This is a genomic window from Streptomyces sp. NPDC059917 (assembly GCF_042730635.1).
Lineage (GTDB): Bacteria > Actinomycetota > Actinomycetes > Streptomycetales > Streptomycetaceae > Streptomyces.
Map to the genome: position 1 here is coordinate 1 of NZ_JBHWLC010000041.1, position 55972 is coordinate 55972.

Below are 55972 nucleotides of genomic sequence, written 5' to 3' on the forward strand. Positions count from 1 at the left end.
GCGGACCTGTGGGCCCGCCCCCCGGCCCGCGGCCATCTACCGGGCGACCCTAGACAAGGTCACGACCGACCGGCATCCCGGTTTCCGACAGGCAGCGCGCCGCGTGCGCCACCGACGCCATCGTCACGTGCCGGTGCCAGCCCTGGAGCGAACGCCCCGCGAAGTCCCGCAGCCCGACCTCCTGCACGCTGTGCGCCGAACTCGCCGACACCCGCCGCGCCTGCTTCGTCATCCGCAGCAGCACGGCCGGGGTCACCGGCACCGGCCGCGCCAGGTCCGTCACCCACAGCTGCGAGGGCATGCTGCGCGCGTCGGTCCACTCGCCGAGCAGGGTCAGGTGGCGCCGCCGGGCCGGGGAGGGGTCCGGCATCATCACGCGCACCGCGGCCACCAGCGAGGTGCGCCGCTGCCCCGGGTACAGCGGGTCGGCCCACTCGACCACCGTGCGCAGCGCCCGCACGTTCTGCAGCACGTCCCGGGCGGCCAGGGTGCCCGCGCCGTGCCCGGGCAGCGCCGGGTCGGTCACGAGCAGCCGGGCGGCCGGGCTGATCCGGGCGAGCACCGGCAGCCGCGCGTCGGCGAACCGGTTCATCGTGGAGCGCGTGCCGATGTTCTGGATGTCGAGCAGCACCGGCCGCGCCGGCACCCCGACCTCGCGCACGGCGTCCAGGACCCCGGTGACCGCGCACTCCTCGTACGTCTCCCCGGAGCGCTCGCCGCCCTCGAACTCGGCGGCCCCGGCGGCCGCGCCCTCCTCGTCCGGCAGGTACAGCCGCCACCCCACGGGAGTGACGACGTCGGCCGAGGTGAACCAGATCCCGAAGGCCTGCTGCCCGCGGAACATCTGCCCGCGGTGCGGGTCGTACTGGCGCCCCACGCCCACCGAGTGCTCCCCGCCCTTGGGGATCGCCATCGGCTGGGCCACCCAGGCCGTCAGCGGCGAGGACTGCTCCAGGTACTGCGACAGGGCGGTGCGGATCGGCTGCCAGTCCCAGGTGGAGCCGGCGATGAAGTGGTGCAGGCTCTGCTCGGCGGCGGGCCCGCCGATCTGCTGCGCGATGTTGCGGATCGACTTGCGGCCGGGCGTCGCGAGCAGGCCCCGCACGTACTGGAGGCCCTTCTCCCGCTGGTCCCGGCGCCGCAGCGATCCGAACACCGCCCCGCACAGGTCCTCGGCGGCCTCGTGCGCGCGGCGCCCGCCGTCGGAGCGTCCCGGCCCGGTGCGGCCGCCGCGCGGACGCGAGGCCAGGTGACTACTCCTGTGAATGGTGCTCGTGGTCATTGTCTTCCCCCGTTAAGTCGACTGACGACCTTCGTGTCCCACCGTCCGGTGAGGGACCCCGGTGCGGGGAGGTGCGCCGGGCACACACCTGGCGCCCGGTGTGGTGGGCCCCCCACCACGGGCCCGGGAGTACCGCAGACTGGGGGCATGTCCATTCACGAGAACCTGCTCGGCGGCCCCGCCCCGACCCACCTGCCCGACGACCCCGAGCCGCGCGAGGCGCTCGCCGCGGGCACCGAACCGGCCGAGGTGGCCGCGAAGTACCCGACCTCCTCGCTCGCCTGGGCGCGCCTGGCGGACGACGCCTTCGAGGCCGGCCGCCCCGTGGAGTCGTACGCCTACGCCCGCACCGGCTACCACCGCGGTCTGGACTCGCTGCGCCGCGCCGGCTGGAAGGGCCACGGCCCGGTGCCGTGGGAGCACGAGCCGAACCGCGGCTTCCTGCGCGCCCTGCACGCCCTGGCGCGCGCCGCGCAGGCCATCGGCGAGGACGCGGAGTACGAGCGCTGCTCGACCTTCCTGCGGGACTCCTCGGCGACCGCGGCCGACACCCTGAACTGAGGCCCCCGGCGCTCCCGGGGCCGCCGGGGGAGGGTGTGAAGGTGGTCACTCTCCACTGGCGGGCCCCAGGGGCCCCCGGCCTATGATGCGAACAGGGGACCGGAGCTCCACTACCCAGCAGGAAGGGGCGGACCGCTACCCGGAAGTTCGTATCGAGGAGACAGCGATGTCGGAAAACCTTGATGCCTCCGGAGTGGGCGGTTCGGAAACCCCGAACCTCGACTTCGCCGGCACGACCCCCTACGAGGACTACGTCCAGGCCGACGTCCTCACCCACCTCCAGCACCCGCGCTCGGACGACCCGGGCGAGATGGTCTTCCTGGTCACCACCCAGGTCATGGAGCTGTGGTTCACGGTCATCGTCCACGAGTGGGAGACCGCGGCCCGGGCGCTGCGCGAGGACGACATCCCCGTCGCGATGGACGCGCTGAAACGATCCCTCCGCGAGCTGGAGGCCCTCAACGCCTCCTGGCGCCCCCTCGCCCAGCTGACCCCGGGCCAGTTCAACTCCTACCGCGCCGCCCTCGGCGAGGGCTCCGGCTTCCAGTCCGCGATGTACCGCCGCATGGAGTTCCTCCTGGGCGAGAAGTCCGCGTCGATGCTGGTCCCGCACCGCGGCGCGCCGCGCGTCCACGCGGAGCTGGAGAAGGCGCTGGCCGAGCCCAGCCTCTACGACGAGGTGCTGCGCCTGCTCTCCCGCCGCGGCCTGCGGATCCCCGCCTCGGTCCTGTCCCGCGACCTGACCCAGCGCTACGAACCCTCCCCGCTCGTCGAGGCCGTCTGGACCGAGCTGTACGCCGACCCGGACGCCCACGGCGACCTGCACCGCCTCGGCGAGGTCCTCACCGACGTCGCGGAGCTGGTCTGGCGCTGGCGCAACGACCACCTGGTCGCGACCCGCCGCGCGATGGGCGCGAAGACGGGCACGGGCGGCTCGGCCGGGGTGACCTGGCTGGAGAAGCGCGCCACGAAGAACGTCTTCCCGGAGCTCTGGACGGCGCGCAGCCATGTCTGATCACCAGGAGGCCCCCGTGGCTGGCCCCATCACAGCCCCTCCGGCGTTTGAGGAGCGGGGTTCGGGGCGGAGCCCCGAGACGCCCGGCGCAGCCGACCCGGACGCCCTCCGGGCCCGCGCGGCCCGGTTGGACGCCGAGGACGACCTGGCCAAGCTCCGCGACCGCTTCACGCTCCCCGACGGCCTCGTCTACCTGGACGGCAACAGCCTCGGCGCCCTCCCGGCGGGCGTCCCCGCCACCACGGCGGACGTCGTGACCCGCCAGTGGGGCCAGGACCTCATCCGCTCCTGGAGCGAGGGCACCTGGTGGACCGCCCCCGAGCGGATCGGCGACCGCATCGCCCCCCTGATCGGCGCGGCCCCCGGCCAGACCGTGGTGGGCGACTCCACCAGCGTCAACCTCTTCAAGGCGCTGGTCGGCGCCGCCCGGCTGGCGGGCGAGGGCCGCACCGACCTGCTGGTCGACGCGGCCACCTTCCCGACCGACGGCTACATAGCGGCCTCCGCGGCCCGGATGACCGGCCTGCGGGTCATACCCGTCGACCCCGACCGGGCGGCGGAATCCTTCGGCCCGTCCACCGCCGTGGTCCTGCTCAACCACGTCGACTACCGCACCGGCCGACTGCACGACCTGCCGGCCCTCACCGCGGCGGCCCGCGCCGCGGGCGCGGTCACCGTCTGGGACCTGTGCCACAGCGCGGGCGCCCTGCCGGTGGAGCTCGACGAGAACGCGGTCGACCTCGCCGTCGGCTGCACCTACAAGTACCTGAACGGCGGGCCGGGTTCACCGGCGTACCTCTACATCGCCGCCCGCCACCAGCGGGACTTCGATTCGCCGCTGCCCGGCTGGAACGGCCACGCGGAGCCCTTCGCGATGACCCCCGGCTACAGCCCGGCCGAGGGCGCGGTCCGCGGCCGGGTGGGCACCCCGGACATCCTGTCGATGCTGGCCCTCGAAGCGGCCCTGGACGCCTGGGAGGGCGTGACGGTCGAGGCCGTCCGCGCCAAGTCCCTGGCCCTGACGGACTTCTTCCTGGAGTGCGTGGCCGCGTACGTGCCCCCGGGCGCCGTCGAGTCGGTCACGCCGGCCGCGCACGCGGAGCGCGGCAGCCAGGTGTCGCTGCGCACCGAGAACGCCTCCGCCGTCATGGCCGAGCTGATCGCGCGCGGTGTCGTGGGCGACTTCAGGGCCCCCGACGTCCTGCGGTTCGGCTTCACCCCGTTGTACGTCGGCTTCGCGGACGCGGAGCTGGCGGCCCGGACGCTGGGTCAGGTGCTGAGCGCGTCCTGAGGACGCGCCTCGGTGCGTACCGAGGCGCGTACCGAGGGACGTACTGAAGCACGTACCGAGGGAAGCGCTGAGGGACGTACCGAGGCACGTGCCGGGCCACACGGGTCGCATATACGGGTGATGTCGGGGCGAAACGTCACGGCAAGGGGGCGGGCGGGGCTACGGCCGCGCCCGCCCCCGCACGTGCGCCCCCGTACGCCCGGGGTGGCACGGAACAGCAGGTTCCGGCCTGATACGGTCCCGCTCTGCCCGGAACACATGTACCCGCCGGCTCTGCTGTCCCCGCTGTCCCACGCGTTACCGGAGGTTGAGCTGATGACGGACCCCGCAGTGGAACGTGACGCTGCCGAGGCCGAGTCGGCCTTCTCCCACCCGCCGGTCGCCCCGGACGCCACCGCCGCCTACGGCGAACACCCCGACCAGGTCATCGACTTCTACGCCCCGCGCGCCCCGGGCCCCGGCCCCGCCCCGCTCGTCGTCGTCCTGCACGGCGGAGCCTGGCGCGCCCCCTACGACCGCCACCACGTCACCCCCTTCGCGGACTTCCTGGCCCGCCGGGGTTTCGCCGTGGCCAACGTCGAGTACCGGCGCGGCAGTTCGCTCCCGCACCAGAACGCCGACGGCCCGGTCGCCGGTCGCTGGCCGGAAACGTTCGACGACGTCGCCGCCGCCCTCGACGCCCTGCCCGCCCTGGTGGCGAACGCCCTCCCCGGCATCGACCCGCGCCGCATGGTGATCACCGGCCACTCGGCGGGCGGCCACCTCGCCCTGTGGGCCGCCGCCCGGCACGTCCTGCCCGCCGACTCCCCCTGGCGGCTGCCCGCCCCGCCACAGCTGCGCGGCGTGGTGGCGCTGGCCCCCATCGCCGACTTCACCGAGGCGGAGGCGCGCGGCGTCTGCGGCGGCGCCTCCTCCCAGCTCCTGGGCGGACCCGAGCACTTCGCGGCCCGCCTCCCCCACGCCGACCCGGCCGCGCTCCTCCCGACGGGCATCGCCACGGCCGTCGTCCAGGGCCGCGACGACATCGTGGTCCCGCACGAGGTGGCGGAGGCGTACGTGGACGCCGCCGCGCACGCGGGCGAGACGGTCGGCCTGACGATCCTGGACGGCGTCGGCCACTTCCCCCTGATCGACCCGGCGGCGGACGCCTGCGCGGTGGTCTCGGAGGAGATCGCCCAACTGGCCTGGTGAGCGCGCCCGGTCAACCGGGCAGGCGGAAGCCGTCGAAGAGGTCGTCCATGCCGCGCAGCGTCAGGCGGGCGGGGGCGGCGCGGACCGCGAGGTCGCGGACGGCCGCCGCGAGCGGGTTGCGCAGGGTGCCCAGACGGCCGACCCGGCGGGCCCGCACGCGCACGGCGTCGGTGCGCGCCAGCCGGGCGGCGGTGTACGCGGCGAGCGCGGCCGGAACGGGGTCGGCGCGGCCGGTGCCGTCGGTGTCGGTGTCGACGTCGGCGTGGTCGTGGTCGTCGTCCAGGCTGAAGGCTTCCCGACTCGCGGGCAGCAGGTGGGCGAGGACCACCGCGTCCTCGATGGCCTGGCAGCCGCCCTGGCCGAGGTTGGGGGCCATGGCGTGGGCGGCGTCGCCCAGCCAGGCGATCCGGCCGTGGTGCAGGCGCGGGAGCGGGGCGGCCAGGTCGTAGAGGTCGTTCTGGAGGACGTCGGCGGGGTCGAGGCGGTCGATGCGGTCCAGCAGGGCCGGAATCGGGTCGTGCCACGCGCCGAAGCGCCGCCGCAGTTCGGCGCGGGGGTCCGCCGACCGGGTGCCGGCCGGGGCGGGCGCGGTGGCGTAGAGGTACAGCCGGCCGTCGGAGAGCGGGGTCAGGCCGAACCGTTCGCCGCGCCCCCAGGTCTCGCTCATGGCCGCCACCCGCAGCTCGGGGGCGTCCACGATGGTCCGCCAGGCGGTCTCGCCGAGGTAGCGCAGGCCGGGGTGGGCGGGGAAGTGCGCGCGGCGCAGCGGGCTGTGGATGCCGTCGGCGGCGACGACCAGATCCGCGCGAAGGTCCGGGCCGCCCGCCGTACGGACGATCGCGCGGCCCCCGTCCCCGTCCCCGTCCGTACCCCCGTCCACGGCCGTCACGGCGGCCCCGTAGCGCAGGGCCCGCGGCGGCAGGGCGGCGGCCAGCGCGGTGGTGAGGGCCGTGCGCGGCACGGCGAGGGGGGCCACGCCGTAGCGGGCCGCCATGTCGGCGGTGGCGGTCCGGGTGAGCCACCGCCCGTCGGAGCGGCGCGCCCCCATCGTCGCGGGCACGTGGTCACCGGCGGCGCGGGCGGCGTCGACGCCGATGGCGTCGAGCGCGCGCAGGGCGTTGGGTGCGAGGCCGATGCCCGCGCCCGTGACGGGGGGTTCGGGGGCGCGTTCGCAGACGGTGACCCGCCAGCCCCGGCGGTGCAGTGCGACGGCGGCGGTGAGGCCGCCTATCCCGGCCCCGACCACCACCGCGTGACGTTGCGACATGGCACACCCATCCCCTCGCCCACACAGCCTCTACAGCTGTAGAGCCGTCACTCTACAACTGTAGAGTGGGGCCATGTCCATCCCCACCCCCGACCGGGCGGCCCCCGACCGCCGCACCCTCATCGCGGACGCCGCGATCGCCACCGTGGCCGCGGCGGGCCTGCGGGGGCTCACCCACCGCGCGATCGACACCGCGGCGGGGCTGCCCGCGGGCAGCACGTCGTACTACTTCCGCACGCGCACGGCACTGATCGGCGCCTGCTACGCGCGCATCGAGGAGCGCGACCTGGCCGAGCTGGACGACCTGCTCGGGCGGACCGGCCTCGACGGCACAAGCGAGCACGCCACCGACCACGCCACCGACCGTGCCGCCGACCACGCCGCCGACCGCGCCTCCGCCCACGGCGCCGAGCGGCCCCGCCCGCCCTCGCGGGACGAGGCCGCGGCCTCGCTCGGCGCGCTGCTGCACCACTGGCTGACCGCGGGCCGGGAGCGCCAACTCGCCCGCTACGAGCTCAGCCTCGAAGCCGCGCGCACGCCCGAGCTGGCCGTCGCCCTGCACCGCACGGGCCTGGCCGCCCGCGCCCGGGCGGCGGCCGTCGTCGGGTCGCTGGGCGCCGCCCGGCCCGAGGAGGCCGGCGAGCTGCTGGTCGCCTGGACCGACGGCGTGCTCTTCGACCGCCTCGCCGGCGCGCCGGCCCGCACCCGGCCCGCACCCGACCCCGCGGAACTCGCCGCCCTCGCCCGCCGCATGCTCGACGGGGTTCTCGCGCCCGGTCGGTGAGCACCCTCCCGACGGCATCGCGGCGCCCGGAAATTGCGCGCGCGATCGGCGCTCCTTGCCTACGCTCGGCAGCGATGAAGAGACGTCTGCAACTCACCGAACAGGTCGCGCGGTTCGTCGACCACTACATGCCGGCCACGGACCGGGAGGTGTTCGAGCGGGTCACGGAAAGGCTCCTGGACGACCCCGAAGGCGAGGGCACCTACCTCGCCTACCTGAACGACCCCGTGACGCGCATGGTGCGGGAGGGGCACGTGATGATCGAGTACGTCGCGACGAGCTGGTTCGTGGTCGTCGTCGAGACGGACGTCTACGACGCGTCGCGCGGCTTCAACGAGCCCCTCTAGGGCGTGTTTCGAAAGTCCCGCCTGGCTCGCGACGCCTGGTACCGCGCCTCGCGGCGTTGTCGGAACGCCCGATTACGTCCAGTAGGCGGGCGATCCTCCGCCTTGCGATGCACGGCACCAGACGCCGCGAGCCGCGCCCTTCGGGCGCCCGGCGCTACTTTCGAAACACGCCCTAGAGCGCCCCCACCACGGACCGTCGGCGCACGGCCGGCGGTCCACCGCCGGAGCCCGCGTCAAGTCGCGCGCCGCCCGTCCCCGGAAGGGGTGAGCGTGCGCCGACACGCCGCGCGGGTCCCCCACTTGGCGGCACCGGGCGGGCAGGGTCCCGGTCGGTGCGCACCCTTCTGCGAAACCTCGGCCTGAGCGCCGCCTCCCTCGCCCTGCTCGGCGCGACCACCCCCGCGGCCGCCCCGCCCCCCACCGAGGTGATCCACGGACTCGGCTTCGACGCCTGCGCCGCGCCCCCCTTGAAGGCCATGCGGGCCTGGTACGGGACCTCCCCCTACCGAGCCGTCGGCATCTACGTCAGCGGCGGCCAACGCCACTGCGCGCAGCCGGAGCTGACCGCCGAATGGGTCCGCCAGGTCCGGGCCATGGGGTGGCGGCTGATCCCCGCGCACGTCGGGATGCAGGCGCCCTGCAACGACTACCCGCACAAGACCGAGCGCTTCGCCCCGGCCCGCGCCGGCGACCAGGGCCGCGCCCAGGCCCAGGAGGCGGTGCGGGCGCTCACCGCGCTGGGCATCGGCAAGGACAGCCCCGTCTACCTGGACATCGAGTCGTACGCCGTGAAGGACGCGCCCGCCGAATGCGGCCGGGCCGTCGTGGACGCGGTGGTCGGGTGGACCCGGGAACTGCACCGCTCCGGCTACCGCGCCGGCTTCTACTCCAGCCTCGGCTCCGGCGTGCGCGACCTGGCCGGAGCCGCCCGCGCGGGCCGCTCCCCGCTCCCGGAGGCCCTCTGGTACGCGCGCTGGGACCAGCAGGAGTCCACCGCCGACCAGGGCCCGCTGACCGCCGACCTGTGGCCGAAGGACGCCCGGATCCACCAGTTCGCGGGCAACGTCAAGGAGACCTGGGGCGGCGAGACCCTCACCATCGACCGCAACCGCCTGGACGGCCCGGCGGCCCGCTAGTGCCGTGACCGGAAAGGTTCACCGTGTCACGGCGCCCGGCACGGCACCTCTCCCCCAGCTACCGCTGGGAGGTGCCCCCTGCGTTGTTGGCCCACGCAAGTACGTCCAGTACGAGCCGCGGTCCTCCGCCTTGCGATGCGTCCCCTCGGCCCTGCGGGCCTGGGGAGACCCCAGGGCACCGGACACCGCGACCCGGCAAACCTTTACGGCCACGGCACTAGATCGGACGTTCCGGTGGTCACCCGGTGGGGTGATCCCCGCGCATTCCCCTCCCCGTGCGGCGCATATCGCCGTATGCTCGCATTATGTCGGGAACCATGCGTATCACCGTCACCCTGCCGACCGAGCAGGTGGAAGCCCTCAAGGGGCTCACGGACAACATCTCCGGGTATGTGGCCGAGGCCGTGGCCCGGCGGATCCGCAACGAACTGCTCGGCCAGTACCTGGACCGGTACGAAGAGGAGCACGGGGCGATCACCGAAGCCGAGCTGGCCGAGGCGGACGCAAGACTCTTCGGCTCCGAAAGGAGCGAAGAACCGGCGGCTGCGGCATGAAGCAGGTGGTCGTGAGCGCTGTGCTCGACTCGGAGGGCTTGTCCGCACTCATCACCGAGAAGCCGAAGGACGTCCCGCTCTTCCGGCGGTTGCAGTCGATGAAGACCGATCTCGTCGTCTGTGCCAACACCATCGTCGAGGTGAGTCACGCGCGGACGAACCAGGCCAAGCTGAACTGGGTGCTGTCGACATTGAAGGTCGAGCCCGTCACCGAGGCGTCGGCCAAGGCCGCCGCGCTGCTGCTGAAAGCGACCGGGCTGCACGGCCACAAGTACGCGATCGACGCGACGGTCGCGGAGGTGGCCCTGCGGCAACCCGGCCCCGTGATCCTGCTGACCTCGGACGCCGACGACATGGCGAAGCTCTGCGGCGACAGGGTCCGGATCGTCGCTCTCTGACCGCCGAGCGCCGGTGGTGCCCGCACGCGCCCGAGGGGCGGACCGCACGTGGCGGTCCGCCCCTCGGGCGGTGTTCCTGGTGGCGGCCGGGCGGGCCGCCGGTGGGACTACAGGAACGAGTTGATCTCGATCGTCTCGGTGCGGCCGGGGCCGACGCCGATCGCGGAGATCGGGGCGCCCGACATCTCCTCCAGGGCCTTGACGTACGCCTTGGCGTTCTTCGGCAGCTCGTCGAAGGTCTTGGCCTTGGTGATGTCCTCGGACCAGCCGGGGAAGTTTTCGTAGATCGGCTTCGCGTGGTGGAAGTCGGTCTGCGAGTAGGGCAGCTCCTCGACGCGCTTGCCGTCGATCTCGTACGCCACGCAGACCGGGATCTCTTCCCAGCCGGTCAGGACGTCGAGCTTGGTGAGGAAGAAGTCCGTCAGACCGTTCACGCGGGTCGCGTAACGGGCGATCGGGGCGTCGAACCAGCCGCAGCGGCGGTCACGGCCGGTGGTGACACCGCGCTCGCCACCGATGCGGCGCAGCGCCTCGCCGTCCGCGTCGAACAGCTCGGTCGGGAACGGGCCGGCGCCGACGCGGGTCGTGTACGCCTTCAGGATGCCGATGACGCGCGAGATCTTCGTCGGGCCGACACCCGCACCCGTGCAGGCGCCGCCCGCGGTCGGGTTCGAGGAGGTGACGAAGGGGTACGTGCCGTGGTCGACGTCGAGCAGCGTGCCCTGGCCGCCCTCGAAGAGCACGACCTTGTCCTCGTCGAGCGCGTTGTTGATGATGAGGGTGGTGTCGGCGACGTAGGGCTTGATCAGCTCCGCGTACCCGAGCATCTCCTCGACGATCTGGGCGGCGTCGATCGCGCGACGGTTGTACAGCTTCGCCAGGAGCTGGTTCTTGCCCTCCAGCGCCGCTTCGACCTTCTGGGTGAGGATCGACTCGTCGTAGAGGTCCTGGACGCGGATGCCGACGCGGTTGATCTTGTCCGCGTACGTCGGGCCGATGCCACGGCCCGTCGTGCCGATCTTCCGCTTGCCGAGGAAGCGCTCGCCGACCTTGTCGAGGGTGACGTTGTACGGCGTGATGAGGTGCGCGTTGCCGCTCAGGAGCAGCTTGGAGGTGTCGATGCCGCGCTCGTTCAGGCCGCGCAGCTCGGAGAGCAGGACGGCCGGGTCGACGACGACACCGTTGCCGATGACCGGGGTGCATCCGGGGGAGAGGATGCCGGAAGGGAGAAGGTGCAGTGCATACTTCTGGTCGCCCACGACGACCGTGTGGCCGGCGTTGTTGCCACCCTGGTAACGCACTACATAGTCAACGGATCCACCGAGCAGGTCGGTGGCCTTTCCCTTGCCCTCGTCACCCCACTGAGCTCCGAGCAGCACAAGAGCGGGCACAGGCGTACACCTCTTCCGGATGGGGCATGTCCAAGGTCAGGGGGCGTACGACGATGTACACCGCAGGCTGAGCCGTCGGACCGGTACCCCGGAATAGACGAAGGCCCTGGCGCAATAGCGCAAGGGCCTCTTGCACAAAGATGCTACCCGAGGAAGGACCGAGGTGTCGGCTCCAGAGCCCACCATGAGCCATGCGGGCGCGCCGGTAGGCGGCCTGCTCGTGCTCGTCGACCCGGTCGCCCGCCGCCTCGACGGCGAGTCCGTGCGGATCGCGAAGGATGTCTTGTCGGCGGGGGCGGCGGCGAAGATCTGCCTCCCCGAGAGCCTTGAGGAGTTCGCGCGGGCCCTTGCCCGCCGGGGTCATCGGCAGCCGGTGATCGTGGGTGACGACCAGGCGCTGGTGCGCGCCGTGGGGCTGTTGCACCGGCGCCGCGAGCTGGCCGACGCCTCGCTCGCGCTGGTGCCCGTGGGCGCCGCCCCGTCGCTGTCGCTGGCGCGCTCCCTCGGCGTGCCGGTGGGTGCGGTGGCCGGGGCGCGGGCCGTGCTCGACGGGGTCGTGCGCACCCGTGACCTGCTGGTTGACGACAGCGACGGGGTGGTGCTGGGGGGTCTGCGGATCGCCGGGGCGGGCGCCGCGCCCGTCGGTGCGGCGGGGCGCGCGGGACCGCCCGGTTCCGCTTCCGCCGCGGGTGCCGTGGCCGGGCTCGCGGTGGCGCGGGCCGCCGCGCCGGGGGCGCCCGGGCGGCCCGGAGCGCCGTCGCTGTGGAGCGCGTGCCGGTCGCTGGTGCGGACCCTGGTGCGGCCGCCCGTGGGGCGCGGGGCGGCCCCCGCCCAGCGGCTGCGGCTGCGCGTGGAGGCGGACGGAGTGCTGGTCAGCGACGTGGACCAGGCGGTCGCGGACGTGACCGTGGCCGCGCGCGACGGATTGGTCGAAGTCGTTGTCCGGATGGTGGACGCCGGGCCCGCGGTGATCGGGCGGGGACTGTCCGTCACGGTTTCGGGGGCGGACTTCCGCTACCGCGCCGACCACGCCGACACCGGTCCGGTGCGCCGCCGCACGTGGACCCTGCGACCGGCGGCCTGGGGGCTCACGCTGCCCCGGTGAGGGCGGCCGGGCCGGAGCCGAAGGGGCGGTGGCGGGCGTGGCGGAAGTGGCGGCGGAGGTGACGGTGGGTGACGGCCCGGCGCCGGACGGAGCGGCGCTGCGCGAGGCCGTGGCCGAGTGGCGCCGGGACGCGCTGCTGCTGTGCCTGCTGCCGGTGTTCTGGTGGCCCGCGGTGGTCGGGTGCGCGCTCGTCCGGCCGCGCCCCGTGGCGGCGCTGCTGCTGGCGGTGCTGCTGAGCCCCGTGGTGCTCGGGGTGCGCGAGTTGTACGTCGCCCGGGCGGCCGGGAGCGCACTGGCGACCCCGGCCCACTGGAGGCCGTACCGGATCACGGTGCGCCGACGCGGGCTGCGGCCCCCGGTGCTGCTCCTTGGGGAGGGACGGATGGTGGTGGCGCTGGGTGCGCTCGGCCGCCGCGTCGTCCCGGCGCGGTCCTGGCCGCCGGGGTCGGCGGGGGAGGCGGGGGCGGGGGCCGGGGTGCTGTGGTGCGCGGGGGACCCGGAGCCGGGGGCGCGCTGTCTGGTGTGGACGCCGGGGGCGCGGCGGCTGGGGCGCGGGCGGGTCCGCCCGGCTACGCCTCCTGGAGGTTCAGCTGCCAGGAGACGCCGAAGCGGTCGTTCACCCAGCCGAAGCGGGCGCTGAACCCGTACGAGCCCAGGGGCATCAGCTCCTTGCCCTCCTCGGCCAGGGCCCCGTAGAGGCGCTCCAGCTCGGGCCCGTCGGCGCACTCGACGAAGAGCGACACCGCCGGGGTGAAGCCGAAGGCGTGCTTCACGTGGCTGTCGATGCAGGTGAAGCGCTGCCCGGCGAGCGCGAAGGTGGCGCGGAGCACCGAGCCCTCCTCGCCCGGGCCGTCGGCGCCGTAGCGCTGGATGTCGACGACCTCGGAGTCCTCGAACAGCGAGGTGTAGAAGGTCATGGCCTCCTCCGCCCGGCCCTCGAACATCAGGAACGTGGTGATCTTCTGCGGCATCGAGGCCATGGCGCGCCGTCCTCCGGGGGTCCAGGGGGTCCAGGGGTTCCAGGGGGTGTCTAGAGGTCGAGCGTGGCGCGGTGCACGCGCCACCGGTCCATCATGGCCAGCATCTCGCCCTGGAGGAACTCGAAGAAGGCCGCCGTCTCGGCGATGCGGGTCCCGGCGGGGGTGTCCGGGCCGAGGCCGGCCGCGCCCTCGCGCAGGGTCCGCTCCCAAAGGGTCAGGACCTGGTCGCGGCGGGTGAAGGTCTCGTACCAGAGCTCGTTGTGCAGGACGTAGCGGTCGCGCCGGGAGCCCGGCTCGCGCTCCCGGCTGACCATGTTGACCTGGGTGAGGTAGCCCACCGCGCCCGATACCGCCGCCGGGCTGATCTGCAGGGCCAGGCTCAGCTCGGCCGAGGTCATCGCGCCGCCGTCGCTGGCCAGCAGCGCGGCGAAGACCCGCGAGGCCATGCGCTGCATGCCCGCCTCGGTCAGCTGGGAGGCGAAGCGCTCCACGAAGCGGGAGACCGCTTCCTCGTCGCGCGCGCCCGTGTCCGCGCCCGTGTCCGTGTCCGCGTTCGTGCCCGTGTCCGTCTTGTCCGTCTTCGTTTCCATGTCCGCCACGCTCCCGACTTTACGCGATTTCCAATCTTCACAAATTTGTGAAAGTAGCGTACGTTCGAAACATGACGAAGGCCATCAGCGTCGCCGGACTCCACAAGTCCTTCGGCCGCACCCGCGCACTGGACGGTCTCGACCTCGCGGTCGAGGCCGGTGAGGTCCATGGCTTCCTCGGGCCCAACGGCGCCGGGAAGTCCACCGCGATCCGGGTCCTGCTGGGTCTGCTGCGCGCGGACTCGGGCTCGGCCGAGCTGCTCGGGGGCGATCCCTGGGCCGACGCGGTCGCCCTCCACCGCCGCGTCGCCTACGTGCCCGGCGACGTGACCCTGTGGCGCAACCTCTCCGGCGGCGAGGTCATAGACCTCTACGGGCGGCTGCGCGGCGGCCTCGACGAGGCCCGCCGGGCCGAGCTGCTCGACCGGTTCGAGCTCGACCCGACCAAGAAGGGGCGTACGTACTCCAAGGGCAACCGGCAGAAGGTCGCGCTCGTCGCCGCCTTCGCCGCCGACGTCGACCTGTTGATCCTCGACGAGCCCACGTCCGGCCTGGACCCGCTGATGGAGGAGCTCTTCCAGGGCTGTGTCGCCGACGCGCGCGCCGCCGGGCGCACGGTCCTGCTCAGCTCGCACATCCTCAGTGAGGTCGAGACCCTCTGCGACCGGGTCAGCATCATCCGCAAGGGGCGCACGGTGGAGAGCGGCACCCTCACCGAGCTGCGCCACCTCACCCGCACCTCGATCACCGCCGAACTGGCCACGGCCCCGAGCGGACTCGCGCGGCTGCCCGGCGTGCACGAGGTCGAGGTGTACGAGGCCGAGGGGCCGGGTGAGGGGGCGGGTGAGGGGGCGGGGCCGGGGCGGAAGGTCCGGCTCCAGGTGGACACGGACGAGCTGGACGCGGTGGTGCGCGCCCTCGCCGCGTCGGGGGTCCGCTCGCTGACCGCCTCGCCGCCGACGCTGGAGGAGCTGTTCCTGCGCCACTACGCGGAACCGGGCGCCGGGGGTGCCGGGGGCGCCGCGGGCGTCGGCGCGGTGGTCGGAGGGGCGCGATGAGGAGCCAACTCGCCGGCACCGGGAGCCTGCTGCGCCTGGCCCTGCGCCGCGACCGCGTGCTGATGCCGGTGTGGATCGGGGTCGTCTCCCTGCTGGTCCTCAGCATGCCCGCCTCGCTGGAGGCGACGTACGCGACGGCCGCCGAGCGGGCCGGGCTGCTCGTCACCACCCGCGCGAACGGGTCGCTGCGCGCCCTGTACGGGCCGGTCTTCGGCGATTCGATCGGCGCGCTCAGCGCCTGGAAGGGCGGGGTCTTCGCCGGGCTGTGCGCGGCCGTGATGAGCCTGGTCATCGTGGTCCGGCACACCCGCGAGGAGGAGGAGAGCGGCCGTCAGGACATGCTCTGCGCCGCCATGGTGGGGCGCCGGGCCCCGCTGACCGCCGCGCTGCTGGCGGCCCTCGTCGCCAACGCGCTCGTCGCGGTGCTGGTGACGGTCGGGCTGTCGGGCCGGGGCGCGGGCGGTGCGCTGGCGCTGGGGCTCGGGCTCGCCGCGACCGGGTCGCTCTTCGCGGTGCTCGCGGCGATCACCGCGCAGCTCACCGAGGGCGCGCGGTCGGCCAAGGGGCTCGCGGGCGCGCTGCTCGGCGCGGCCTTCCTGCTGCGCGCGGCCGGCGACGCGGGCCGGGAGTCCGGGGGGTCGGCGCTGACCTGGGCCTCGCCACTGGGCTGGTTGGAGAACATACGGCCCTTCGCCCACGAACGCTGGTGGGTCCTGGGCCTGTTCGCCCCGGCCTGTGCGGTGCTGATGGTCCTCGCGTACGTGCTGGCCGGGCGCCGGGACCTGGGGATGAGCTTCCTCGCGGCCCGGCCGGGGCCCGCGCGCGGACGGCTCGGTGGGGTCTGGGCGTTGGCGTGGCGGCTCCATCGGGGGAGCGTGCTGGGGTGGGGGGCCGCCTTCCTCGTGGCCGGCGCGAGCTTCGGTGCGATGACGGACGGGGTGGCCCAACTGGTCGGGGACAACGAGAAGACCCGCGCGATCATCGAGCGGATGGGCGGTCAGGGTGCGATGGCCGACTCCTTCCTCGCGGCGATGGCCGCGCTGCTGGCAATGGTGGCCGCGCTGTACGTCGTCTCGTCGGTGCTGCGGCTCGGCGGCGAGGAGAACGGCCGGCGCGCCGAACCGCTCCTCGCGGGCGCCGTCGGCAGGCTCGCCTGGGCGGGCGGCCACCTGGTGATCGCCTTCGGGGGATCGGCGCTGGTCCTGGCCCTGGGCGGGCTCGGGCTCGGCCTCGGGCACGGGCAGGACGTGGGCGCCGCGGTGGGGGCCTGCCTCGCGCAGCTGCCGGCGGTCTGGGTGCTCGGAGCGCTGGCGGTGCTGCTGTACGGCGCGCTCCCGAGGTTCGCGGCGGCCGCCTGGGCGGTGGCCGGGGCGGTGCTGGCCCTCGGCTGGGTCGGTCCGGCGCTGAACCTCCCGCGGGCGGCCCTGGAGCTCTCGCCCTTCGCGCACCTGCCCCGGCTGCCCGGGGCCGGGGCCTTCGAGTGGATACCGGTGCTCACGCTGACCGCGGTGGCGGCGCTGCTGACGGTGGTGGGCCTGGCCGCGCTGCGCCGCCGCGACGTGATCGCCTGACGGCGGCGCCGGGACCTTTCCCCCCCGTGGGGGCGGGCAGGGCTCAGCGGGCGCTGCCGAGGTCCCGGTCGGCCTCGCTGCCGCTCAGCATCAGGGTGGTCTCCTCGATGCGGCGGAAGCGGCCGTCGGGGGCGAACTCCGCGAAGAGGTAGACCTCCATGTGGACGGCGGAGCCGTCCTTCTTGGTGGCGCGGACGGTGTGGCGGTCGGCGTACAGGGACCCGTTCGTCAGCTCCTCGTGGACCTCGACGCTGCCTCCGGCGAGCACCGTGCGCAGGTGGGCTATGTGCGCGGTGAATTCGGCGCGGTCGGCCCAGCTGCCGTCGGTGCGCTGGCGGTAGTCGGGGGCGAAGTGCCGCTCGACGGCGATCCCGAGGTCGAGCTCCGGGGCGAAGAGGAGGTCGGCGAGGGCGGCGGCGATGTCGGTGTTCTGGGGGGCGCTGGTGTCGATGCTGCTCATGGTGTCCTCCGCGGGGCAGGTCCGAAGACGAGTATTGCGTGCGCTGCGCACGCTTATGAAGAGGAACATAGCACGGACTGCGTGCGCAACGCACGCTATTCTTTGGGCATGGACAACGAACCGGAGCACGAGACGGGCCAAGCGGTGGCCGACGCCCTGGGGGAGCTGCTCAAACGCACCCTCCGGGCCGGCCTGTACCAAGCCCTGACGGACAACCTCGGCGAAGCCGTCGACGAGGTCACCTACCCGGTGCTCAGCGGCCTGGCCCGGACCGGCCCGCGCAGCGCCGCCGACCTGGCGGTCGCCGTGGGCCTGGACCGCTCCGGCGTCAGCCGGCGGGCCTCCCGGCTCGAGGCCGCAGGCCTGGTGCGGCGCGAGCCGGACCCCTGCGACCGGCGCGCCGTGCTCCTGGCCCTGACGGAGGAGGGGGAGCGCACGGTGGAGACCATGCGTCGGCGCCTGGCCGACCGGATCGGGGCCACGCTCGGTTCGTGGCCGCCGGACGAGGCGCGCTCGTTCGCCCGCCAACTGCGCCGGTTCGTCGACGAGGGCCCCTTCGGGGCGTAGGCCGCCGCGCGGGAGCGGGCGCGCCCGTCAGCACGCGACGAGCAGCTCCCGGAGCCCCCGGATCACGTAGCCGTCCCGCCACCGCGGCTCGCGCACGAGCCGCAAGGGCGGGACCGCGGGGTCGAGCAGGGCCCCGAAGGAGGCGGCGAGCTCCAGTCGGGCGAGCGGCGCGCCCAGGCAGTAGTGGATCCCGGCCCCGAAGGTCAGGTGCGGATTGTCGGTCCGCCCCAGGTCCAGCTCGTCGGGGCGCGCGAAGCGCGCCGGGTCGCGGTTGGCGGAGCCGAAGAGCAGCGCCACCTCCGCGCCGCGCGGGATGAGGGTGTCGCCGACCTGGATGTCGTCGAGCACCCAGCGCTCGAACATCTGGAGCGGTGTGTCGTAGCGCATGAGTTCGTCCACAGCTGTGGACAACTTTTCGGGACGGCCGATTCCGGGGCTTCCGGCCGCGGCGACGTCGGCGCGCAGTCGGGCGAGGGCGTCCGGATGGCGCAGCAGGGTCCACCAGCCGTTCGCGGTGGTGTTGACCGTGGCCTCGTGGCCGGCGTTCAGCAGCAGGACACAGGTGGAGATCATCTCCTGTTCGCTGAGCCGACCGCCCTCCTCGTCGTCGTGCGCGGCGATCAGCGCGGAGATCAGGTCCGGGCCGGGGGCCCTGCGGCGCTCGGAGATCAGGTCGCGCAGGTACGCGCTGAACTCCAGGCTCGCCCGGACCGCCCGCGCGGCGCTCTCGGGTCCGGGATTCAGCTCGTACATCCCGCAGATGTCCGCCGACCACGGCCGCAGCGGCCCGCGGTCCTCCTCCGGGATCCCGAGCAACTCGGCGATCACCGCCACCGGCAGCGGTTCGGCGACCGCGCCGAGCAGGTCCCCGCCGCCCGCGGCGACGAACCGGGCGGTCAGCTCCCGGGCGAGCCGCTCCACGGCGGGCGCGAGCCGCTCCACCGTGCGCGGGGTGAACGCCTTCGCGACGAGCCGCCGCACCCGCGCGTGCGCGGGGTCCTCCAGGTCCAGCAGGCCGTTGTCATTGAGGACGTGGAACGGTTCGTGCTCCGGCGGTGGCGCGCTGCGCCCGAACTCCTCGTGGCCGAACCGGTGCAGGTACGTCCGCCCCAACCGCCGGTCTCGCAGCAGCGCACTCACGTCCGCGTAGTGCGGGATCAACCACTGCCCGGTGGCCTCGCACCACACCGCCCGGCCCCGCTCGCGCAACGTCCGGTAGGCCGGGTAGGGGTCGGCGACGAAGGCGGTGTCCCACGGATCGAAGTCCATCCCCTCACCTTAGGCAGCGCCTCCCCGTCAGGAGGGGGAGACCAGGCGGGTCTCGTAGGCGTAGACGGCGGCCTGGGTGCGGTCCCGCAGCCCCAACTTGACCAGCACCCGGCTGACATGGGTCTTGATCGTGGACTCGGCGACCACCAGCCGGTCGGCTATCTCGGCATTGGACAGCCCCTGGGCGATGAGGATCAGCACCTCCGTCTCCCGCTCCGTCAGCTCCTCCACCATCCCCGGATCCGCCACCCGGGGCGTCTGCGCGAGCTTGGCGAACTCCACGATCAACCGCTTGGTCACCGAGGGCGCGAGCAGCGCCTCACCGGACGCGACCACCCGCACCCCGTCCGCCAGTTGCCGGGCGGACGCGTCCTTGAGGAGGAACCCCGAGGCCCCGGCCCGCAGCGCCTGGTACACGTACTCGTCGAGGTCGAAGGTCGTCAGCACCAGCACCTTCGCGGTCGCGTCCGCCGCGACGATCTGCCGCGTCGCCTCCAGACCGTTCATCACCGGCATCCGGATGTCCATCAACACCACGTCCGGACGCAGGGCTGCCACCTGCTCCAGGGCCTGACGGCCGTCGACCGCCTCCCCCACCACCTCGATGCCCGGCATCGCGCCCAACAGGACGGAGAAACCCTCCCGGACCATCATCTGATCGTCGACGATCAGCACCCGGATCGTCATGCCGACTCCTCCGCGGGCCGGTTGCGCACCGGTATGAACACGGCCACCTCGTACCCGCCGCCCGGTGTCTGCCCGGCCGTCATCTCCCCCTCCAACATGGCCACCCGCTCCCGCATCCCGGTGATCCCGTGCCCCGCGCCCGGCGACGGCCTGACGTCCCCGATCGCCGGGCCATTGACGATCCGCACTCCCAGCCCGCCCAGGACGTACGACACCTCGACGCCGGCCGTCGCACCCGGAGCGTGCCGCAGGGTGTTGCTCAGCGCCTCCTGGACGATCCGGTACGCCGACAGCTCCACCCCCTGGGGCAGCTCGCGCACCGAGCCCGTCACCGTCTTCTCCACGGTCATCCCCGCCTCCCGCACATTGCCCAGGAGGCCGTCCAGCGCCGCCAGCGTCGGCTGCGGGGCGTCCGGCGCCTCGTAGTCCGCGGACCGCACCACGCCCAGCACCCGCCGCAGCTCGGTGAGCGCCGCCACCGCGTTCTCCCGGATGGTGGCGAAGGCCGCCTCCAGCTCCGGCGGCGGATTCTCCACCCGGTACGGCGCGGCCTCGGCCTGGATCGCCACCACCGACATGTGGTGCGCCACCACGTCGTGCAGCTCGCGGGCGATCGTCGTCCGCTCCTCCAGCAGGGTCCGCCGGTCCCGCTCGACCGCCGTGACCTCCTGCTGCGCCGTGACCTCCTGCGCGGCCGTCCTGTAGATGTGCCGGACGCTGACCGCCAGCAGGACGAAGGCCGAGACGAAGACCATGGGCATGGTGCCGATGGAGTGGCCCCGACCGAGCAGGACGCTGAGCACGACCCCCACCGCCGTGCTCACCGTCCACATCCAGGCCGCGACCCGCGGGCCGGTCCGGATCGCCACGACGGTCAGCACGGTCATGTGGGCGAAGAAGGAGCCCGGCGACCACGGCCAGAGCACGCTGCCCGACTGGAGCACGGCCAGGACCCCGGTGACCGCCATCTGCGCCCAGAACGCCCCGACCGGTCGCACCAGCGTCATCACGACCGGAGCGGCGGCCAGCAGCCCGATCACCAACGTGCGCAGGGGCGACTCGTAGGACACGTCGCGCCCGGCGTTGAACAGCACGAAGAACGCGATCAGCGTCACCAGGGCATGCGGCGCGAAGGCGGCCTCACGCCGGATCCGTGAGGGGAGGCGGCGGATCAGCGGGCCGTCCACCCGCAGTGGAGCGAGCGGCCGGTAGGCGAGGGCATCGGTGAACAGGTCCCGGCGCAGGCTCTCTATGAAGCCCGACGCCAGCCGGATCTCAGGGGTCCGGGGGGCTGCCCCGGTGGTCGTCTCGGTCACATACCAACCGTAGGTCGCCGCCCCCCTGGTCCGCGTCGCCGCTGATGGGGACTTATCAAGCTCCCCCTCAAGTACTACCCGGCTCCGTCAGTAACCCGCCGGACGGACCAGACCCGTCTCGTACGCGAAGACGGCGGCCTGGGTCCGGTCCCGCAACCCCAGCTTCACCAGGATCCGGCTCACATGCGTCTTCACGGTCTGCTCGGCCACGATCAGGTGCGCCGCGATCTCACCGTTGGACAGGCCCTGGGCGATCAGCGACAGGACCTCCGTCTCCCGCTCGGTCAGCTCCGCGATCCGCTGCTTCGTTGGGGCCCGCGGCGCCCCCAGCCGGGAGAACTCCGTGATCAACCGCTTCGTGATGTTCGGCGAGAGCAGCGCCTCCCCGGCCGCGACCACCCGCACCGCCTCGGCCAGCTGGTCCGCCGAGGCGTCCTTGAGCATGAACCCGGAGGCCCCGGCCCGCAGCGCCTCGTACACGTACTCGTCCAGGTCGAAGGTGGTCAGCACGAGCACCTTGACGGTGGACCCCGGTGCCCCGGTCACCGCCGCCGTGGCCTCGATCCCGCTCATGCCCGGCATCCGGATGTCCATCAAGATCACGTCCGGATCGAGTGCGGCGGCCTGGGCGACGGCATCGGCGCCGTCGACCGCCTGGCCGACCACCTCTATGTCGGGCTGTGCGCCCAGCAGCACGCCGAAGCCCTGCCTGACCATCATCTGGTCATCGGCGATCATGACCCGGATCGGAGTGGTCATCGGTCTCTGCTCTCCTTGGCGAAGGCGTTCGGCGGTGGGTCCAGCGGGAGCGTCACGCTCACCTCGTACCCGCCGCCGGGCCGTGGTCCGGCGGTCAGTTCACCACCGAGCATGCCGGTCCGCTCCCGCATGCCCAGCAATCCGTGCCCCGCACCCGGGGAGGGCGGGGCCGGCCGGGTCGGCGCGGAGTTGGCGACGCACAGGTGCAGACTGCGCGGCCCGTAGGCCAGGCCGACCTCCACCCGGGAACCGGGCGCGTGCCGCAGGCAGTTGCTCAGGGCCTCCTGCACCAGCCGGTACGCGGTCAGTTCGAGCCCGGGCGACAGCGCCCGCCGCTCGCCCGCGATCTCCGTGGTGATCTCCATCCCGGTGGCCCGAACATTGGCGACGAGTGCGTCAAGTTCGACCAGGGTGGGCTGCGGGTGGTGCGGGTTCGCCGGGTCGTCCGGATGCTCCGAGCGCAGCACGCCCAGCACCCGGCGCAGCTCGGTGAGGGCTTCCAGCGCATTGCCGCGGATGCCCGCCAGGTTCTCCTTCAACTCCTCGGACGGATTCTCCGCGAGGTGCACGGCGACCTGCGCCTGGATGGAGATGACCGACATGTGGTGCGCGACGACGTCGTGCAGCTCGCGGGCGATCCGGCTGCGCTCCTCCAGCAGCGTCCGCTGCGCGCGCTCCGCCTCGGTGAGCGTCTCCTGCTCCACCAGGCGGCCGCGGGCCAGGCGCAGCGCCCGCACTACGGACCCCATGACCCCGGCGAAGCCGAGGACCAGCACCGACTCGACGATGGAGGACTGGGCCAACGGCGGACGGAAGCCCACCTCGGCGGCCACGTTGAGGGCGAGGGTGGTGCCGACGACGGCCGCGGTCACCCGGGGCGGCACGCGCAGCGCCACCAGCAGCACCACCGGGGCCATGGCGAACACCCCGATGGGGATCCACGGCCAGGGCTGCCCCACCGGCACGCTCGGGTGGACGACGACGGCGATGCCCACCGCCGCACCCAGCGCCAACCACCAGCCCACCATCGGCCACCACATCGTCACCAGGATGGAGACGCCCGTCAGCGCGCCCAGCAACGGAGCGGTCTTGTCGTGGATCTGGTACGCCCCGCTGACCTGGGCGACCACGATCGAGCTGAGCAGGTAGGCCACGTAGCCGATCAACAGGTGCGGCAGCCGGGCCAGCCAGCGGGGCCGGCCCAGTCTCGGCAACGGATCCCGGCGGGCGCTGAGCAACTCCTCGGGCAAGGTCAACAGCATGGCGCGGACCCTTGAAGGGCGTTCGCCCACGGAGTCGATCTGCTCTGTCACGACACTCACCCTAGGCACGGGCGGTGCTCCCCACCGGAGCGGTTCCGACTCCTCCGGTGCGCACGATGCGCGAGGGGCCCGACGAGCGCCTCTTGCGACCGCCCTGTTCGAAGGTGCGGAAGACGGCCCACAGCAGGAGCAGGGCGAGCCCGAAGACCGGCAGCCACGCCAGCCGGGCGGCCATCCACCAGGGGGAGTCCGCGACGGTGTGCAGTCCGGGCAGGTCCACCCCGCCGAGCAGCCCGAGAGCCGTGACGGACATCATCGCGCTCTGGTGCCAGAGGAAGACGGTCATCGCCGACAGATTGACCAGGGCCACCGCGGCCCAGGCCGCCGGCCTCCGCATGACCCGCGCCAGCGGCTCCCTGACCAGCAGTGCCAGCGCACACTGGGCCAGGCCGAAGGCGACCGCGGCCAGCGTCGGAGGGCTCAGGTTCGAGACGGCGGCCCCCGGAACGCCCACCATCGACGCCGGGTACCCGCCCCACACCACCAGGGCCACCGTGGCCGCGCCCGCGCCGACCAGCATCAGGGCAGCCGGGGCGCGCCGGGCGAAAGCGCCCCGCGCCCACGCCGCGCCCAAGGTGTAGGGCACGAGCCAGCCGGCCAGCACATTGACCCAGCCGATCCAGGCGGGCCCGTCCAGGGCGAACCGCCACAGGTCCACCAGGGCGACGACGGCCAGCGGCCACAGCGGGTTCAGTCGGGCCACCAGTGGGGTCAGCGCCGTGAGACCGGCGAAGACCAGCAGGAACCACATCGGGGACAGCACCAGGGTCACCAACCCGCGGACCGTGCCCGACGTGACACCGCTGCCCAGCAGCACGCCCACCACGGCCGTCCACACCAGGAGCACCGCCGCGACGGGACGGAACAGCCGCCCCAGCCGCCGCCCGACCCACTGTCCGTACGACACTCCGCCCGCCCGGGCCGCGGCGTGGCTCAGCGCACCCACGTGCCCCCCGACGAGGAAGAAGACGGCCAGCGTCTGGAACACCCACGAGAGCGGCGCGAGCCACGGCATGGAGGACAGCGGGCTGCTGGTGCGCAGGCCGTCCTCGGTGGGGTGCAGCGAGGTGACCAGCCAGTGGCCCAGGACCACCCCGAGGATCGCGAAGGCGCGCAGCGCGTCCACGGCCCGGTCCCGGTCGGCGGGGGTGGCGGTGTCGATCCGGCGGACCAGGGCGGCCCGGCGGGCACGAAGCTCAAGCATGGGAGGCCTCCGTGGGAGCGGTGGTGCCCAGGACGATCCGGGCCAGGCTGTCGAGCGAGGTCGTGCCGCTGCGGAGGTAGTCGCTGTGTCCACCGGTGCCGGCGGCGAAGGAACGGGCGCCGAACGCCGGGTCCACGGGGTCCACGCCGAAACCGATCCCGGCGATGCGCGTGTGCGGGACGTCCGCGATCCAGTCGTCGCTGCCGCGTCCCGCCCACACCCGGGCGGTGGTGGGCAGCTCACCGGCGGTGTCGGCGCCGGTGCCCGGGCTGCCGAACAGCGCCATGTCGGTGACCTGCGGTCCGGTCTCGGTCCGGGCGCACACGACCGAGCCGTAGGAGTGGCACAGCAGCGACTGCCGCGCACCGCTGGGGCTCAGGCGCCGCAACTCCGCCAGGAAGGGGGCCAGTTTCCGCGCCGCGTCATCGGCGCGGGCCGTGGTCAGGACCGTCGTGCTGACCGTGCCGGGGGTGTCGTACCCGAGCCAGGCGACCACGGCGGAGCGCGGGTGCTCGGCCTGGAGGCGCTGCTGGAGGGCGAGGGCCCCGGCACGGAACCTCTGGTAGGTGTCGAGGGTGGTGTCCGACCCGGGGACCAGGACCGCGATCCGGTCCGCCGTCGCCAGGTCGCCCAGGACCTCGACGGCCCGCCCCGTCCCGTGCCCGTCGAAGGACAGGAAGTGGGCCGTACCGCCCGCCGTCATGGCCCGCAGCTTCGCGGCGCGCTCCACGCGCCCCGCGTCCGCCGCCATGCGGGCCGCCTCGTCGAGATCGGCGAGGTTGGCGGCGTACCGCTCGGAGGCGCTCGCGCCCTCGGCGAAGCGGGCGGCCGCCGGAGCGGGCACGTCGGGGGTGGTGGCGGCGGACACGGGGAGGACGACCGCGGCGGCTATCAGCCCGGCGAGCAGCGTGCGGCGCAGTCGTGCGGGGCGGCTGTTCGCGCTGGGCGCCATGGTGGTCTTCCTTCGGTCCAGAGGGGGGTGTTCTCTCTGGTACCGAAGTTATGAACCGGGCCCCGTCGTCAGCGTCCCGCCAGGGAGGTGGGTTTCCGCGTAGCTCTCAGGTATGACGTGGGTGACACGGCACGACACCCACCATCACGGCACGCCCCGGCGCTCAGTCCGCCACGAGTGGCTCCACGTACCCCGCGCGCCAGCGCGGCGCGGGATCCTGGCCCGGGCTGGTCCAGTACTCCCGCGCCTCGACGATCTCCCCGGCGCGCACGGTCCACAGGGACACCGCCCGGTACACGACGTGGTCCTGCGGGATCTCGACCTCGGTGACGACGAAGTCCCCGTCGGCGAGGATCCGCAGCACCTCCACCGACCGCGCGTCCCCGTCCGCGTCCGCGTCCGCGGCGCCGTCGCTGTTCACGGCGATGAAGTTGTCGCGCCCGACGATCCGCTCCCCGCTGACGGGCCACTCGATGACCGCGTCCTTGGCGATCAGCTCGCCGACTCCGTCCCAGTCGCGGGCCTCGATCCGCTCCCACAGTTCTGCAACTACGTTCAACGGCTCCATGTGCCGCAGTGTGCGATGCCTGTGACCTGGGCAACAAGGTTTACTTACAGGCTTATTGACTTCGACATAATCCCGATCGGCCGACCGGGCGGGTCCCGGCCGCGTAGGCATTCGTCCTTCTTGTCGCAAAAGGTGCCCTTGGATGGCGGCATGCCCGCAATGGATCCGGCGCCGTTCGCCGGACAGGTTGCCGAGGTCCGTGCCCCAGCCCCATACAGACCGCCGATATCCCCTCCCACCTGCGCACTTCTAGCCTGACCGCATGACCCCTCATGTCCCGCACGCCGCTCCCCACGCCGTGTCCGCCGACCCGGGCGCCGGTGCGGCCGTCAAGGCCGCCGACCGCGCCCACGTCTTCCACTCCTGGTCCGCCCAGGCCCTGATCGACCCGCTCGCCGTCGCCGGGGCCGAGGGGTCGTACTTCTGGGACTACGAGGGCAAGCACTACCTCGACTTCGCCTCCCAGCTGGTGAACACCAACATCGGCCACCAGCACCCCAAGGTCGTCGCCGCGATCCAGGAGCAGGCCGCCCGGCTGTGCACCCTGGCCCCCGGCTTCGCCGTGGACGTCCGCTCCGAGGCCGCCCGCCTGATCGCCGAGCGCACCCCCGGCGACCTCGACAAGATCTTCTTCACCAACGGCGGCGCCGAGGCCGTCGAGAACGCCGTCCGGATGGCCCGGCTGCACACCGGCCGCCAGAAGGTCATGTCGACCTACCGCTCCTACCACGGCGCCACCGCCGCCGCGATCAACCTGACCGGCGACCCGCGCCGCTGGCCCTCCGACACCGCCTCGGCCGGGGTCGTGCACTTCTGGGGCCCCTACCTCTACCGCTCGGCCTTCCACGCCGAGTCGCAGGAGCAGGAGTGCGAGCGCGCGCTGCGCCACCTCGCCGACACGATCGCCTTCGAGGGACCGCAGTCCATCGCCGCGATCATCCTGGAGTCGGTGCCGGGCACCGCCGGGATCATGACCCCGCCCCCCGGCTACCTCGCGGGCGTGCGCGAACTCTGCGACCGCTACGGCATCGTCTTCATCCTCGACGAGGTCATGTCCGGCTTCGGCCGCACCGGCAGGTGGTTCGCCGCCGAGCACTGGGACGTCACCCCCGACCTGCTCTGCTTCGCCAAGGGCGTCAACAGCGGCTACGTACCGCTCGGCGGCGTCGCGATCTCCGGCGCGATCGCCGACACCTTCGCCACGCGCCCCTACCCGGGCGGACTGACCTACTCCGGCCACCCGCTCGCCTGCGCCGCCGCCGTGGCGACCATGAACGCGATGGCGCAGGAGGGCGTCGTCGAGCACGCCGCCCACCTCGGCGAGAACGTGATCGGCCCGGCGCTCGCCGAGATCGCCGAGCGCCACCCCTCGGTCGGCGAGGTCCGCGGTCTGGGCGCCTTCTGGGCGCTGGAGCTCGTACGGGACAAGGAGACGCGCGAGCCGCTGGTCCCCTACAACGCCGCGGGCGCCGACAACGCGCCGATGGCCGAGTTCGCCGCGGCCTGCAAGGCGTCCGGCCTGTGGCCCTTCGTGAACATGAACCGCACGCACGTCGTCCCGCCGTGCACCATTTCCGAAGCGGAGGCGAAGGAGGGTCTGGCCCTCCTCGACGAGGCCCTCACGGTCGCGGACCGGCACACCACATCCGCATAGAGGACACCTCCTCTCCGCCCAACGAACACACAGTGATCACATAGCGTCCCGGCCGCGGCCCCGCCGCCTGGCCTAAGGTGTCCGGAGTTCTACGAAGGAGACGGGCCCTTATGCCAGGCAGCGGAGCTGTCACGCGCAACACGCTGCGCCAGCAGATCGCGGACGCGCTGCGCGACGAGGTGCTCGCGGGACGCCTGCCGCCCGGCACCGAGTTCACGGTCAAACAGATCGCCGAGCAGTACGGGGTGTCGGCCACGCCCGTGCGCGAGGCGCTGGTGGACCTCGCGGCGCAGGGACTGCTGGACTCGGTCCAGCACCGCGGCTTCCGGGTGCGGATCTTCTCCGTGGACGACTTCCGCGGGATGGTCGAGGCCCGCACCCTGATCGTGGACGGGATATTCCGCAGGCTGGTCGAGCGCGGTACGGCGCCCGGCGCGGCGGAGATGCTGGTGTCGGTGCGGCGGCGGGCGGAGGAGGCCCGGCGGGCCGCGCTGAGCGGTTCGCTGGAGGTGCTCATCGGCTACGACCTGCGCTTCTGGAGGGAGCTGAGCGCTCTGGTGGGCAACGTCTACATCGCGGACTTCCTGCACCGCATCCGCGTGCAGTGCTGGGTCTTCGCCGTCCCCCACCTCCAGCAGGAGCCGACACTGCGCTCCGCGCTGTGGAGCGGGCACAACGAACTCGTCGAGGCGGTCACCCGCGCCGACGCGCACGAGGTCCGCCGCCTGGTGCACGCCTACAACCAGCACGGCCTGGACTGGGCCTCCGGACTGACGGCGGCGGGCGCGTGAGCGCGCCGAGCGAACGCCTCGACGCGCGTACGGGCGCCACCTGGCCGCAGCCGGTCCGCCTCAGCGTGATCCTGCGGACCCACGGCGCCCCGGCGGCCCGCACCGCCCCGCTCCTGGCCCGGCTGCGCGCGGACCTCGACGAACGCGCCGCGTCCTGGCCCGGCGGCGGCGCCTGGGAACTGCTGGTCGTGGCCCCGGCCGCACCCGCGGACGCGACGCCCCCCGGGCACGCAGCCCCCGACTACGCAGCCCCCGACGCCCCCGACAGCGACGCCCCCGACAACGCAGCCCCCGACAGCGACGCCCCCGGCACCCGGCCCGACGATCCCCGCGTACGGGCCGTCCCCACCCTGCGCGCGGCGGTCAGCGCCTCCACCGGGCGCCGGATCCTGCTCACCGACGCCGCGCACGCGGCCACCGGTCTGCACGGGCTCGACGAACTCCAGAGCGGCCTGGACCGCGCGCCGGACACCACCGCGGTGATCTCCGGCCGCCACCGCGGCCCCCTGGCCCGCGCCCTCGGCATCCCCGGCCCGCCCGGCTTCCGCGCCGACACCCTCGCCTTCGCCCTCTTCGACGGGGCCCGGGCCCGCGCCGCCTTCGCCGCCTCGACCCTGCACGGCCCGGCCATCGACGCCGAGGTGCTGCGCTGGTGCCGCGCGCGGGGCTGGCGCACCGAGGAACGTACGGTGCGGCGAACCGCGGGCGAGCGCCCGGTCAGGGAACGCCACCCGGGCGAGCGCCGGCTCGGCCTGCGGATCCGCGAGTTCTTCCGGTTGAACGCGGGCGGGCTCGCCGTCGCCGCCTTCTTCGTCGCCCTCGCCTTCCTGCTCTTCCACCGGCTCTGGCTCGACCTCGACGGCGCCTACCTGCGCGACGCGCTCCAGGACCAGAACCAGTGGGAATGGTTCGTCGGCGTCACCACCGACAACATCACCCACCTGCGCAATCCGCTCTTCACCACCGCCCAGGGCATGCCGGACGGCGTGAACCTGATGGCCAACGCGACCATGCTCGGGCTGACCGTCCCGCTGATCCCGGTCACCCTGCTCTTCGGCGCGACCGTCACCTTCGTGCTGGTGCTCACGCTCGGCATGGCCGCCTCGGGCTGGACCTGGTACTGGCTGATCCGCCGCCGTCTGGTGCGCACCCGCTGGGCCGCCGCCGCGGGCGGCGCGCTGGCGGCCTTCGCGCCGCCGATGATCTCGCACGCCAACGGCCACCCGAACTTCGTCGTCCTGTTCATGATCCCGCTGATCATCGACCGGGCGCTGCGCCTGTGCGACGCCGCGCACGACGGCCGCGGGGTGGTCCGCGACGGGGTGCTGCTCGGCCTCTTCGCGACGTACCAGATCTTCATCGGCGAGGAGCCGCTGCTCATCACCGCGCTGGGCCTGGTCGTCTTCGCCCTCGCCCACCTCGTCGTCGACCGCGAGCGGGTCCGCGCGGCCTGGCGCCCGCTGGGCCTCGGCGTGGTCATCGCGCTGGCCGTCTGCCTGCCGCTGGTGATCTTCCCGCTGTACTGGCAGTTCTCCGGTCCGCAGAGCTACCACTCGGTGCTGCACGGGGACAACGCCGGGAACAGCCCGCGCGCCCTGATCGAGTACGCGGGCCGCTCGCTCTTCGGCGACCCGCAGACCGCGGGCAAGCTCTCCCTGAACACCACCGAGCAGAACGCCTTCTACGGCTGGCCGCTGCTCGCCTTCGGCGCGCTCGTCTGCGTCTGGATGTGGCGCAGCACGCTCGTCCGCGCGCTCGCGATCACCGGTGTCGTGGCGGCGGTCCTCTCGCTCGGGCCGATCGTGCCCATCCCGCACACCGACCTCACGCTGCCCGGCCCGTGGCGCTGGATCACGAAGCTGCCGCTCTTCGAGTCGGTCATCGAGGGACGCGTGGCGATGGTGTGCGCCCCGGTCCTCGGCATCCTGGTGGCCCTCGCGCTGGACCGGATCGCCACCGCGCCCGCCCGCGAGCACCGCACGCTCGGCGTGCTCGCGGTGGCCGCCGTCCTGCTGCCGGTGCTGCCGCTGCCGCTGGCGGTCCGGGACCGGGCCCCGGTGCCGGCCTTCATCACCTCCGGTGCCTGGAAGGAGTACGTCAGGGACGGCGAGGCGCTGGTCGCGGTGCCGCTGCCCGACCCGGGCGTGGCCGACGCGCTGCACTGGCAGGTCGAGGCCGACTTCGGCTTCGACCTGGCCGGCGGCTACTACAACGGGCCCTGGGGCCCGGAGCGGACCGGGATCTACGGCGCGCCCCCGCGGCACCTGTCGAACCTGCTGCGGGACATCCGCTACGGCGCCGAGCCGCCCGCCATCGGGCCCGAGTGGCGGGCGCAGGCCCGCCGCGACCTGTCGTACTGGAAGGCCGGCGTGGTGGTCGTGCCGGAGCAGGACCGCTCCGCGGAGCTGGTGCGCACGCTGACGGAGCTGCTCGGTGCGCCGCCGGTGAAGGTGCGGGACGCGTGGGTCTGGCGGGTGGGTCGGTCGTAGCGCCGGTCGCGGGGCAGGTCCTCGCTCGGGGAGCAACCTCTACCGACCCCTTCGCGGAGGGTGTCCGGCGCACTACGCTGGGCCGATCGGCGGACACACGACCGGACGGAGCCCGCGTGGCCTGTGACCTCTGGCTGGTACCCCTTGTCGACGTGCTGTGCCACAGCCCCGACAACCCCTTCGCGGAAGAGATCGCCTCGTACGACAAGGCGCTCGGCGAGGCCGGACTGCCGTCCGTGCCCGTCTTCGCCTACATGCCCGGGCTGTCGGGGGACGTGGCCCCGGTGGCCGGCTTCGACTACGACGCCCTGCACTTCCTGCGGCGCGCCTACCTGCTCCAGCTCTGCGGACTGCCGGTGACCCCGGTGGACGAGCTGGGCGGCGACTACGAGCAGCTGCTGGAGATGTTCGAGTCCACGGCCCAGCAGTCGCACCTGGTGTGGCACTACGACCACGCCGGGGCGTACGTCCCGGTGGACTTCGCGGTGCCGCTGGCGAACGAGGAGCTGCTGGCCGGGGGCGGGCCGCTGGGTTCCGCGCAGGGCCTGCTGCGCGAGCTGGCGTTCGTGGGTCCCGCGATCGGGATCGACCCGGGGAACCCGCCCGCGCCGCCCGCGCCGCCGGGGCGGCCCACCTCGCTGGAGGAACCGGCGGGGCCGATTCCCTACGACGACAGCCCCTTCGCCCGCGAGCGGCACGTGTGGCTGGGGCTGCACGCGGCGGCGACGCGGAGCCTCGGCCAGGGGTCGATGATCATCTTCAGCTGATCGCGGGGCGGGGCGGGGCCGGCACCGGCCCCGCCCGTCCTCACCTCGGCTGCTCCGGCGGTCGCTGGCGCGGCATGTTCGGGCGGGTGCCCGGGGGGAGCGGGAAGCGGACGGGCGGGGCGCCCGCTTCCGCGCGGGCGCCGGAGACGCCCAAGGACTGCATGACCAGTGGCGCGGGACCCGAGCGGAACTCCACCATCCAGTCCGCGGTCTCGGAGCGCACGAGCTCCGTCACGTCCTCCTGGAAGCGCCGCAGCACGGACAGGCAGCGGTCGGCGGCCTCGCTGGCGGTGCCCTCGGTCGGGCCGAGCACCTCGCGCACGTTCTCCGACGCCCAGTCGAACTGGAGCGTCTGGAGTCTTCGCTGGACCGCCTGCGCCGTCGCCACGTCCCGCATCCACCCCGAGGTCAGCCCGAAGAACCGGTCGCAGGCCAGACAGGCCGCGCCCACGAGCAGCGAGAGGTAGCCGTACGTGGCCAGCCCCGGCGTGGACCCGGTCAGCTCCAGCAGCGGCATCGCGGCGCCGGCGAGCACGCCGGCGGCGGCCCCGGCCCGCAGGATCCGGGCGCCGCGCCGCTTGCGGGCGCGGTCGCCGAGGTACCACGCGGCGGTGCGCAGGGCGTCGTCCTCGACGCGTCGGTACAGCTCGTCGAGCCGCTCGGCGGGCTCGCCCCAGTCTCCGAGGGGGAAGGGCCGGCCGGTCAGATCGCCCGCGGCGGCCATCGGTCCACCGCCCTCCTCCCGGGGATCCCGAGGTGGTCCCTCGGGCTGCATCTCCGGCTGGCTCACCCGGCACTCCCTTTGCCTGCGCTGACGTGTGGTGGTGCGCGTGTGCGCAATGGTGCGCATGCCCTTCCTACCTCCGAACGGCGGGCGATGGGCGACGAATCCCGGGATTTCCGCCCGCAAGGGGGCCTTGATCAGGTACGTGCACGCCCCACCCTCACTCGAAAGAGTTGGTCTTCACGGCGTAGGGCGCGGTGCCCGGGGAGCACGTAGGCTCGGTTTCACCCGTAACAGTGCGACGTATGGAGTGAGTGACCAGTGATCCCCGGCGGTGGCCAGCCCAACATGCAGCAGCTGCTCCAGCAGGCCCAGAAGATGCAGCAGGACCTCGCCGCGGCCCAGGAAGAGCTGGCCCGCACCGAGGTCGACGGCCAGGCGGGCGGCGGTCTGGTCAAGGCCACGGTGACCGGCTCCGGCGAGCTGCGCGCGCTGGTGATCGACCCGAAGGCCGTGGACCCCGAGGACACCGAGACGCTGGCCGACCTGGTGGTCGCCGCGGTCCAGGCGGCCAACGAGAACGCGCAGGCGCTCCAGCAGCAGAAGCTGGGCCCGCTGGCCCAGGGCCTGGGCGGCGCCGGCATCCCCGGCCTCCCGTTCTAAGCAATCCCCTCCCGCCGGGGGCGGCAGCCCCCGGCGCACGCGAAAGAAGGCAGTCCGTTGTACGAAGGCGTGGTCCAGGACCTGATCGACGAACTGGGCAGGCTGCCCGGCGTCGGGCCCAAGAGCGCGCAGCGGATCGCCTTCCACATCCTGCAGGCCGAGCCCACCGACGTCCGCCGCCTCGCGCACGCGCTGCTGGAGGTCAAGGACAAGGTCCGCTTCTGCGAGGTGTGCGGGAACGTGGCGCAGGAGCAGCGGTGCAACATCTGCCGCGACCCGCGCCGGGACCTGACGGTGATCTGCGTGGTCGAGGAGTCCAAGGACGTCGTCGCGATCGAGCGGACGCGTGAGTTCCGGGGCCGGTACCACGTCCTGGGCGGCGCCATCAGCCCGATCGAGGGCGTCGGACCGGACGACCTGAGCATCCGCGAGCTGCTGGCGCGCCTCGCGGACGGTTCGGTGACGGAGCTGATCCTGGCCACCGACCCGAACCTGGAGGGCGAGGCGACGGCGACGTACCTCGCCCGGATGATCAAGCCCATGGGCCTCAAGGTCACCCGCCTGGCCAGCGGGCTCCCCGTCGGGGGAGACTTGGAGTACGCGGACGAGGTCACGCTCGGGCGGGCCTTTGAAGGAAGGCGACTTCTCGATGTCTGACGCAACGCTGCACGCCCTGGGCCAGGATCCGGACGACTTCGCCGTCCAGATCTCGGACCAGATCGAGTCCTTCATCGTCGCCGTCACCGAGGTGGCCAAGGGCGAGGACCCGGACAGCGCGGTGCCGTTCCTGCTCCTGGAGGTCTCCCAGCTGCTGCTGGCGGGCGGCCGACTGGGGGCGTACGAGGACGTCGTGCCCGACGAGCGCTACGAGCCGGACATCGGGCCCGAGCCGGGCGTGGACGAGCTGCGCGAGCGGTTCGCGCTGATGCTGGACCCCGTCGACGTGTACTCCGAGGTCTTCGACCCCTACGAGCCGCGCAAGGCGCCCGTCGCGCACCGGATCTCCGACGACCTGGCCGACGTGGTCGCCGACCTGCGGCACGGCCTGGCGCACTACCGGGCGGGCCGCACCACCGAGGCGCTGTGGTGGTGGCAGTTCTCGTACTTCTCCAACTGGGGATCGACGGCCTCGGCCACCCTGCGGGCCCTGCAGTCGCTCGTCGCCCACGTCCGCCTCGACCAGCCCCTCCAGGAGCTGGACGGCCTGGACACGGACGAGGACCTGGCCGAGGAGGACCTCGCGGAGCAGGCCGGGCTGGTGATGGCGCAGGAGCTCGCGGGCCCGCTGGGCCTGCGCAAGAAGTAGCGGCGCCCCGCGGCGACCGGTGGGGGAGCGGCACGGACCGTTCTCGCGCGGGAACCCATTCTTTGATCTTTTCGTCTCATGATGTGGTACGAGACGGTCGGATCGCGGCCGCTCGTTAGACTGCACCCGCAAACTGACGGACTTGATCGAGGAGCGCACGTGGGCCTAGTCGTGCAGAAGTACGGAGGCTCCTCCGTAGCGGATGCCGAGGGCATCAAGCGGGTCGCCAAGCGGATCGTCGACGCCAAGAAGGACGGCCACCAGGTCGTCGTCGTGGTGTCGGCGATGGGCGACACGACGGACGAGCTGATCGATCTCGCCGAGCAGGTGTCTCCGATGCCTGCCGGGCGTGAATTCGACATGCTGCTGACCGCGGGAGAGCGGATCTCCATGGCCCTGCTGGCCATGGCGATCAAAAACCTGGGCCACGAGGCCCAGTCGTTCACCGGCAGCCAGGCCGGTGTGATCACCGACTCGGTCCACAACAAAGCGCGCATCATCGATGTCACGCCGGGCCGGATCCGTACCGCGCTGGACGAGGGCAACATCGCCATCGTCGCCGGGTTCCAGGGCGTCTCCGCGGACAGCAAGGACATCACCACCCTCGGTCGCGGCGGGTCGGACACGACCGCCGTCGCCCTGGCCGCGGCGCTCGACGCCGAGGTCTGCGAGATCTACACCGACGTCGACGGCGTCTTCACCGCGGACCCCCGCGTCGTGAAGAAGGCCCAGAAGATCGACTGGATCTCCTCCGAGGACATGCTGGAGCTGGCCGCGTCCGGTTCCAAGGTGCTGCTGCACCGCTGCGTGGAGTACGCGCGCCGTTACAACATCCCGATCCACGTCCGCTCGTCCTTCTCCGGACTGCGCGGCACCTGGGTCAGCAACGAGAATCCGCAAGGGGACGAGCCGGTGGAGCACGCCATCATCTCCGGAGTCGCTCACGACGTCTCCGAAGCCAAGATCACGGTCGTCGGTGTGCCGGACAAGCCGGGCGAGGCCGCGGCCATCTTCCGCGCCATCGCGGACGCCGAGATCAACATCGACATGATCGTGCAGAACGTGTCCGCCGCCTCCACGGGCCTGACGGACATCTCCTTCACCCTCCCCAAGGCCGAGGGCCACAAGGCCATCGACGCCCTGGAGAAGGCGAAGGGCACGATCGGCTTCGACTCGCTGCGCTACGACGACCAGATCGGCAAGATCTCCCTGGTCGGCGCGGGCATGAAGACGAACCCGGGCGTCACCGCCTCGTTCTTCCAGGCCCTGTCCGACGCGGGCGTGAACATCGAGCTGATCTCGACCTCCGAGATCCGCATCTCGGTGGTCACCCGCCAGGACGACGTCAACGAGGCCGTCCGCGCCGTGCACTCGGCCTTCGGCCTCGACTCCGACAGCGACGAAGCGGTCGTCTACGGAGGCACGGGACGTTGATCCCGGCCGTCGACCGGTCCTCCGCCCCGGCCCTGGCCGTGGTCGGGGCGACCGGTGCGGTCGCCGCGGTGCTGCTCCAGATGCTGTCCCAGCGGGCGGACGTCTGGGGCGACATCCGCCTGATCGCCTCCCCGCGCTCGGCCGGCCGACGGCTGACCGTGCGCGGCGAGGAGTGCGAGGTGCTCGCCCTCACCGAGGACGCCTTCGACGGCCTCGGTGCGGGCGACGTGGTGATCTTCCTGACCCCGGCCGAGGTGTCGGCCCGCTGGGCGCCGGTCGCGACCGCGCGCGGCGCCGCCGTGGTCGACCACTCCGCGGCCTTCCGGGACGATCCCGAGGTGCCGCTGGTGGTGCCCGAGATCAACGCGCAGGCCGTACGGGTCCGCCCGCGCGGGATCGTCGCCGGGCCGGACTCCGTCACCGCCGCGATGATCGCGGCGGTGGGCGCGCTGCACGCCGAGTACGCGCTGACCGGGCTGGTGGTCTCCTCGTACCAGGCCGCGAGCGCCGAGGGCCGGGACGGGTCCGAGGTGCTGCGCCGTCAGCTGGCCGTGGTCGCCGGGACGGATCTGGGCGAGCACACGGGCGACGTGCGCCGTGCCGTGGGCGAGGACACCGGGCCCTTCGCGGCGCCGCTCGTCCTCAACGTGGTGCCGTGGTCCGGCGAGCTGAGCGCGGACGGCTGGTCCTCGCACGAGCTGGCCGTACGGGCGGAGGTCCGCCGGATCCTGGGGCTCGACGCGCTCGCGGTGTCCGTGACCTGCGTGCAGGTGCCGGTCATGACGGGCCATTCGCTCACGGTCCGGGCCGCCTTCGAACATCCGGTCGAGCTGGCGCGGGCCCGCGAGATCCTGGAGGCCGCCCCCGGCGTGGTCCTCGTGGACGACCCGGCGGCGGGGGAGTTCCCGACCCCCGTGGACGCCGCGGGCACCGATCCGGCCTGGGTGGGCCGGGTGCGGGTGTCCCTGGACGACCCCCGGGCGCTGGAGTTCTTCGTCTGCGCGGACAACCTCCGCAAGGGCGTCGCCCTGAACGCGACCCAGATCGCGGAACTGATTGCTGGTGAATTCGCGTAATTCGCTTTGTAGGATCGGGAGCGATCCCTTGATCAAGGTGAAGAGCGGTTACGCATGAGGGCGGGCGACACGATGCTGGTGGGGCTGCCGCACGCGTACAACCCTGACCGGGGGACGCGTGTCCAACTGGCGTGGCAGAGGCATTGCTCGACTTCGTGGCTCCACCGGTGCGCCCCGGGATCCTTCCCGTACGGCGCCGCTCGCCGCGCTCCGCTCCCGGCGGCGGCGGTCTCCCGGTGATCGTGCCCCTTCCGGCCCGGCCGCCGGCTTCCACCGCGTCGCCCGCGCCCGTGTCCGCGCCCGCAGCGCCGGTCAGGGGGGGATTCGTGCCCTCCCCGCGTGACGGCGCCGACGGTGCGCCGCCGGCCGAGCCGGTGACGTCCGCGGATCCCGTGGCGGCGGCGCCCGAGGCGGCCGTGGGCGCGGCGGCGCCCGAGGCGGCCGTCGGGACCACCGTCGACCACCTCACCGAGACCTACCAGGCGCACTACCGCTCCCTGCTGGGCCTGGCCGCGCTGCTCCTGGACGACACCGCCTCCTGCGAGGACGTGGTCCAGGAGGCGTTCATCCGGGTGCACTCCGCGCGCAGCCGGGTCCGCGAGCCCGAGAAGACGCTGGCGTACCTGCGCCAGACCGTCGTGAACCTCTCCCGCTCCGCGCTGCGCCGCCGGATCATCGGGCTCAAGCTGCTGTCGAAGCCGATGCCCGACATGGCGAGCGCCGAAGAGGGCGCGTACGAGCAGCTGGAGCGGGACGATCTGATCAGATCGATGCGCGGACTGCAGCGGCGCCAGCGCGAGGTGCTGGTGCTGCGCTACTTCGCGGACATGACGGAGGCCCAGGTCGCCGAGACCCTCGGGATATCCCTCGGCTCGGTCAAGGCGTACGGATCGCGGGGCATTGCCGCGCTGCGGGTGGCGATGGAGGCTGCGCAGTCATGAACGACCAGGTGAACCGTTTCAGCGGGACGCACGACGAGGATCCCGGTGACGTCGTGCGGGAGCACGAGCTGCGCGGGCTGCTGCACGGAGCCGTCGGGGGCCTGACGCCCTCGGACGGCGCGCTCGAGCGGCTGCGCCACGCCGTCCCGGCCCGCCGGGCCCGCAAGCGCCAGGTCGTCATCGGCGCCGCCGCGGCCGTGCTGCTGTGCGGGACCGCGGTCCCGGCCGCCCTGCACCTGACGGCGGCCGAGGGCGCGCCCGGCGAGCACTCCGCGATGGCGGGCCACGGCACCGCCGTGAACGGCGACCAGGACGGCTCCTCGGACCCGCACGCCGCGGGCGGAGGCGCGTTCGCACAGCCCCCGCAGGCCCCGGCCACCAGCCAGGGCGCCGCCGCGGGCGGCGCCACCAGTACGCCGCGGCCCGGCCCGTCGACACAGGCCGTCGCAGGCAACGGCACCGGACCGGCCGCCACGGGCGCGGCGGCCGGCGGCGGCCCGCTGCCCCCCGCCGCGGCGGGCGTGCCCGGCTGCGCCGAGGCCCAGCTCGGGGTGCGCGCCACCACCGGCGCCGCCGAGGCGGACGGCAAGGTGTACGGCAGCTTCCGCGTCACCAACGTCTCCATCAGCGGCTGTACGGTCACCGGGGCCGACACCGTCACGGCGGCCCCGGCATCGGGCGCGACCTCCGGCCAGGCCCCGGTCGCGGTCCTCGCGCACACCGCGGGCGATCCGGCGACGGGCCTGCCCGACCCGGCCACGGAGACGCCCGGCCTGGTCCTCCAACCGTCCATGGGCTACGAGGTGCGCTTCGCCTGGGTGCCCGACCCCACCTGCGCGACGGGCACCGGGGACACGGGCGGCAAGCCCGCGCAGGGCGGCACCGCGCGGGTGCAGGGCGCCCGGCCGGAGACCGACGCCGCCGCGGGCGGACAGCCGAGCGCCGGCCCGACCACCGAGAGCGGCGGGGTCGCGCTCACGCACGCCGTGCGCCCGGGCGCGTCCACCACGCGCACCACCGTCCCCACGCAGTGCGCGGGGACGGTCTACCGCACGGGCGTCATCGCCCTGGACGCGGCGCCGAAGCCGTAGCGGGGACGGCGGCGTCGTCCGCCGGGCCCGTGGCGGGGTCCGGCGGCAGCAGCCCGGCCTCCGCGTCGCGCAGGGTCTCCACCTCGCGCCGGTAGAGCCGGAACCACATGAAGAGCACGAAGGCCGAGAAGACGAACCACTCGCCGGTGTAACCGAGGTTCTGGAAGGCCTTGAGGTCGAGCCCCGTGTTCGCCGGCGCCTTGGCCGGTACCGCGATCATCCCGTCCGAGGGGGTCGGCACGGTCAGCCACGCGTCGTACAACTCGTACGGCACCAGGTTGACCAGCGAGGCCGCCCCGATCACGCCGAGCTGTCCGGCGGGCAGACCGCCCTGGGAGTGGACGCCCTTGCTGCTGGAGCTCTCCGGGGCCTGGAGCACCCCGGAGACCTGGACCCGACCGGTCGGCGCCGCCGGAGCCCTGGCCGCGTCCGCGGTGCCCGGGAGCCAACCGCGGACCACCGGGACGGCCTTGCCGCCGTCGGTGCGCAGCAGGGTCAGCACGTAGAAGCCCGACTTCCCGTCGACCTGGCGGTCCGGGACCAGCAGCTGTTCGGCGTACTGGCCGGAGACGGAGGCGAGACGTCCGGAGGTCCGGGTGTCCACCGGCAGCAGGGAGTCCAGCGGGGCGGCGACCTGGTCGGCCGGGCGCTCGGCGCCCGCCTCCCGGTGGCTGCCGACGCGGTCCTCGAAGCGGCCGAGCTGCCACGTCCCCATGAACAGACAGAAGGGGACGGCCAGCACGACGAAGACGTTGATCCCCCACCAGCGCGGGGTCAGGAGAAACCGGTGCACCCCACCACCGTACGGGGGCCGCACCGGTCGCTCCGTCCCGGGTCGGGCCGGGTTCAGGCGGAGGCGCCCTGCGGCAGGTGCTTCAGCGCGAACTCCAGCTCCATCCGGACCTGCTTGATCCGCTCCTCCACGACCAGCGAGCCGTGCCCGGCGTCGTAGCGGTAGACCTCGTGCTCGGCGCCGCGCGCCACCAACCGCTCGACGTAGTTGTCGATCTGGCGGATCGGACAGCGCGGGTCGTTCACGCCCGCCGCGATGTGCACGGGCGCCCGCACCGCGTCCACGTACGTCAGCGGGGACGAGGCGGCGAAGCGGTCCGGCACCTCCTCGGGCGTCCCGCCGAAGAGCGTCCGGTCCAGCGCCTTGAGCGGCTCCATCTCGTCCTCGTACGCCGCCACGTAGTCGGCGACGGGCACGGCGGCCAGCCCCACCGCCCACACCTCGGGCTGGGTGCCCAGCCCCAGCAGGCTCAGGTAGCCGCCCCACGAGCCGCCGGACAGCACCAGCCGCGCCGGATCGGCGAGCCCGGACTCCACCGCCCACGCGCGCACCGCGTCGATGTCCTCCAGCTCGATCAGGCCGACCCGGTGCTTGAGGGCGTCGGTCCACTCGCGGCCGTAGCCCGTCGAGCCCCGGTAGTTGACCCGGACCACCGCGAAGCCGTGGTCGAGCCAGGCCGCGGGGGTGGCCGCGAAGGCGTCGCTGTCGTGCCAGGTCGGCCCGCCGTGGATCTCGAAGACGGTCGGGAAGGGACCCTCGCCGTGCCCGGTCGGGCGCTGCGCCAGCGCGTGGATCCGCCCGCCCGGCCCCTCGACCCACACGTCCTCGACGGGCACGGAGCCCGGCGGCCGGAAGCCCGGCGGGTCCAGCACCACCGCGCCGGTGGTGGACCGGACCGAGGCCGGCTCGGCGGCCGAGGACCACTGGTACTCGACGGTGCCGTCGGGGCGGGCGGTCGCGCCCGAGACCGTACCGGGCGGGGTGTCCACCCGGACCAGCTCGCGCGTCGCGAGGTCGTAGCGCCACAGCTCGCCGCGCGCCTCGAACTCGTGCGCGATCAGCAGGGCGGTGCCGTCCGGGTACCACTCGGCGCTCACGTCGCCGGGCAGGTCGATCTCCAGGTCCTCCTGGGTGCCCGCCGCCACGTCCCAGACCATCGGCTCCCAGCGGCCGCGCCGCTGGTGGCCGACCAGCAGCCGGGCGTCCCCGGCGACCGGCGCGAAACCGAGCGCGGACAGCCCCAGCTCCTCGGTGCCGCCCGCGGTGTCGTCCAGCTCGGCGACGGTCGCCCCGTCCAGGGTGACCACGCGCAGCGAGGAGTGCATCGCGTCGCCGTGCTCGGTGTGCTCGATGACGACGAGGGTGCCGTCGCGGGAGAGGTCGCCCACGCCCGCCGACTCGTGGTGGCGGTAGATCTCCACCGGCTCCGCGCCGGGACGCACGACGTGCAGCGTCGAGCCCTCCTCGTCGGTGGACCGGCCGACCACGGCCGTGCCGTCGCGGCCGATCGCCAGGCCGCCCGGGTACGAGGGCTCCAGGCCCGGCGTCGCGGGCTCGTCCGGGCCGCCCTCGAAGGGCTGGCGCACCCAGACGCCGAACTCGTCGCCGTCGGTGTCGGAGAACCACCAGATCCAGGCGCCGTCGGGGGAGAGGGTGCCGTCGGTGGTCCCGTTCGGGCGGTCCGTGGCCTGCCGCTGGGCGCCGCTCGCGCGGTCCCAGGCGTACAGCTCGTAGGTCCCCGTCGCGTTGGAGACGAAGAGGCTGCGGTCCGGGGCGTCCTCGGCCCAATCGGGCAGCCCGACGCGCGGGGCCCGGAACCGCTTCTCCCAGTCGGGCATGGCGGGCGGGGCACTCACGTCGCTGCTCACATCGCTGGTCATGCGCCCCATTCTTGCCGCACCGGGCGCCGGGATGCCGCCGGATTGGCAGCCGTACCGCTATAACGTCACGGTATGCGGATGATCGTCCGGGGTGCCCGGCTGCACACAGGAGAGGGACGGGGCGCGGTCGCCGCCAGCCTCGTCGACGTCGAGGTGGCCGAGGACGGCCGGATCGCCCACCTCATCCCGCACGACGACGAGCGGGAGCCACCGGTGACGGGCACCCTCATCGAGGCGCACGGCGGGCTGCTCACCGCGCCCTTCGTCGAACCGCACGTCCACCTCGACACCGCGCTGACCGCAGGTGAGCCGCGCCCGAACGCCTCCGGCACCCTCTGGGAGGGCATCGCCTGCTGGAGCGAGCGCAAGCGGACGCTGACCCGCGAGGACGTCGTCGCGCGCGCCACCGAGGTGCTGCGCTGGCAGGCCGCCCAGGGCGTGCTGTACGTCCGCACGCACTGCGACGTCACCGACCCCGGCCTGATCGCGCTCGACGCCCTGGCGGAGGTCCGCGACCGGGTGCGGGACGTGCTGACCCTCCAGATCGTGGCCTTCCCGCAGGAGGGCATCGTCTCCTTCCCCGACGGCGAACGCCTGATGCGCGAGGCGGTGGTCCGCGGCGCGGACGTGATCGGCGCGATCCCGCACTACGAGGACACCCGCGAGGACGGGGTCGACTCGCTGCGCTTCGCCTTCGAACTCGCCGAACGGCACGGGCTGCGCGTGGACGCCCACTGCGACGAGATCGACGACGAGCAGTCGCGCTTCGTGGAGGTACTGGCGACCCTGGCCCTGCGCTCCGGACTGCGCGGGCGCGCGACCGCCTCGCACACGACGGCGATGGGCTCCTACAACGGCGCCTACAGCTTCAAGCTCCAGCGGCTGCTGGAGCGTTCCGGGATCAACCTGGTGAGCAACCCCTTCGCGAACCTCAACCTCCAGGGCCGCTTCGACGGCTACCCCAAGCGGCGCGGCCTCACCCAGGTCAAGGAGATGCTGGCGGCGGGGGTCAACGTGGCCTTCGGACACGACGACGTGATGGACCCGTGGAACGCCCTGGGCACCGGGAACCCGCTCCAGACCGCCCTGATGGGCCTGTACGCGGCCCAGCTGACGGGAACGGACGAGATCCCCACCGCGTTCTCCATGGTGACGGACCGCGCGGCCCGGGTGCTCGGGCTCGACGAGGACGCGTACGGCATCGCGGAGGGCGCCCCCGCCAACTTCGTGCTGCTGCCCGCGACTTCGCCCGCCGAGGCACTGCGCCGCCAGGTCCGGCCGCGCTTCGTCGTCTCGCGCGGCCGGGTCCTGGCCGAGACCCCGGTGGCGCCGACCCGGCTGAGCTGGCCGGGGGAGGATCCGGCGCCGGTGGATTTCCACCCCCGCCCGCACCCCCGCCTACAGTGACCGGCGTCAACAGACGTCATGCGGAGGGGAACCGAGCGATATGTGGACCGTAGCGGGACGATCGGCCGAGGCGGCGCGGGAGATCGCGGCGGAGTATGCCGACGAGGCGCTCCTGAACCATTCCGTGCGCTCCTACGCCTTCGGCGCGCGGTACGCCGCCGAGCGCGGCCTGGCCTATGACGAGGAGCTGTTCTACGTCGCCTCGCTCCTCCACGACCTGGGCCTGACCGCGCCCTTCGACAGCCACACCCTCCCCTTCGAGGAGGCGGGCGGCCACGTGGCCCGCGTGCTCACGGCGGGCCTCGGCTGGGCTCCGGCGCGGCGCGCCCGCGCCGAGGAGGTCATCGTGCTGCACATGCGCGAGGACGTCACGGCGGAGGAGGACGTGGAGAGCCACCTCCTGCAGGTGGGCACCAGCGCCGACGTGTCGGGCCTGCGGGTGGAGGAGTTCGACGGGTCGTTCCGCGCCGAGCTGCTGCGGGCCTATCCGCGGGCCGACTTCGGCCCCTCCTTCCTGGCCCTCTTCGAGGACCAGGCGGCCCGCAAGCCGCACTGCTCGGCCGCCGGCCTGGTCGCGAACGGCATAGCCGGGCGGATCGCGAAGAACCCCCTGGGCTGAGGCTCCCGCGGGCCGCGGACCCGCGGGTCCGGCTGTCGGGCCTCCCGGCCGCCGGGCCCCTTCGTCGGTAGCCTGCGCCCATGTCATGGGACTGGGACGAGGACGGCGCCGCGCACCCGCTGGGGGCGCGCCGGTCCGGGCGCAGCGAGCTGGAGCCGGACCGGCTGCCCGAGGTGCGCGAGTTGGAGGTGCTCGGCTGGGAGCCGGCGCCCGAGCAGGCGCTGTGGGTGTTCCTGCCGTACGTGTGGCCCGCGCCCGCCCGGACCTGGGTGGCCGACCGGGCCACGCGCTGGGCGGTGGAGACCCGGATGGACGGCCACGGCACGGTCACCGAGGTGGAGTGCGCCCCGCTGTCGGCGGCCGACCTGCACGGGATGGACGCCGAGGCCGACGCGACCCTGTCCGGCCTCGGGCTGCCGCCCCGCCCGGCGGGCCGGCTGTGGCTGGTGCGCCCGGTGGGGCCCTTCGCGGACGTGGCGGCCGTACTGGCCCACCTGTACGCGGTGGCCGGGGAGCGGGCGGTGGAGCCCGCGGCGACCCGGCCGTTCATGGAACTGGTCCGCGACGAGCTGACGGCCCTGCTCGACGCGTCGGGCTGAGGGGCCGGGGCCACCGGGGCGCGGGCCCTTCGTCGAGGCCGTGCCGCCTGCTGGGATGATCGCGGGCATGCCCTTCGACGCCTTCTCCTTCGCCATCTCGCTGGTCGCGCTGCTGGTGGTGCTGGTGTGCGCGGTGGCCCGCCCCTTCGGCCGCCCCGAGGCGTTCTTCGCCGTCCCGGCCGCCGCCGTGGTCATCGGCTGCGGGGCGATCGGGACGGACGCCGTCCGGGAGGAGGCGGAGCGCCTCGGCCCGGTCATCGGCTTCCTCGCCGCCGTCCTCGTCCTCGCCAAGCTCTGCGCCGACGAGGGCCTCTTCCACGCCTGCGGCACCTGGATGGCCCGCTGGTCGGCGGGCCGCCCCCGGCGCCTGCTCGGCGCGGTCTTCGCGCTCGCCTCGCTGATCACGGCGGCGCTGAGCCTGGATGCCACCGTCGTCCTGCTCACCCCGGTCGTCTTCGCCACCGCCGCGCGCATGGGCGCCCGGCCCGCACCCCACCTCTACGCGTGCGCGCACCTGTCGAACACCGCGTCCCTGCTGCTGCCCGTCTCCAACCTCACCAACCTGCTCGCCTTCACCGCGAGCGGCCTGAGCTTCACCCGGTTCGCCGCCTTGATGACCCTGCCGTGGCTGGTCGCGATCGGGGTCGAGTACGTCGTCTTCCGCCGGTTCTTCGCCGCCGACCTCGATGCCGAACCGACCGGGCCGGACGCCCTGGAGCCGCCCGAGCTGCCGCTCTTCGCGCTGCTGACGGTGGCGGGGACCCTGGGCGGCTTCGCGGTCGCCTCCGCGGTCGGGGCCGACCCGGCCTGGGCCGCGGCGGCGGGGGCCCTGGTGCTGGGGGTCCGGGCACTGGCCCGGCGCCGCACCACCCCGGTCGCGATCGTCCGCTCGGCGGCGCTGCCGTTCCTGGCGTTCGTCCTGGCCCTGGGCATCGTCGTCCGGGCCCTGGTGGACAACGGCCTCGGCGCGGCCCTGGCCCACGTGGTCCCGGCCGGCACCGGCCTGCCCGCGCTGCTCGGCCTGGCCGCGCTGGCCGCCGTACTGGCCAACCTGATCAACAACCTGCCGGCGGTGCTGGCCCTGGTGCCGCTGGTCGCACCCGCGGGTCCGGGCGCGGTGCTCGCCGTGCTCCTGGGCGTGAACATCGGCCCGAACCTCACCTACGCGGGCTCCCTGGCCACCCTGCTGTGGCGGCGCATCGCGCACCACCACGACCACGAGGTCCGGCTCGTCGAGTTCACCCACCTCGGCCTGCTGACCACCCCGGCCGCGCTGGCCCTGTCCACCTCGGCCCTGTGGGTGTCGCTGCGCCTGACCGGGACCGGCTGACGCGGGGCCGCGGTCAGGGCGCGAGGACCCTGGCGAGGTGGGCGAGCAGCTCCGGCGCGCTCGGCGGGGCGAGGCGCGCCGCGAGGTAGCCGTCGGGGCGGACCAGGAAGGCGGTCGGCTCCCGTACCTCGTACAGGCGGGCGAACTCGCCCCGCCCGTCCCGCAGGACGGGCACCGGCGACGCGCCCTGCGCCCCGGTGTCGGCCAGCACCGCGAAGGTCGTGACCCGCCCCGGCGCCGCGTCCCGGACGGCGGCCGCGAGGGCGCCGAAACCGTCCGCGGTGGGCCCGGGCCCGTACAGCACCAGCACGTGTTCGCGGTCGCGCAGCAGGTCGAACAGGCGCAGCGGGTACGTCGCGACCTCCCGGGTCAGCCCGCCGCAGTCGGGGGCCCGGTCCCCGCCCCGCGGCCCGGGAGCGCCCTCCGCGTCCTGCACGAGGGGGCTTCCCCGGTAGCCGACCAGGAGTTGGGCCTCGCGCAGCATCAGCGTCCGCGGGTCGCTCGGGTCCGCCTGGATCCCGTGCGCGGCGTGGCGGACCGTACGGCCGACGACCTCCTCGCCGACCGGCCGGCGCTCGGCGTCGTAGCTCGCGAGCAGGCCCGGCGCCGCCGCGCCCTCGACGGCCAGCGCCAGCTTCCAGGCCAGGTTCCAGGCGTCCTGGATACCGGTGTTCATGCCCTGCGCCCCGGTCGGCGGGTGGATGTGCGCGGCGTCCCCCGCGACGAAGACCCGGCCCTCCCCGTACCGGTCCACCAGCCGGTGGCTGATCCGGAACACGGAGGACCAGCGCAGCGCGGACGCGGTCGTGGGGTGCGGCGACATCCGGTCCAGGACGGCCTGGACGTCCGCCAGCCCCGGCCCCCGCCCGCCGCCCAGCCCGTGCGCGATCCCGTCGCCCCCCGGGGCCGCGTCCTGCGCCCCGGCCGCGCCCGGCTCCGGAGCCACCTTCATGGACACCCGGTACCGGCCGGCGCCGGGCAGCGGGACGCACACCAGCACGTCGTCGACCTCGCCCCGCGCGTCGTGGTGCATCGCGCGCACCGCGTAGCCGTACGGGAGGTCCCACCCGAGCTCCACGTCGGCGAGCATGTACTCCTCCGGGAAGGCCCCGCCCTCGAAGGACAGCCCGAGCCCCTTGCGCACGGTGCTGTGCGCGCCGTCGCACCCCACCAGGAAACGGGCGCGCACCTCCTCCTCACCGCCCGGGGTGCGCAGCAGACAGGTCACACCCTCGCCGTCCTGGGCGAAGGACACCAGCTCGGTGGACCGCTCGATGCCCGTCCCGAAGCGGTTCAGGAAGCCCTCCAGGACGCGCTCGGTCTCGTACTGCGGCAGCGCGGCGAAGCCGTACGGGAACTCGGGCGGCAGCACCATCTCCATCCGGGACTCCGCGACGCCGTTCACGTACGTCAGCTGCCCGCGCAGCGGCACGGCCAGATCGAGGGCGTCCCGCACGAGGCCCATCCGGTCCCACAGCTCCAGGGTGCGCGGCTGGACCCCCACCGCCTTCGCGTAGGGCAGCCGGGCCGGGAGCCGCTCGACGAGGCGGCACCGCACCCCGCGCCGCCGCAACTCGCAGGCGGCCGTCAGCCCGACCGGCCCGGCCCCGACCACCAGCACGTCCGTGGCACTTCCGCAGGTGTCCACCACAGCGTCTCCCGGGATCCGGCCCCCGCACGATCGGCCCCCGCCTCCCCATGGTCACCCCCCGACCCGGCCTCGGCACCCCGGCACCGACGGGCACCGGCCCGGTCAGCTCCCGACGGTCAGCTCACCGCCGGGCTGCCGGTCAGTACCAGCTGGGACTCGGGATGTACTGGTAGCAGTAGCCGCCCTTGCCTCCGTAGCCGGAGTCCAGATGCAGCAGATCCCAACCGGTGTTCGGACCGACGATGCCGTCCTGGGTCTCGCTGTACCAGGACTGGAGCAGCGTCACGGCGGCCTTGGTCCGCGGCCCCCAGGCCGCGTCCTCGGCTATGTCGGGCGTGGCGTAGTGGTACCTGTCCCGCTGTTCCTTCGCGAAGACGTTGTACAGGTGCTGGACGCACCACACCGCGTGGGCGTTGTTCGCGTACCCGTCGCCGATGTACGCGGCGTTGGGGCTGGCGTTCGCGGTGCCGAGGCCGACTCCGGTCAGGAGGGCTGCGGTGGCGGTGACCACGCCCGCCTTGGCGGCGAGGCGCTTGAGCGTTCCGTTCATGGTTCTCCCCCGTTGTGGTTCAGTGGTGGCTCGGGACGTACGGGTAGCAGCCCTTGACGTTGTACGCCTGGCTCAGCAGGGCGTCTCCGGTCGCGGGGCCGACGATGCCGTCGACGGGCAGGTGCTCCCACTGCTGGAAGGCCCTGATGGCGCCGTTGGTGTCGGATCCGAAGGAACCGTCCTCGGCGATGTGGTGGTAGTTGATCTGCGTCGTGAGGTCGTTGGTGAGCTTCTGCACGCACAACACGCCGTTGTAGGTGTTGCCCTGGCCGTAACCGATGTACGAGACGCCGGGTGCGGCCTGGGCGCTGGTCGACCAGGTGGCGGCGGTGAGGAGGGCGGCGACGACGGCCAGGCCGGTCCTGGTGGTTCGGGTGTTCATGACTGTGGGTACCTTGCTTTCCCGGCTGACGCCGGTGACGTGTGGTGTTGACCGGGGCGCGCTGGAGTGTCCCCTCCTCGCTCCGGCAGCACTGAATCTAGGCCGAAGCCGGTCGCCGGGCTGAATGCTCCGTGCGGAAGTCCTTGATGCTCGACGCACGGGATCGGCGTGATGACCGCCGGGCTCAATCGAGGGGGAAGCGTTCCAGGGCGGGCCGTACCGCGGGCACGGCGGCCCTGCCGCGCGGGTCGGACTCGTCGGAGTCGCTGTCGGCGTGGGACGGGCGTTCGGCCTGCTGCTGAAGGCGTTCCGCCCTGGTGGGGCTGGTATCGCCCTCGTACGCGCCCGTGATCGGCTCGCCCGCCCGTGGCCTGCCCTGCTTCTCGTTGGACCGCTTGATGGCGTCCTGGAGGAGATTGGGGTTCTCCAGGAGTGGGAGGCCGAGGCCCGGGGCGCTGTTGCCGGTGGCGGCCTTGAACGCGCCGCGGGCGAAGGAGACACAGTTGTGGCGGGCGAGGTTGTAGTCGTCGCCGTCGTGCTGCTCGACGTACTCCTTGAACGCGAGGACCTGCTCCCGCGTCAGAGCCGTTTCGAGCACGGAGGAGGCCCCTTGCGGTAGGTCCCAGTTCCTCTTCACGATGCTGGGCACCGTCGCCAGGACCTCGCGGCGCCCGTTGAGGGGCTTGACCGGGAAGAAGCCGTAGGACTTGTACGAGGTGGAGCCGCCGGACTCGGTGTAGAGGACGACCCAGGCGTGCCCGACGTTGTCACCGTCCCAGAACTCGGGCTCGTGCATCCGGCGCTCCTTCTTGACCTGGAGCTGGAGCCGGTAGGTGATCTTGTCGGACGGACCGTCGTCCGTGGTGCCGGTCTCGGCCCGCTGGACGGGCGTACCCGTACCCGTGCTCGCGCCGCGTGCCGCGGAGGTACGTGCGGAGGCGTTGCGGTGGCCGGCGAGGGCCGTGGCCAGGGCGCCGTTTCCCGCGGCGCCCTGGAGGGCGTGCATGTAGGGCTGAAGCGAAGTGGCGTCGACATCGGGCGAGTTGAGCAGGGCGACGGCGGAGGCGGCGTCGAGCATGCGCCGGCGGGAGCGGTCCTGCCGCGCGGGGTGGTGCGTGGGGGGCGTGGTGTCGAAATCGCGTTCGTGTCCGGGCACGCCTGCTCCCGCTCCTTCGGCCGCTCGTGGGTCACTGCCACCATCCCATCCGACGAACCGCGCGCACGCGAGGTCCTTGAGGGCAGCGGGGAGGGCAGGCGTACCCCGGCCGGGCGGACGGCAGGACCCCGCCTCTATGCCCACCTGGGCGGATAAGAAACAAATAAGATCAACCGCATGATCGGGGCGAGGTCGGGCACACGCTGTCTCGGAGGTTGATGACTATGGTTCCCCTGCTTCTCGTTCTTCTGCTCGTGCTGATCCTTTTCGGCGCGGGTTTCGCGCTCAAGATTCTCTGGTGGGTGGCCATCGCCGTCCTGGTCCTGTGGCTGGTCGGCTTCGTCGCCCGCCCCAAGGGCGGCAGCGGACGCTGGTACCGCTGGTAGCCACACCGCAAGCCACGCACCGCGTTCCGGTGGCCTGGAACCCCGATCGGGGCTCCAGGCCACCGGCATGCCCGCATGCCCCGGAGAAGCCGGAAGGGGACGGGCCCCGTGGAGCCCGCCCCCTTCTCCTGCGGGCTGGTCAGTGCTTGAAGACGTCCTTGATCTTTTCCTTGGCCTGGCGGGCATCGCCCTTGGCCTGCTCCGCGCGACCCTCGGCCGTCAGGCGTTCGTTGCCCACGAGGCGGCCGGCGGCCTCCTTGACCTTCCCCTTGGCCTGCTCGACCTTCGCCTGGGTCTTCTCGTCACCGGACACGGACATCACTCCAAGAGGCTGGGAAGCGTTACCTCTTGGCGTATGCCCCGCCACCGCCACACAAACGTCACCCAACGTGTTTGACGGCAGGCGATCCGGTAACAACAAGTAACTCAAGGCTGTTAGGACACGACGGAAGGCAGGAGCATGGCCCTCAGCACTTCACTCATCCTCGCCGCAGCCCTCGCGGTCATCGCCCTCTTGACCCTGGCGCCCAAGGTCCCCGCACGCCACAATCCCTTCCCGGGCCGACGGCGCCGAGGCCCGACCGCCCACCGCCGCACCCGGACCCCGCGGCCGGACCGACCGTAGTCACGCAGACAGGCACGCACACGAAAACAGGTCCGGGTGTTACTCGTGTGAGTAGCACCCGGACCTGGTGTTTCAGCTGTCGGGGTGGCGGGATTTGAACCCACGACCTCTTCGTCCCGAACGAGATCCACCCAAGATCCCCACCAGCCCGAACGACGTTTCCCCAGGTCAGCGCCGTGGCCTCGGACGGTCTGGGGCAGTCTCAAGAGGCCTCGGGGAGCAGACCGGCTCCCCGTTGGCCCCCAGCCACCGCCGTCGCCACGCTCGTGATCCCTCGCGATCCACCCGGATGGCGAGGGTGTCCACACCTACGCATTACGAGGGCCCGCAGGATCATCCCCGGTGGTGTTGAGCGGTGCCCCAGAATCCCGTCCCCTGGTCAGAGACGGCAGACCGTGATCACCATGATGCCGAGTCCACCCTAGTGCTACCCCGTCCGATCACGCAGCGCTCACGCATCAAACTATGCCCGCATACCAGCACTGAGCGGTCCGCACTGTCCGGCAGATGCCGCGGCCCAGGGATCGCCGCAGCGGATTCACGCTGCCGGGGCAACTACTCATTCTGGGGTCAGCAGTACACGTCTCACCCAGTGGCCATACTGCGGCGGGGTGCCAAGACGTCCGAAGCAAGGACGGCCACGACGGCTACCACGGCAAGAGCCCAGAGCGCCCGATTCTACTGACCCTGGTGCCAGGTGGCGCCGACGACTGCGGTGAGAGCAGCGATGCTGTTCGCGCCAGCAGCCGAGCCGAGGGTGCGAAGCGTCTCCGCTGCCGAGATAGTCACGTCCAGCTTCTCGGACGGCGACTGGGCCTCCCATGCCTGCTAGTCAGGCAAGTTCACCGGCTGCAATGAGGGACGCGCTGGAAACCTCAGCTTCCGGAAACCTCTTCGCCCGTACCGTCGCCCTGCCTATGCTGCGACCCGCACCTTTCCTCGACTGACGAGGCCGACATGCAGAAGTCATGGAACAGCGACCGCCGCCGCACCGCGATCGGTCGCCCCTGCCTCTCCGTACCGGCGCGCCAGGCTCTGGCCGACCGCCAGTTCAACGCGGACCGCACGATCCTTGATTACGGCTGCGGCCGAGGAGGCGACGTCGGGTCCCTCCAGCGCCTCGATTACAAGATCACCGGCTGGGACCCCTATTACAGCTCGAGCGCGCCGGTGGCCCCCTCCGACGTCGTCCTCCTCACCTACGTCCTGAACATCATCGAGGACACCGTCGAGCGTCGGCAGACGCTCAAGGAGGCATGGAGGCTCGCCAACTCCGTACTCATCGTCTCGGCTCGCCTCACCTGGGAGCGGTCCAAAGTCCGCGGCCAAGAGTACGGCGACGGCCTCCTCACCAGCCGGCAGACGTTCCAGCACCTCTTCAGCCCGGACGAGCTCCGGATCTACGTCGAGGAGATCACAGGAACACGCTGCATATCAGCGACCCCCGGCATCGTGTACGCCTTTAAGGACGACTCAGCCCGACTGGGCTACCTCGCACACCGCATTGTCCCCGACGCCGAGTGGCTCGCTTCAGCCGATACCACTTCCGCTATCGCCTCGCTGGTCGACTACGTCGAACGGCGTGGCCGCCCGCCCCGTGTCGACGAGATGCCCCGGTCGATGGCCGAACAGCTCGCCCACCTGAAACCCGGCGAACTCAAGCGCCTCATACGCGACTCCGCCGACGCCGAGAAGGTCTCCGAGGGCGCCAAGCGCACGACGCTGAACACTCTGCTATTCCTCGCCGTCGAGCTCTTCAACGGCCGAGGTCCGTTTAGCAGCCTCCCCGTCGGCGTCCAGCTCGACGTCCGTTCGTTCTTCACCTCGTACAAGGAAGCCTGCCAGCGCTCCGACCGTCTGCTCCTCAAGCTCAGGGACGACACCTATATCCGGGGCGCCATGAACGCATCCAGTGTCGGCAAGATCACCCCGACTGCGCTGTACGTGCACCGCCGGGCGATCGACCGGATGCCGACAGTCCTGCGCCTGTACGAGCATTGCGCCTCCGTCGCAGCCGGCCGCCCTCAGGAATGGACCATCGCCAAGCTGGAGCACCAGGGGCGAGCCATCAGCTGGCTCGACTGCCCGGAATTCGACAAGGACCCACACCCGCGGATCACGACCTCGTACCTCGTAGATCTCAAGACCCTCGAGACCTCGCATATGTCCTACGCGAACTCCGCCAACCGTCCTCTGCTCCACCGCAAGCACGAATTCCTGGCGCCCGACGACCCGGACGTGCCGCGTTACCGCCGTCTGACCGAGTCCGAGCTACGCGCCGGCCTCTACGAGAATCCTCACCTGATCGGCACCGAGAATGGCTGGGAGACCGAGCTGATCAAGTGCGGTCGCATGCTTCGGGGACACCGGCTGGTCCGGCGCCCCGAAGATTGAGCAGTTCAAACCGTCAGGGGGCATCCGGTTGCATGTACGCGATCGTCTCCGCCAGGCCGTCCGGGTCGAAGTCCGAGACTTGCCCGGGGAACCACGAGAAACGGAGGCCATTGGTGGCCACCTCCTCCGGGAGGCCCATTGCGGTCAGCACGTGGCTCGGCGTGTAGGAGGCACTGGTGCATGCGGAACCGGTCGCCACCGCCACCTGGTCCTTGATCCGTACGATCAGGGCCTCGGCGTTGAGCCCGTCGAAGGTCACATTGAGGATGTGCGGGACCGCGTGGCCGGCATCGCCGTTGATCTGAAAGCGGGTCTTTCCGAGCGCGGCGAGCAGCCGCTCCCGCATCTCCTTCGCGTCCCGCTCCCAACGCGACCAGTTCTCCTGGAAGACCTTGGCTGCTTCGTACAGCCCCATGATCAGCGGTACTGGGAGCGTCCCGGGGCGCAGCTTTCGTTCCTGCCCGCCGCCGAACATGATCGGTTCCAACGGCACCTTGTCCCAGCCTCGACGCCGGGTCACCAGGGCGCCGATCCCCTTGGGTGCACCGATCTTGTGGCCGCTGATGCTGATCAAATCGATGGGTGCCTTCAGGTCCTCGGGAACCTTCGCGTACCCCTGCGCGGCATCGACGTGGAGATAAGTCGGGGTCTTCTGGAGCTTCTCCGCCAGCTCGGCCACGGGCTGGATGACGCCCGTCTCATTGTTCACGTGCATTAGTGAGACGAGCAGGGTGTCCGGCCTCAGTTTCTCCAGCACGGCCTCCGTGGAGATCCGCCCCGAGGGGCCGGGCTCCAGGAAATCAACCTCGAACCCCTGCTTCTCCTGCAGATGCAGCAGGGGCTCGATGACCGCCTTGTGCTCGATGGCGGAGGTGATGATGTGCTTCCGACCGTGCTTTTCACCGTACGGAGCCATGCCGAGCAGCGCGATGTTGTTGGACTCCGTTGCTCCACTGGTGAAGATGACCTCTTCGGCCCTCACACCGACTGTGCTAGCAAGGAACGCCCTGGCCTCCTGGACCGCCTTCTTTGCCCGGGCTCCGTACTCATGGGTGCGACTGCCGGCGTTACCGAAGTCGTCGGTCATCCAGTGGAGCACCACGTTAGCCACCCGCGGCTCCACACGGGTCGTCGCCGCCACATCCAGATACGCCACCACAGCGCTCACCCATCTCAGAGCAATCATCCCGTTACCAGTACGTCAAGTCGTTAACGTACACGCATGCTCGGCTGACGCACAGCGCGGCACCTCAGAGTTGTCAACGCAGACATCGACGTACAACTTCCCGGGCAGGGGCACCCTTCGCTGGAGCCGGGCGTACCCCCTGACATGCCGGCGCGTCTTACGTACGTGAAGGTGACGTAACTTCGGCAAGCTTCGTACGTTAACCAGATGACGTACGCTAAGGTTGCCGGGTGGAGATCAAAGCAGCGACACCAGCGACCAGAGTCGTGGCTGCGCGCACCTCAACGGGGTTCGAGTACACGTTCCCTGCCATCCGCGGCATCCAGGCAGGGCGCGAGTACTACGTCTCGATGTGCCCTCTGCGCCTCATCCCAAAGATCTTTATCTTCGACGAAGATGAGCTCTCGCCGGAGCTGCGCGCCCAGCGGATCCTCAACAAGGGGCGCCTACCGGCGCTCACGAAGTACATTCTGGACAATCCAGGCGATTATGTCTTCAGCGCTTTGACCGCATCCGTCGACGGCGAAGTGGAGTTCGACCATCTCGGCTCCGACGGCAACGCGTTCCGCACCGGGCAGCTGCGCATCCCCATGGACTCCCGCTTCCTGATCAACGACGGCCAGCACCGGCGCGCGGCCATCGAGCACGCCCTCAAGGAGAACCCGGACATCGGCAACGAGACGATTGCGGTCGTCTTTTTCCATGACGCGGGGCTCGCCCGCTCACAGCAGATGTTCGCGGACCTTAACCGGCACGCGGTACGTCCGGCCCGGTCCATCGGCGTCCTCTACGACCATCGGGACAGCGAAGCCCAGGTCGCGCGCACACTGGCCGGCCAGTGCAAAGTCTTCAAGGGCTACGTCGAGATGGAGAAGAGCACCCTCTCAGCCCGCTCCCGGATGATGTTCACCTTGAGTGCTCTCTACTACGGCACCCAGTCCCTCCTCCAGGGCCTGGAGATCGAGGCAGGCGCCGCAGCCGAACTGGCGCAGGAGTACTGGGAGCACATCGACACGACACTTCCCGAGTGGGGGATGGTTCGCAAGCGAGAGCTCTCGGCACCCGAGATGCGGCGCGACTTCATCCATAGTCACGGAATCGCATTGCACGCTCTCGGCCGCATCGGAAATTCCCTACTTCGGGAATCCACGGCGCCTAGTAAGTGGAAACGAAAACTCTCCCCTCTGGAAAAGGTCGACTGGACTCGGTCGAATACAGACTGGGAGGGCCGCGCCATCGTCGGCGGCCGTGTTTCTAAAAGCCACCAAAATGTAACTCTTACAGTCACCTACCTGCGCAATCACCTGCGCCTCGGTCTCAGCGCCGAAGAGCAGCGGGTAGAGAACGCATACCTGCGAGGCGAAGCGTGAGTACCATCCCTCTGCAACTCGGCATCACGCCTGTCCGGCGGAAGCCGTTCGACGGGCAACCCCTCGAAGAGGTCATTGCCAAGCTCTCAGACGAGGTGCGTGAGCTCTACACAGCCGACCAGGTGCCCTGGGTCATCGGATACAGCGGCGGCAAGGACTCCACGGCAGTCCTTCAGCTCGTATGGAACGCCATCGCCGCTCTGCCGGCGGAGCAGCGCACCAAGACGGTCCACGTCATCAGCACCGACACCCTAGTCGAGAACCCCGTCGTCGCGGCGTGGGTGACGACCTCCTTGCAGAGGATGGAGAAAGCCGCCGCCGAGCAAGGCCTCCCCATCGAGCCTCATCGCCTCACGCCGGAGATCAAGGACACTTTCTGGGTCAACCTGATCGGTCGGGGCTACCCGGCGCCGCGCCCCAAGTTCCGCTGGTGCACCGAGCGCCTCAAGATCAAGCCCTCCAACTCCTTCATCCGGAATGTCGTGGCCGCACATGGCGAGGCGATCATGGTGCTCGGTATTCGTAAGACCGAGAGCCAGGCACGCGCCCGCGCCATGGAGAAGCACGAGAAGCGGCGCGTCCGTGATCGTCTCTCACCCAATGCAAACCTTCCCAACTCCCTCGTCTACAGCCCGGTCGAAGACTGGACCAACGACGACGTCTGGGAGTACCTGATGCAGAAGCCCAACCCGTGGGGCTACAACAATCAGGATCTCCTCACTATGTACCAGGGCGCCTCCGGCGATGGTGAGTGTCCGCTCGTGGTCGACTCGACCACTCCCTCCTGCGGCTCGAGCCGCTTCGGGTGCTGGACTTGCACACTCGTCGAGCAGGACAAGTCGATGTCGGCGATGATCCAGAACGACGAGGAGAAGGAGTGGATGAGGCCGCTCCTGGACCTCCGCGACAAGCTCGACGCCCCATTCGGCTACTTCGAAGAGGGCGAGGAAGGACTCCCCGCCGGCCGAAAGCTCCCGTACCCCCGCCCTGACCAGCCGGCCCGAGACTTCCGCCGAATGAACGGCAAGGTCATGGTCTACACGCGCCGGACGGACGGCGAAGAGGTCCCGATCCACGGCCCGT

The 55972-nt window shown here is 72.4% G+C and carries 55 protein-coding genes and 1 pseudogene (1 of these 56 cut by a window edge); 33 read left to right on the plus strand and 23 right to left on the minus strand.

Translation table 11 applies throughout. The annotated features are described in order from the left end of the window. Window positions 1-49 precede the first annotated feature (49 nt). The gene (locus ACFWAR_RS23100; protein ID WP_385780159.1) at window positions 50-1282 is read right to left on the minus strand and encodes an IS701 family transposase; all 1233 of its coding nucleotides are present in this window, start codon (window positions 1280-1282) and stop codon (window positions 50-52) included. Window positions 1283-1429: 147 nt separating this feature from the next. Here ACFWAR_RS23100 and ACFWAR_RS23105 point away from each other — a divergent pair, with 147 nt between their 5' ends. The 4 genes from ACFWAR_RS23105 (at window position 1430) to ACFWAR_RS23120 (ending at window position 5340) form a co-directional block, all read left to right on the plus strand. Next, entirely contained in the window at window positions 1430-1843 is a 414-nt protein-coding gene (locus tag ACFWAR_RS23105) for a DUF3151 domain-containing protein (RefSeq protein WP_354380774.1), read from the plus strand. Window positions 1844-2009: 166 nt separating this feature from the next. Then, window positions 2010-2858 (plus strand): tryptophan 2,3-dioxygenase family protein, encoded by an 849-nt coding sequence (locus tag ACFWAR_RS23110; protein ID WP_385780162.1) that lies wholly within the window; start codon window positions 2010-2012, stop codon window positions 2856-2858. A gap of 127 nt (window positions 2859-2985) precedes the next feature. Next, entirely contained in the window at window positions 2986-4149 is a 1164-nt protein-coding gene (gene kynU, locus ACFWAR_RS23115; RefSeq protein ID WP_385780330.1) for a kynureninase, read from the plus strand. A gap of 315 nt (window positions 4150-4464) precedes the next feature. Then, window positions 4465-5340 carry an alpha/beta hydrolase family protein gene (locus ACFWAR_RS23120; RefSeq protein WP_385780164.1) on the plus strand — a complete coding sequence of 292 codons (876 nt, stop codon included), beginning with the start codon at window positions 4465-4467 and terminating at the stop codon, window positions 5338-5340. A gap of 10 nt (window positions 5341-5350) precedes the next feature. On the opposite strand, the gene ACFWAR_RS23125 is transcribed toward ACFWAR_RS23120, so the two are convergent. Continuing rightward, window positions 5351-6607 carry an FAD-dependent oxidoreductase gene (locus ACFWAR_RS23125; protein ID WP_385780167.1) on the minus strand — a complete coding sequence of 419 codons (1257 nt, stop codon included), beginning with the start codon at window positions 6605-6607 and terminating at the stop codon, window positions 5351-5353. A 73-nt stretch (window positions 6608-6680) separates the two neighbouring features. On the opposite strand from ACFWAR_RS23125, the gene ACFWAR_RS23130 reads away from it, so the two are divergent. The 5 genes from ACFWAR_RS23130 to ACFWAR_RS23150 all read left to right on the plus strand — a co-directional run bounded on the left by ACFWAR_RS23130 (window position 6681) and on the right by ACFWAR_RS23150 (window position 9826). Next, entirely contained in the window at window positions 6681-7391 is a 711-nt protein-coding gene (locus ACFWAR_RS23130) for a TetR/AcrR family transcriptional regulator (RefSeq protein WP_385780170.1), read from the plus strand. Between the two features lie 74 nt (window positions 7392-7465). Next, entirely contained in the window at window positions 7466-7738 is a 273-nt protein-coding gene (locus ACFWAR_RS23135) for a hypothetical protein (protein WP_385780174.1), read from the plus strand. 332 nt (window positions 7739-8070) lie between these two features. Then, window positions 8071-8874: a DUF1906 domain-containing protein gene (locus tag ACFWAR_RS23140; protein ID WP_385780177.1), complete on the plus strand. Its 804-nt coding sequence runs from the start codon at window positions 8071-8073 to the stop codon at window positions 8872-8874. Between the two features lie 305 nt (window positions 8875-9179). Continuing rightward, a complete protein-coding gene (locus ACFWAR_RS23145; RefSeq protein WP_385780179.1) occupies window positions 9180-9428 on the plus strand; it encodes a hypothetical protein in 249 nt (82 codons plus the stop codon). After that, window positions 9425-9826, plus strand: coding sequence for a PIN domain-containing protein (locus ACFWAR_RS23150; RefSeq protein WP_385780182.1), 402 nt, complete (start codon window positions 9425-9427; stop codon window positions 9824-9826). Before ACFWAR_RS23145 ends, ACFWAR_RS23150 begins: the two co-directional genes overlap by 4 nt. A gap of 107 nt (window positions 9827-9933) precedes the next feature. On the opposite strand, the gene ACFWAR_RS23155 is transcribed toward ACFWAR_RS23150, so the two are convergent. Next, window positions 9934-11217: an adenylosuccinate synthase gene (locus ACFWAR_RS23155; protein WP_385780185.1), complete on the minus strand. Its 1284-nt coding sequence runs from the start codon at window positions 11215-11217 to the stop codon at window positions 9934-9936. Window positions 11218-11401: 184 nt separating this feature from the next. Here ACFWAR_RS23155 and ACFWAR_RS23160 point away from each other — a divergent pair, with 184 nt between their 5' ends. After that, window positions 11402-12322, plus strand: coding sequence for a diacylglycerol kinase (locus tag ACFWAR_RS23160; RefSeq protein ID WP_385780187.1), 921 nt, complete (start codon window positions 11402-11404; stop codon window positions 12320-12322). 37 nt (window positions 12323-12359) lie between these two features. Continuing rightward, window positions 12360-12962 (plus strand): hypothetical protein, encoded by a 603-nt coding sequence (locus tag ACFWAR_RS23165; protein WP_385780190.1) that lies wholly within the window; start codon window positions 12360-12362, stop codon window positions 12960-12962. On the opposite strand, the gene ACFWAR_RS23170 is transcribed toward ACFWAR_RS23165, so the two are convergent. Then, on the minus strand, window positions 12892-13302 hold the full coding sequence (locus ACFWAR_RS23170; RefSeq protein WP_385780193.1) for a VOC family protein: 411 nt from the start codon (window positions 13300-13302) through the stop codon (window positions 12892-12894). The genes ACFWAR_RS23165 and ACFWAR_RS23170 overlap by 71 nt on opposite strands. 50 nt (window positions 13303-13352) lie before the next feature. Further along, window positions 13353-13892: a GbsR/MarR family transcriptional regulator gene (locus ACFWAR_RS23175; protein WP_385780197.1), complete on the minus strand. Its 540-nt coding sequence runs from the start codon at window positions 13890-13892 to the stop codon at window positions 13353-13355. 71 nt (window positions 13893-13963) lie between these two features. On the opposite strand from ACFWAR_RS23175, the gene ACFWAR_RS23180 reads away from it, so the two are divergent. Both ACFWAR_RS23180 and ACFWAR_RS23185 read left to right on the plus strand, forming a co-directional pair. Then, the gene (locus ACFWAR_RS23180) at window positions 13964-14950 is read left to right on the plus strand and encodes an ATP-binding cassette domain-containing protein (protein ID WP_385780200.1); all 987 of its coding nucleotides are present in this window, start codon (window positions 13964-13966) and stop codon (window positions 14948-14950) included. Continuing rightward, entirely contained in the window at window positions 14947-16521 is a 1575-nt protein-coding gene (locus ACFWAR_RS23185; RefSeq protein WP_385780204.1) for an ABC transporter permease, read from the plus strand. Before ACFWAR_RS23180 ends, ACFWAR_RS23185 begins: the two co-directional genes overlap by 4 nt. A gap of 43 nt (window positions 16522-16564) precedes the next feature. Here ACFWAR_RS23185 and ACFWAR_RS23190 read toward each other — a convergent pair whose 3' ends face one another. After that, entirely contained in the window at window positions 16565-16981 is a 417-nt protein-coding gene (locus ACFWAR_RS23190; RefSeq protein WP_385780207.1) for a nuclear transport factor 2 family protein, read from the minus strand. Window positions 16982-17089: 108 nt separating this feature from the next. On the opposite strand from ACFWAR_RS23190, the gene ACFWAR_RS23195 reads away from it, so the two are divergent. Further along, a complete protein-coding gene (locus tag ACFWAR_RS23195; protein ID WP_385780209.1) occupies window positions 17090-17548 on the plus strand; it encodes a MarR family winged helix-turn-helix transcriptional regulator in 459 nt (152 codons plus the stop codon). Window positions 17549-17575: 27 nt separating this feature from the next. On the opposite strand, the gene ACFWAR_RS23200 is transcribed toward ACFWAR_RS23195, so the two are convergent. The 8 genes from ACFWAR_RS23200 to ACFWAR_RS23235 all read right to left on the minus strand — a co-directional run bounded on the left by ACFWAR_RS23200 (window position 17576) and on the right by ACFWAR_RS23235 (window position 25625). Further along, the gene (locus tag ACFWAR_RS23200; protein ID WP_385780211.1) at window positions 17576-18817 is read right to left on the minus strand and encodes a cytochrome P450; all 1242 of its coding nucleotides are present in this window, start codon (window positions 18815-18817) and stop codon (window positions 17576-17578) included. Window positions 18818-18844: 27 nt separating this feature from the next. Further along, window positions 18845-19504, minus strand: coding sequence for a response regulator (locus tag ACFWAR_RS23205; RefSeq protein WP_385780214.1), 660 nt, complete (start codon window positions 19502-19504; stop codon window positions 18845-18847). Next, window positions 19501-20820: a sensor histidine kinase gene (locus ACFWAR_RS23210; RefSeq protein ID WP_385780215.1), complete on the minus strand. Its 1320-nt coding sequence runs from the start codon at window positions 20818-20820 to the stop codon at window positions 19501-19503. The genes ACFWAR_RS23205 and ACFWAR_RS23210 overlap by 4 nt, the downstream gene beginning before the upstream one ends. 87 nt (window positions 20821-20907) lie before the next feature. After that, complete coding sequence (locus ACFWAR_RS23215; protein WP_385780219.1) at window positions 20908-21579, minus strand: response regulator; 672 nt, start codon at window positions 21577-21579, stop codon at window positions 20908-20910. Beyond that, on the minus strand, window positions 21576-22892 hold the full coding sequence (locus tag ACFWAR_RS23220) for a histidine kinase (protein ID WP_385780222.1): 1317 nt from the start codon (window positions 22890-22892) through the stop codon (window positions 21576-21578). Before ACFWAR_RS23220 ends, ACFWAR_RS23215 begins: the two co-directional genes overlap by 4 nt. Before the next feature lie 10 nt (window positions 22893-22902). Further along, the gene (locus tag ACFWAR_RS23225; RefSeq protein ID WP_385780225.1) at window positions 22903-24105 is read right to left on the minus strand and encodes an acyltransferase; all 1203 of its coding nucleotides are present in this window, start codon (window positions 24103-24105) and stop codon (window positions 22903-22905) included. Then, the gene (locus ACFWAR_RS23230; RefSeq protein ID WP_385780228.1) at window positions 24098-25057 is read right to left on the minus strand and encodes an alpha/beta hydrolase; all 960 of its coding nucleotides are present in this window, start codon (window positions 25055-25057) and stop codon (window positions 24098-24100) included. Before ACFWAR_RS23230 ends, ACFWAR_RS23225 begins: the two co-directional genes overlap by 8 nt. 163 nt (window positions 25058-25220) lie before the next feature. Continuing rightward, window positions 25221-25625: a nuclear transport factor 2 family protein gene (locus tag ACFWAR_RS23235; RefSeq protein ID WP_385780231.1), complete on the minus strand. Its 405-nt coding sequence runs from the start codon at window positions 25623-25625 to the stop codon at window positions 25221-25223. Between the two features lie 262 nt (window positions 25626-25887). On the opposite strand from ACFWAR_RS23235, the gene ACFWAR_RS23240 reads away from it, so the two are divergent. The 4 genes from ACFWAR_RS23240 (at window position 25888) to ACFWAR_RS23255 (ending at window position 31326) form a co-directional block, all read left to right on the plus strand. Next, window positions 25888-27279: an aspartate aminotransferase family protein gene (locus tag ACFWAR_RS23240; protein WP_385780233.1), complete on the plus strand. Its 1392-nt coding sequence runs from the start codon at window positions 25888-25890 to the stop codon at window positions 27277-27279. A 110-nt stretch (window positions 27280-27389) separates the two neighbouring features. Further along, entirely contained in the window at window positions 27390-28070 is a 681-nt protein-coding gene (locus ACFWAR_RS23245) for a GntR family transcriptional regulator (RefSeq protein WP_385780236.1), read from the plus strand. Then, window positions 28067-30559 (plus strand): glycosyltransferase family 2 protein, encoded by a 2493-nt coding sequence (locus tag ACFWAR_RS23250; RefSeq protein ID WP_385780238.1) that lies wholly within the window; start codon window positions 28067-28069, stop codon window positions 30557-30559. The genes ACFWAR_RS23245 and ACFWAR_RS23250 overlap by 4 nt, the downstream gene beginning before the upstream one ends. Before the next feature lie 116 nt (window positions 30560-30675). Then, on the plus strand, window positions 30676-31326 hold the full coding sequence (locus ACFWAR_RS23255; protein ID WP_330331247.1) for a hypothetical protein: 651 nt from the start codon (window positions 30676-30678) through the stop codon (window positions 31324-31326). Between the two features lie 40 nt (window positions 31327-31366). Here the strand turns inward: ACFWAR_RS23255 and ACFWAR_RS23260 are convergent, their stop codons facing one another. Continuing rightward, window positions 31367-32116, minus strand: coding sequence for an SLATT domain-containing protein (locus ACFWAR_RS23260; protein WP_385780241.1), 750 nt, complete (start codon window positions 32114-32116; stop codon window positions 31367-31369). Between the two features lie 255 nt (window positions 32117-32371). Between ACFWAR_RS23260 and ACFWAR_RS23265 the strand changes: the two genes are divergently transcribed. The 7 genes from ACFWAR_RS23265 to ACFWAR_RS23295 all read left to right on the plus strand — a co-directional run bounded on the left by ACFWAR_RS23265 (window position 32372) and on the right by ACFWAR_RS23295 (window position 38561). After that, the gene (locus ACFWAR_RS23265) at window positions 32372-32713 is read left to right on the plus strand and encodes a YbaB/EbfC family nucleoid-associated protein (protein WP_385780244.1); all 342 of its coding nucleotides are present in this window, start codon (window positions 32372-32374) and stop codon (window positions 32711-32713) included. A 57-nt stretch (window positions 32714-32770) separates the two neighbouring features. Continuing rightward, complete coding sequence (recR, locus tag ACFWAR_RS23270) at window positions 32771-33370, plus strand: recombination mediator RecR (protein ID WP_385780247.1); 600 nt, start codon at window positions 32771-32773, stop codon at window positions 33368-33370. Continuing rightward, window positions 33363-34019 carry a DUF5063 domain-containing protein gene (locus ACFWAR_RS23275; protein WP_385780250.1) on the plus strand — a complete coding sequence of 219 codons (657 nt, stop codon included), beginning with the start codon at window positions 33363-33365 and terminating at the stop codon, window positions 34017-34019. Before recR ends, ACFWAR_RS23275 begins: the two co-directional genes overlap by 8 nt. Window positions 34020-34178: 159 nt before the next feature. Further along, the gene (locus ACFWAR_RS23280; protein ID WP_330331242.1) at window positions 34179-35453 is read left to right on the plus strand and encodes an aspartate kinase; all 1275 of its coding nucleotides are present in this window, start codon (window positions 34179-34181) and stop codon (window positions 35451-35453) included. Further along, window positions 35450-36529 (plus strand): aspartate-semialdehyde dehydrogenase, encoded by a 1080-nt coding sequence (locus ACFWAR_RS23285; RefSeq protein WP_385780252.1) that lies wholly within the window; start codon window positions 35450-35452, stop codon window positions 36527-36529. Before ACFWAR_RS23280 ends, ACFWAR_RS23285 begins: the two co-directional genes overlap by 4 nt. Before the next feature lie 155 nt (window positions 36530-36684). Next, a complete protein-coding gene (locus ACFWAR_RS23290; protein ID WP_385780334.1) occupies window positions 36685-37470 on the plus strand; it encodes a SigE family RNA polymerase sigma factor in 786 nt (261 codons plus the stop codon). Beyond that, window positions 37467-38561, plus strand: a complete 1095-nt coding sequence (locus ACFWAR_RS23295) for a hypothetical protein (RefSeq protein WP_385780255.1) — start codon at window positions 37467-37469, stop codon at window positions 38559-38561. The genes ACFWAR_RS23290 and ACFWAR_RS23295 overlap by 4 nt, the downstream gene beginning before the upstream one ends. Here ACFWAR_RS23295 and ACFWAR_RS23300 read toward each other — a convergent pair. Further along, window positions 38530-39354, minus strand: coding sequence for an SURF1 family protein (locus tag ACFWAR_RS23300; protein ID WP_385780258.1), 825 nt, complete (start codon window positions 39352-39354; stop codon window positions 38530-38532). The genes ACFWAR_RS23295 and ACFWAR_RS23300 overlap by 32 nt on opposite strands. Window positions 39355-39407: 53 nt before the next feature. Next, a complete protein-coding gene (locus ACFWAR_RS23305) occupies window positions 39408-41234 on the minus strand; it encodes a prolyl oligopeptidase family serine peptidase (protein ID WP_385780260.1) in 1827 nt (608 codons plus the stop codon). Window positions 41235-41306: 72 nt separating this feature from the next. Between ACFWAR_RS23305 and codA the strand changes: the two genes are divergently transcribed. The 4 genes from codA (at window position 41307) to ACFWAR_RS23325 (ending at window position 45189) form a co-directional block, all read left to right on the plus strand. Continuing rightward, on the plus strand, window positions 41307-42641 hold the full coding sequence (gene codA, locus ACFWAR_RS23310) for a cytosine deaminase (RefSeq protein ID WP_385780263.1): 1335 nt from the start codon (window positions 41307-41309) through the stop codon (window positions 42639-42641). 40 nt (window positions 42642-42681) lie between these two features. Further along, window positions 42682-43260 (plus strand): HD domain-containing protein, encoded by a 579-nt coding sequence (locus ACFWAR_RS23315; RefSeq protein WP_385780265.1) that lies wholly within the window; start codon window positions 42682-42684, stop codon window positions 43258-43260. 80 nt (window positions 43261-43340) lie between these two features. Then, a complete protein-coding gene (locus ACFWAR_RS23320) occupies window positions 43341-43859 on the plus strand; it encodes a DUF5956 family protein (protein WP_385780268.1) in 519 nt (172 codons plus the stop codon). 67 nt (window positions 43860-43926) lie between these two features. Beyond that, the gene (locus tag ACFWAR_RS23325) at window positions 43927-45189 is read left to right on the plus strand and encodes an SLC13 family permease (protein ID WP_385780271.1); all 1263 of its coding nucleotides are present in this window, start codon (window positions 43927-43929) and stop codon (window positions 45187-45189) included. A gap of 13 nt (window positions 45190-45202) precedes the next feature. Here ACFWAR_RS23325 and ACFWAR_RS23330 read toward each other — a convergent pair whose 3' ends face one another. The 4 genes from ACFWAR_RS23330 to ACFWAR_RS23345 form a co-directional block, all read right to left on the minus strand. After that, a complete protein-coding gene (locus tag ACFWAR_RS23330) occupies window positions 45203-46837 on the minus strand; it encodes an FAD-dependent monooxygenase (protein WP_385780274.1) in 1635 nt (544 codons plus the stop codon). Between the two features lie 142 nt (window positions 46838-46979). Continuing rightward, window positions 46980-47390 carry a peptidoglycan-binding protein gene (locus ACFWAR_RS23335; protein ID WP_385780276.1) on the minus strand — a complete coding sequence of 137 codons (411 nt, stop codon included), beginning with the start codon at window positions 47388-47390 and terminating at the stop codon, window positions 46980-46982. A 19-nt stretch (window positions 47391-47409) separates the two neighbouring features. After that, entirely contained in the window at window positions 47410-47772 is a 363-nt protein-coding gene (locus ACFWAR_RS23340) for a peptidoglycan-binding protein (protein WP_385780278.1), read from the minus strand. Window positions 47773-47956: 184 nt separating this feature from the next. Then, window positions 47957-48928: a hypothetical protein gene (locus ACFWAR_RS23345; RefSeq protein WP_385780280.1), complete on the minus strand. Its 972-nt coding sequence runs from the start codon at window positions 48926-48928 to the stop codon at window positions 47957-47959. A 224-nt stretch (window positions 48929-49152) separates the two neighbouring features. Between ACFWAR_RS23345 and ACFWAR_RS23350 the strand changes: the two genes are divergently transcribed. Then, window positions 49153-49314, plus strand: a complete 162-nt coding sequence (locus tag ACFWAR_RS23350; RefSeq protein WP_385773101.1) for a hydrophobic protein — start codon at window positions 49153-49155, stop codon at window positions 49312-49314. A gap of 139 nt (window positions 49315-49453) precedes the next feature. Here ACFWAR_RS23350 and ACFWAR_RS23355 read toward each other — a convergent pair whose 3' ends face one another. Next, window positions 49454-49627, minus strand: a complete 174-nt coding sequence (locus tag ACFWAR_RS23355; protein WP_385780283.1) for a CsbD family protein — start codon at window positions 49625-49627, stop codon at window positions 49454-49456. Window positions 49628-50896: 1269 nt separating this feature from the next. Here ACFWAR_RS23355 and ACFWAR_RS23360 point away from each other — a divergent pair. Then, on the plus strand, window positions 50897-52333 hold the full coding sequence (locus tag ACFWAR_RS23360) for a DNA phosphorothioation-associated putative methyltransferase (protein ID WP_385780286.1): 1437 nt from the start codon (window positions 50897-50899) through the stop codon (window positions 52331-52333). A 13-nt stretch (window positions 52334-52346) separates the two neighbouring features. On the opposite strand, the gene dndA is transcribed toward ACFWAR_RS23360, so the two are convergent. Then, window positions 52347-53501, minus strand: coding sequence for a cysteine desulfurase DndA (gene dndA, locus ACFWAR_RS23365; protein WP_385780289.1), 1155 nt, complete (start codon window positions 53499-53501; stop codon window positions 52347-52349). Between the two features lie 248 nt (window positions 53502-53749). Between dndA and dndB the strand changes: the two genes are divergently transcribed. Next, entirely contained in the window at window positions 53750-54889 is a 1140-nt protein-coding gene (gene dndB / locus ACFWAR_RS23370) for a DNA sulfur modification protein DndB (RefSeq protein WP_385780292.1), read from the plus strand. A 104-nt stretch (window positions 54890-54993) separates the two neighbouring features. Beyond that, window positions 54994-55972: pseudogene (gene dndC, locus ACFWAR_RS23375) on the plus strand (DNA phosphorothioation system sulfurtransferase DndC) (its annotated part continues 518 nt past the right edge of the window); the annotation flags it as partial.

Coding starts and splice junctions, on each gene's coding strand:
- ACFWAR_RS23340 (WP_385780278.1), bottom strand. CDS start 47,772: ATGAACACCCGAACCACCAGGACCGGCCTGGCCGTCGTCGCCGCCCTC.
- ACFWAR_RS23170 (WP_385780193.1), bottom strand. CDS start 13,302: ATGGCCTCGATGCCGCAGAAGATCACCACGTTCCTGATGTTCGAGGGC.
- ACFWAR_RS23235 (WP_385780231.1), bottom strand. CDS start 25,625: ATGGAGCCGTTGAACGTAGTTGCAGAACTGTGGGAGCGGATCGAGGCC.
- ACFWAR_RS23125 (WP_385780167.1), bottom strand. CDS start 6,607: ATGTCGCAACGTCACGCGGTGGTGGTCGGGGCCGGGATAGGCGGCCTC.
- ACFWAR_RS23110 (WP_385780162.1), top strand. CDS start 2,010: ATGTCGGAAAACCTTGATGCCTCCGGAGTGGGCGGTTCGGAAACCCCG.
- ACFWAR_RS23175 (WP_385780197.1), bottom strand. CDS start 13,892: ATGGAAACGAAGACGGACAAGACGGACACGGGCACGAACGCGGACACG.
- ACFWAR_RS23150 (WP_385780182.1), top strand. CDS start 9,425: ATGAAGCAGGTGGTCGTGAGCGCTGTGCTCGACTCGGAGGGCTTGTCC.
- ACFWAR_RS23215 (WP_385780219.1), bottom strand. CDS start 21,579: ATGACCACTCCGATCCGGGTCATGATCGCCGATGACCAGATGATGGTC.
- ACFWAR_RS23135 (WP_385780174.1), top strand. CDS start 7,466: ATGAAGAGACGTCTGCAACTCACCGAACAGGTCGCGCGGTTCGTCGAC.
- ACFWAR_RS23295 (WP_385780255.1), top strand. CDS start 37,467: ATGAACGACCAGGTGAACCGTTTCAGCGGGACGCACGACGAGGATCCC.
- ACFWAR_RS23225 (WP_385780225.1), bottom strand. CDS start 24,105: ATGCTTGAGCTTCGTGCCCGCCGGGCCGCCCTGGTCCGCCGGATCGAC.
- ACFWAR_RS23120 (WP_385780164.1), top strand. CDS start 4,465: ATGACGGACCCCGCAGTGGAACGTGACGCTGCCGAGGCCGAGTCGGCC.
- ACFWAR_RS23100 (WP_385780159.1), bottom strand. CDS start 1,282: ATGACCACGAGCACCATTCACAGGAGTAGTCACCTGGCCTCGCGTCCG.
- ACFWAR_RS23315 (WP_385780265.1), top strand. CDS start 42,682: ATGTGGACCGTAGCGGGACGATCGGCCGAGGCGGCGCGGGAGATCGCG.
- ACFWAR_RS23195 (WP_385780209.1), top strand. CDS start 17,090: ATGGACAACGAACCGGAGCACGAGACGGGCCAAGCGGTGGCCGACGCC.
- ACFWAR_RS23130 (WP_385780170.1), top strand. CDS start 6,681: ATGTCCATCCCCACCCCCGACCGGGCGGCCCCCGACCGCCGCACCCTC.
- ACFWAR_RS23325 (WP_385780271.1), top strand. CDS start 43,927: ATGCCCTTCGACGCCTTCTCCTTCGCCATCTCGCTGGTCGCGCTGCTG.
- ACFWAR_RS23320 (WP_385780268.1), top strand. CDS start 43,341: ATGTCATGGGACTGGGACGAGGACGGCGCCGCGCACCCGCTGGGGGCG.
- ACFWAR_RS23180 (WP_385780200.1), top strand. CDS start 13,964: ATGACGAAGGCCATCAGCGTCGCCGGACTCCACAAGTCCTTCGGCCGC.
- ACFWAR_RS23190 (WP_385780207.1), bottom strand. CDS start 16,981: ATGAGCAGCATCGACACCAGCGCCCCCCAGAACACCGACATCGCCGCC.
- ACFWAR_RS23305 (WP_385780260.1), bottom strand. CDS start 41,234: ATGACCAGCGATGTGAGCAGCGACGTGAGTGCCCCGCCCGCCATGCCC.
- ACFWAR_RS23335 (WP_385780276.1), bottom strand. CDS start 47,390: ATGAACGGAACGCTCAAGCGCCTCGCCGCCAAGGCGGGCGTGGTCACC.
- ACFWAR_RS23275 (WP_385780250.1), top strand. CDS start 33,363: ATGTCTGACGCAACGCTGCACGCCCTGGGCCAGGATCCGGACGACTTC.
- ACFWAR_RS23360 (WP_385780286.1), top strand. CDS start 50,897: ATGCAGAAGTCATGGAACAGCGACCGCCGCCGCACCGCGATCGGTCGC.
- ACFWAR_RS23230 (WP_385780228.1), bottom strand. CDS start 25,057: ATGGCGCCCAGCGCGAACAGCCGCCCCGCACGACTGCGCCGCACGCTG.
- ACFWAR_RS23350 (WP_385773101.1), top strand. CDS start 49,153: ATGGTTCCCCTGCTTCTCGTTCTTCTGCTCGTGCTGATCCTTTTCGGC.
- ACFWAR_RS23145 (WP_385780179.1), top strand. CDS start 9,180: ATGTCGGGAACCATGCGTATCACCGTCACCCTGCCGACCGAGCAGGTG.
- ACFWAR_RS23200 (WP_385780211.1), bottom strand. CDS start 18,817: ATGGACTTCGATCCGTGGGACACCGCCTTCGTCGCCGACCCCTACCCG.
- codA (WP_385780263.1), top strand. CDS start 41,307: ATGCGGATGATCGTCCGGGGTGCCCGGCTGCACACAGGAGAGGGACGG.
- ACFWAR_RS23205 (WP_385780214.1), bottom strand. CDS start 19,504: ATGACGATCCGGGTGCTGATCGTCGACGATCAGATGATGGTCCGGGAG.
- ACFWAR_RS23105 (WP_354380774.1), top strand. CDS start 1,430: ATGTCCATTCACGAGAACCTGCTCGGCGGCCCCGCCCCGACCCACCTG.
- ACFWAR_RS23240 (WP_385780233.1), top strand. CDS start 25,888: ATGACCCCTCATGTCCCGCACGCCGCTCCCCACGCCGTGTCCGCCGAC.
- ACFWAR_RS23185 (WP_385780204.1), top strand. CDS start 14,947: ATGAGGAGCCAACTCGCCGGCACCGGGAGCCTGCTGCGCCTGGCCCTG.
- ACFWAR_RS23160 (WP_385780187.1), top strand. CDS start 11,402: ATGAGCCATGCGGGCGCGCCGGTAGGCGGCCTGCTCGTGCTCGTCGAC.
- ACFWAR_RS23245 (WP_385780236.1), top strand. CDS start 27,390: ATGCCAGGCAGCGGAGCTGTCACGCGCAACACGCTGCGCCAGCAGATC.